Annotated in this window: 42 protein-coding genes (2 of these 42 running past the window's edge); 35 read left to right on the top strand and 7 right to left on the bottom strand. The window is 44.0% G+C overall.

Translation table 11 applies throughout. The features are described 5' to 3' along the window. The 23 genes from AAC855_RS06920 to AAC855_RS06810 form a co-directional block, all read left to right on the top strand. On the top strand, positions 1 to 449 hold the 3' end of the coding sequence (locus AAC855_RS06920; protein WP_340608875.1) for a type VI secretion system-associated FHA domain protein. 1,381 nt of this gene lie to the left of the window's left edge; only the last 449 of its 1,830 coding nucleotides appear in the window; the start codon falls outside the window, past its left edge; it ends in the stop codon at positions 447 to 449. Between the two features lie 114 nt (positions 450 to 563). Continuing rightward, complete coding sequence (gene tssE, locus AAC855_RS06915; RefSeq protein ID WP_422824359.1) at positions 564 to 1,118, top strand: type VI secretion system baseplate subunit TssE; 555 nt, start codon at positions 564 to 566, stop codon at positions 1,116 to 1,118. Positions 1,119 to 1,144: 26 nt separating this feature from the next. After that, entirely contained in the window at positions 1,145 to 3,019 is a 1,875-nt protein-coding gene (gene tssF, locus AAC855_RS06910; RefSeq protein ID WP_340608874.1) for a type VI secretion system baseplate subunit TssF, read from the top strand. A gap of 15 nt (positions 3,020 to 3,034) precedes the next feature. Then, positions 3,035 to 4,078: a type VI secretion system baseplate subunit TssG gene (tssG, locus tag AAC855_RS06905; protein ID WP_340608873.1), complete on the top strand. Its 1,044-nt coding sequence runs from the start codon at positions 3,035 to 3,037 to the stop codon at positions 4,076 to 4,078. An 847-nt stretch (positions 4,079 to 4,925) separates the two neighbouring features. After that, positions 4,926 to 7,070 (top strand): type VI secretion system Vgr family protein, encoded by a 2,145-nt coding sequence (locus tag AAC855_RS06900; RefSeq protein WP_340608872.1) that lies wholly within the window; start codon positions 4,926 to 4,928, stop codon positions 7,068 to 7,070. A 33-nt stretch (positions 7,071 to 7,103) separates the two neighbouring features. Beyond that, on the top strand, positions 7,104 to 9,683 hold the full coding sequence (locus tag AAC855_RS06895; RefSeq protein ID WP_340608871.1) for a DUF2169 family type VI secretion system accessory protein: 2,580 nt from the start codon (positions 7,104 to 7,106) through the stop codon (positions 9,681 to 9,683). After that, complete coding sequence (locus AAC855_RS06890) at positions 9,680 to 10,744, top strand: pentapeptide repeat-containing protein (protein ID WP_340608870.1); 1,065 nt, start codon at positions 9,680 to 9,682, stop codon at positions 10,742 to 10,744. The genes AAC855_RS06895 and AAC855_RS06890 overlap by 4 nt, the downstream gene beginning before the upstream one ends. A 14-nt stretch (positions 10,745 to 10,758) precedes the next feature. Beyond that, positions 10,759 to 11,382, top strand: a complete 624-nt coding sequence (locus tag AAC855_RS06885) for a DUF3540 domain-containing protein (RefSeq protein ID WP_340608869.1) — start codon at positions 10,759 to 10,761, stop codon at positions 11,380 to 11,382. A 9-nt stretch (positions 11,383 to 11,391) separates the two neighbouring features. Continuing rightward, positions 11,392 to 11,781: a DUF4150 domain-containing protein gene (locus AAC855_RS06880; RefSeq protein WP_340608868.1), complete on the top strand. Its 390-nt coding sequence runs from the start codon at positions 11,392 to 11,394 to the stop codon at positions 11,779 to 11,781. A gap of 144 nt (positions 11,782 to 11,925) precedes the next feature. Then, positions 11,926 to 12,414 carry a type VI secretion system lipoprotein TssJ gene (gene tssJ / locus AAC855_RS06875; RefSeq protein WP_340608867.1) on the top strand — a complete coding sequence of 163 codons (489 nt, stop codon included), beginning with the start codon at positions 11,926 to 11,928 and terminating at the stop codon, positions 12,412 to 12,414. Between the two features lie 13 nt (positions 12,415 to 12,427). After that, the gene (gene tssK / locus AAC855_RS06870) at positions 12,428 to 13,783 is read left to right on the top strand and encodes a type VI secretion system baseplate subunit TssK (RefSeq protein ID WP_340608866.1); all 1,356 of its coding nucleotides are present in this window, start codon (positions 12,428 to 12,430) and stop codon (positions 13,781 to 13,783) included. 11 nt (positions 13,784 to 13,794) lie between these two features. Next, positions 13,795 to 15,024, top strand: a complete 1,230-nt coding sequence (locus AAC855_RS06865; RefSeq protein ID WP_340608943.1) for a DotU family type VI secretion system protein — start codon at positions 13,795 to 13,797, stop codon at positions 15,022 to 15,024. 10 nt (positions 15,025 to 15,034) lie between these two features. Further along, complete coding sequence (gene tssM, locus AAC855_RS06860; protein ID WP_340608865.1) at positions 15,035 to 18,727, top strand: type VI secretion system membrane subunit TssM; 3,693 nt, start codon at positions 15,035 to 15,037, stop codon at positions 18,725 to 18,727. A 5-nt stretch (positions 18,728 to 18,732) separates the two neighbouring features. Beyond that, a complete protein-coding gene (gene tssA, locus AAC855_RS06855) occupies positions 18,733 to 19,851 on the top strand; it encodes a type VI secretion system protein TssA (protein ID WP_340608864.1) in 1,119 nt (372 codons plus the stop codon). Between the two features lie 81 nt (positions 19,852 to 19,932). Beyond that, the gene (gene tssB, locus AAC855_RS06850) at positions 19,933 to 20,487 is read left to right on the top strand and encodes a type VI secretion system contractile sheath small subunit (RefSeq protein ID WP_340608863.1); all 555 of its coding nucleotides are present in this window, start codon (positions 19,933 to 19,935) and stop codon (positions 20,485 to 20,487) included. 3 nt (positions 20,488 to 20,490) lie between these two features. After that, positions 20,491 to 21,993, top strand: a complete 1,503-nt coding sequence (gene tssC / locus AAC855_RS06845) for a type VI secretion system contractile sheath large subunit (RefSeq protein ID WP_340608862.1) — start codon at positions 20,491 to 20,493, stop codon at positions 21,991 to 21,993. A 157-nt stretch (positions 21,994 to 22,150) separates the two neighbouring features. Next, a complete protein-coding gene (locus AAC855_RS06840; RefSeq protein ID WP_340608861.1) occupies positions 22,151 to 22,645 on the top strand; it encodes an Hcp family type VI secretion system effector in 495 nt (164 codons plus the stop codon). Positions 22,646 to 22,733: 88 nt separating this feature from the next. Beyond that, the gene (locus AAC855_RS06835) at positions 22,734 to 24,557 is read left to right on the top strand and encodes a type VI secretion system-associated FHA domain protein (RefSeq protein ID WP_340608860.1); all 1,824 of its coding nucleotides are present in this window, start codon (positions 22,734 to 22,736) and stop codon (positions 24,555 to 24,557) included. A gap of 160 nt (positions 24,558 to 24,717) precedes the next feature. Beyond that, positions 24,718 to 25,272 (top strand): type VI secretion system baseplate subunit TssE, encoded by a 555-nt coding sequence (tssE, locus tag AAC855_RS06830; protein ID WP_340608859.1) that lies wholly within the window; start codon positions 24,718 to 24,720, stop codon positions 25,270 to 25,272. A 26-nt stretch (positions 25,273 to 25,298) separates the two neighbouring features. Further along, complete coding sequence (tssF, locus tag AAC855_RS06825; protein WP_340608858.1) at positions 25,299 to 27,173, top strand: type VI secretion system baseplate subunit TssF; 1,875 nt, start codon at positions 25,299 to 25,301, stop codon at positions 27,171 to 27,173. A gap of 16 nt (positions 27,174 to 27,189) precedes the next feature. Beyond that, entirely contained in the window at positions 27,190 to 28,221 is a 1,032-nt protein-coding gene (gene tssG, locus AAC855_RS06820) for a type VI secretion system baseplate subunit TssG (protein WP_340608857.1), read from the top strand. A gap of 136 nt (positions 28,222 to 28,357) precedes the next feature. Then, positions 28,358 to 31,015, top strand: coding sequence for a type VI secretion system ATPase TssH (tssH, locus tag AAC855_RS06815; protein ID WP_340608856.1), 2,658 nt, complete (start codon positions 28,358 to 28,360; stop codon positions 31,013 to 31,015). Between the two features lie 205 nt (positions 31,016 to 31,220). Next, positions 31,221 to 32,222 carry a serine/threonine protein kinase gene (locus tag AAC855_RS06810; RefSeq protein ID WP_340608855.1) on the top strand — a complete coding sequence of 334 codons (1,002 nt, stop codon included), beginning with the start codon at positions 31,221 to 31,223 and terminating at the stop codon, positions 32,220 to 32,222. A gap of 49 nt (positions 32,223 to 32,271) precedes the next feature. On the opposite strand, the gene tyrR is transcribed toward AAC855_RS06810, so the two are convergent. The 6 genes from tyrR to pspA form a co-directional block, all read right to left on the bottom strand. Further along, positions 32,272 to 33,849 (bottom strand): transcriptional regulator TyrR, encoded by a 1,578-nt coding sequence (gene tyrR, locus AAC855_RS06805; RefSeq protein WP_340608854.1) that lies wholly within the window; start codon positions 33,847 to 33,849, stop codon positions 32,272 to 32,274. Positions 33,850 to 33,985: 136 nt separating this feature from the next. Next, complete coding sequence (locus tag AAC855_RS06800) at positions 33,986 to 35,095, bottom strand: YcjF family protein (RefSeq protein WP_340608853.1); 1,110 nt, start codon at positions 35,093 to 35,095, stop codon at positions 33,986 to 33,988. After that, positions 35,092 to 36,489, bottom strand: coding sequence for a YcjX family GTP-binding protein (locus AAC855_RS06795; RefSeq protein WP_340608852.1), 1,398 nt, complete (start codon positions 36,487 to 36,489; stop codon positions 35,092 to 35,094). Before AAC855_RS06795 ends, AAC855_RS06800 begins: the two co-directional genes overlap by 4 nt. Before the next feature lie 129 nt (positions 36,490 to 36,618). Then, positions 36,619 to 36,978, bottom strand: coding sequence for an envelope stress response membrane protein PspC (gene pspC, locus AAC855_RS06790; RefSeq protein WP_340608851.1), 360 nt, complete (start codon positions 36,976 to 36,978; stop codon positions 36,619 to 36,621). After that, on the bottom strand, positions 36,978 to 37,199 hold the full coding sequence (gene pspB / locus AAC855_RS06785) for an envelope stress response membrane protein PspB (protein WP_340608850.1): 222 nt from the start codon (positions 37,197 to 37,199) through the stop codon (positions 36,978 to 36,980). Before pspB ends, pspC begins: the two co-directional genes overlap by 1 nt. Before the next feature lie 44 nt (positions 37,200 to 37,243). Continuing rightward, the gene (pspA, locus tag AAC855_RS06780; RefSeq protein WP_340608849.1) at positions 37,244 to 37,915 is read right to left on the bottom strand and encodes a phage shock protein PspA; all 672 of its coding nucleotides are present in this window, start codon (positions 37,913 to 37,915) and stop codon (positions 37,244 to 37,246) included. Between the two features lie 235 nt (positions 37,916 to 38,150). On the opposite strand from pspA, the gene pspF reads away from it, so the two are divergent. The 7 genes from pspF (at position 38,151) to fabI (ending at position 45,846) form a co-directional block, all read left to right on the top strand. Then, positions 38,151 to 39,167 (top strand): phage shock protein operon transcriptional activator, encoded by a 1,017-nt coding sequence (pspF, locus tag AAC855_RS06775; protein WP_340608848.1) that lies wholly within the window; start codon positions 38,151 to 38,153, stop codon positions 39,165 to 39,167. 324 nt (positions 39,168 to 39,491) lie between these two features. Further along, entirely contained in the window at positions 39,492 to 41,237 is a 1,746-nt protein-coding gene (gene sapA, locus AAC855_RS06770; RefSeq protein WP_340608847.1) for an ABC transporter substrate-binding protein SapA, read from the top strand. Further along, on the top strand, positions 41,234 to 42,199 hold the full coding sequence (gene sapB, locus AAC855_RS06765) for a putrescine export ABC transporter permease SapB (RefSeq protein ID WP_340608846.1): 966 nt from the start codon (positions 41,234 to 41,236) through the stop codon (positions 42,197 to 42,199). Before sapA ends, sapB begins: the two co-directional genes overlap by 4 nt. Further along, on the top strand, positions 42,186 to 43,073 hold the full coding sequence (gene sapC, locus AAC855_RS06760) for a putrescine export ABC transporter permease SapC (protein ID WP_340608845.1): 888 nt from the start codon (positions 42,186 to 42,188) through the stop codon (positions 43,071 to 43,073). Before sapB ends, sapC begins: the two co-directional genes overlap by 14 nt. Further along, positions 43,073 to 44,065, top strand: coding sequence for a putrescine export ABC transporter ATP-binding protein SapD (gene sapD, locus AAC855_RS06755; protein ID WP_340608844.1), 993 nt, complete (start codon positions 43,073 to 43,075; stop codon positions 44,063 to 44,065). Before sapC ends, sapD begins: the two co-directional genes overlap by 1 nt. Further along, positions 44,066 to 44,875 carry a putrescine export ABC transporter ATP-binding protein SapF gene (gene sapF, locus AAC855_RS06750; RefSeq protein WP_340608843.1) on the top strand — a complete coding sequence of 270 codons (810 nt, stop codon included), beginning with the start codon at positions 44,066 to 44,068 and terminating at the stop codon, positions 44,873 to 44,875. Between the two features lie 182 nt (positions 44,876 to 45,057). Continuing rightward, on the top strand, positions 45,058 to 45,846 hold the full coding sequence (gene fabI, locus AAC855_RS06745) for an enoyl-ACP reductase FabI (RefSeq protein WP_340608842.1): 789 nt from the start codon (positions 45,058 to 45,060) through the stop codon (positions 45,844 to 45,846). 123 nt (positions 45,847 to 45,969) lie between these two features. Here the strand turns inward: fabI and AAC855_RS06740 are convergent, their stop codons facing one another. Next, complete coding sequence (locus tag AAC855_RS06740) at positions 45,970 to 46,938, bottom strand: AraC family transcriptional regulator (protein WP_340608841.1); 969 nt, start codon at positions 46,936 to 46,938, stop codon at positions 45,970 to 45,972. A 297-nt stretch (positions 46,939 to 47,235) separates the two neighbouring features. On the opposite strand from AAC855_RS06740, the gene AAC855_RS06735 reads away from it, so the two are divergent. From AAC855_RS06735 to AAC855_RS06715, 5 genes are all read left to right on the top strand, one after another. Beyond that, entirely contained in the window at positions 47,236 to 49,239 is a 2,004-nt protein-coding gene (locus AAC855_RS06735; RefSeq protein WP_340608840.1) for a TonB-dependent receptor, read from the top strand. Next, the gene (locus AAC855_RS06730) at positions 49,236 to 50,480 is read left to right on the top strand and encodes an MFS transporter (RefSeq protein WP_340608839.1); all 1,245 of its coding nucleotides are present in this window, start codon (positions 49,236 to 49,238) and stop codon (positions 50,478 to 50,480) included. The genes AAC855_RS06735 and AAC855_RS06730 overlap by 4 nt, the downstream gene beginning before the upstream one ends. Continuing rightward, entirely contained in the window at positions 50,470 to 52,284 is a 1,815-nt protein-coding gene (locus AAC855_RS06725; protein ID WP_340608838.1) for an ABC transporter ATP-binding protein, read from the top strand. Before AAC855_RS06730 ends, AAC855_RS06725 begins: the two co-directional genes overlap by 11 nt. Beyond that, the gene (locus AAC855_RS06720; RefSeq protein ID WP_340608837.1) at positions 52,271 to 54,052 is read left to right on the top strand and encodes an ABC transporter ATP-binding protein; all 1,782 of its coding nucleotides are present in this window, start codon (positions 52,271 to 52,273) and stop codon (positions 54,050 to 54,052) included. Before AAC855_RS06725 ends, AAC855_RS06720 begins: the two co-directional genes overlap by 14 nt. A 74-nt stretch (positions 54,053 to 54,126) precedes the next feature. After that, positions 54,127 to 57,671, top strand: the 5' portion of a protein-coding gene (locus AAC855_RS06715; RefSeq protein ID WP_340608836.1) for an amino acid adenylation domain-containing protein. 2,644 nt of this gene lie beyond the right edge of the window; 3,545 of the gene's 6,189 nt are visible here — the first part of the coding sequence; it begins with the start codon at positions 54,127 to 54,129; its stop codon lies off the right edge, out of view.

Raw genomic sequence — 57,671 nt, 5'->3', positions numbered from 1 at the left:
AGGCCGAAATAACCCAAATGTTATCGGATACCAATAATCCCTTTAAGTTATTACCTTCCGGTCAATCGGTACTGGTGCAGATGTTTGGTGATCATATGCCGGGATTTATGTCTATTGAGCAGGCCACCCGCGATATTTTAATTGAATTACAGGCACATCAACTGGGTATGATTGCCGGGATGCGAGCCATTACGGTCGATATTCTACAACTCTTCCACCCCACAATTCTTGAACAAAAAGCCCGGGACGAAGGGGGGATGCCGCGCTTGTCCTTATCTTCCACCTACAAAGCTTCATTGTGGGAGTTTCTGACGAAGCATTATCAAAAAACAGCCGAAGAATTTGAGCACAATTCCGGCCTGTTTGGTAAAAACTTCCTGTTAGCCTATGAAAACGAAGTCAATAACTATAAAAACTCTCAGAGAAAAATAAAAAAACAGACAAAATAAAATTATCCGTTCCTCAGATAATCCCATAAAAACCTCAGTAACAAATCTTTTCAGTATATCTATCCTGTTTTCCGCAGTTATCTACGCATCAAAACTACAACTCATAGGTGCCTCATGAATGATAACCTGACTTTAATGCGTGGTGGTTATCATTATCGGAATAACGTCAGCAACATTACTGCCAGAGACAAAATGCAGCCTTCCCTGCTGGACAGGCTCACCGATAATGAACCCGATAAGAAAAAAGAGGCAAAAAGTAATTATCTGATCTCCCATAGCGTATTACGTCAGAATCTTTTGCGAGATTTACAGTGGTTACTCAATAGTATCAACAGCGAATCCACACAGAATCTTTCCCCTTTCCCAGAAATCTGCAGCTCCGTCTATAACTTTGGTCTGGCGCCTCTGGCCGGTAAATTTATGTCTGAAATCGAATGGAAGGATATCCAGCATAAAATCACGGAAGCGATACATGTGTTTGAACCCCGTATTATACCCGATAGTCTTGAAATCAATTGTGTTTCGGATACCAACTCCCTGACGTTATATAACATCTTATCCATCGAAATCAGAGGCTTTTTATGGTGTGTTCCCTGGCCACTGGAATTCCTGTTTCGCAGTGAAATTGATTTAGAAAATGGCCATTTCACGATTAAAGAAGCCGGGTAAGCCGGCAAAAAACGGGAGGATCCATTTTGGATAGCAAACTGCTTGAATACTACAACCGTGAACTCATCTATTTACGTGAGATGGGCAAAGAATTTGCCGAGCGTTATCCGAAAATCGCCAATCGATTGGGAATGCATGGCATTGATGTCGCTGACCCTTATGTTGAGCGGCTGATGGAGGGGTTTGCTTTTCTGACCTCCCGTATCCAGTTGAAAATGGATGCGGAGTTTCCGAACTTTTCCCAACAGTTACTGGAGATGCTGTGCCCCAATTATCTGGCGCCCACGCCGTCAATGTCTATTGCCGAACTCCAGCCCGATACCAGTAAAGGGGATATCAGCCACGGATTTTTAGTCCCGCGCGGGACGATTATGCATTGCCAGTCACTGAAAAAAGACGGGATCACCCTGCAGTATAGCACGGCACAGGATGTGATCCTGCAACCCCTGCAATTGCAAAAAGTGGAACTGGGCAAAATCCCGGCCAATCTTCCGCTGGCGTCTTTAAATCTTCATCAGTGCGGAGCAGTCAGTGCATTGCGTATTCACCTCACCTGCAAAGGCAAGTTCTTCCTCAGTGATCTGGAACTCAACAAACTGGTTTTCTTTCTTTCCGGGCCAGATATTCAGGCTCAACAATTGCAGGAGCTGCTGATGGAGCATTGCGTCGGCATGATCTGCCAGACGCTCGGTGAGACGCCTCAGTATCAGATCTTACCGGGTATCTCCCCGCATCACGAAGGGTTTGAGGAGGCCCAGTCATTATTACCCAATGATCCCCGCACCTTCAGCGGTTATCGCCAGTTGCATGAGTATTTTGCTTTTCCGGCCCGTTTTCAGTTTTTCAGCCTCAGCGGGATGCAATCTTTACTGGAAGAGACGCAAAAAGAAAATGAATTTGAACTGATCCTACTTCTGGACAAGATTGATGAGGATTTAGAGCATCTGGTTGATGTCTCTTATTTAGCCCTGAACAGTACCCCTGTCATTAATTTGTTTCCTAAACTGACTGAACGTGTCACGTTAAAAGAGTCGGCTAATGAGTACCATTTGGTGGTTGATAATACCCGACCGCTGGATTACGAAATTTTTTCAGTACAACGCCTGCACGGTGCCGATATCAAGCGCCAGGAAACTCAGATATTCCGCCCTTTCTGGTCCACTTTCAGTGATGATAAAGGGAATTATGGCGCCTATTTTTCCCTTCGCCGTGACCCCCGAATTCTGTCTGATCATTCCCTGCATTATGGCACCCGAACCAGCTACCTCGGCACGGAATCCTTTGTTTCCATTGTGGATGAACAGCACTCCCCCTGGCCGAATGAACTCAAATTTCTGACAGCCGATGTCATGTGTACCAACCGGGATTTACCGGCGATATTGCGACAACAAGATCTCGACAGCTTTGTCATGCTGGATTCCATTCCCATCAACCAGATTGTGCTCCTGAAAAGACCGACGATTCCCCGGTCAGCGCTGGCACAGGGCTCAGCGTCCTGGAAATTAATCAGTCAGCTACAGCTCAATTACCTGAATTTCATGGATAAGGATGATGAGCAAGGGACACAGGCCTTGCGGCAGTTACTGAGTCTGTATGCCAACCTTTCAGAACCGGCCACTGCCCGTCAGATTAACGGTATTCGCCATTGCTCAATGAAGACCATTCATCGCCGCGTCCCGGAGCCCGGGCCGATTGTTTTTGCCCGGGGGGTCGGGATTGAGCTGGAGGTCGATGAGCAGGAGTTTGCCGGAACCAGCCCGTGGTTACTGGGCAGTGTGCTGGAACGGCTCTTCTCTCATTTGGTTACCATGAATTCTTTCACTGAAATGACGCTCTATAGCCAACAACGCGGCAAAATCGGTTACTGGCCGGCCCGGATGGGGAAAAAACAACTGTTATAACGGGGGGAAATGACGATGAATGAGACCGGTGCCATTGCCATTCGTAGCATCAGCCGTCTGCCTGATGATTTCTGGCAACAACTCACCCAGACACCGTGGCAGTTCGATCTGTTCCAGACCCTGCGGCGGATAGATGCGCAGTCCGGGGAATATTATATGCTGGGGTCATCCCCATTACCGCGATACGACCTACTACGGTTAGGGCAAAAAGCCTCTCTGGTCTTCGCCCCTTCTACTATCGCAGAAGCCAAACAACGGAAAAACGCCAAACAGTATGATTTACTGATTTACAGTTTTGGTTTATTCGGGCCGAACGGCCCCCTCCCCACGCACATTACCGAATATACCTATGCCCGCCAGTATAACTATCAGGATCCGACCCTGACGGCGTTCACTAATTTATTTCACAACAGGTTAATCCAATTATTTTATCGGGCCTGGGCCAATGCACAGGCTACCGTCTCGCTGGATCGTCAGGATAATCAGCGTTTCTGCCATTATCTCGCTTGCCTGGTTGGTCTCGGTTTACCGGCCCAGAAAAATGCAGATGCGATTCATGAACATGCCCGCTATTTATTATCCGGTCATTTATCCCGTCAGGGGCACAGTGCCGAAGGTCTGGAAAAAATTCTCTTCACCTACTTCAATATTCCGTTGAAAATCAAACAAAATATTCCCCAGTGGCTGGACGTTGAGATCCCGGATCAGGCCCGGTTACAAGCCGGGCGTCATATGCCACGTTTGGGGCAGTCAGCCTTTTTGGGAACGGCATTATATGATGTTCAGCATAAATTCCGCATCGTGCTTGGCCCACTGACCATATCAGAATATGAAGAATTCCTGCCAAATCAACCCAAATCGCAACAATTACGTGACTGGGTGTGCCAATATCTCGGAATCGAGTATGCATGGGATATCCAACTGGTACTTCATCGTACCGATATACAGGGTATCCATCTGTCAGAGCCGGTAAAACTAGGGCTAAACAGCTGGCTTGGGAAAATGGAGCAGAAAATCCATCGTGATGATTTAATCTGGAGTAGTCATCATTTAACCTGATAGATGGTCTAAACATCAAGCAATATCCTTCCCATTTCATCCTACCCACGCACTACACCAATTATCTGAATTCAATCGCTGGGAGTAGTGCCTCCTTCTTTTCCTTCTTTCTCATCTCCTTCCCAAACTCATGCGTACAATGTGCTGTAGTGGCTCGTTGGCATATATATTTCGCCTTTCAAGTTGCCTCTTTGTTGGCTGTGCTCACTTACCACGGTTACCGTTTTTATAAACATACGGTTATCTATGCTCCGGTGGATGAGCTTCCTTGCCGCTGCGACGCATCTTGAAAGCCATTTCGTATAGTATGATGCAAATCCCTCCTGATAATTACCAAGTGTAACTTGACCACCCCATTGAGCTTTTCCTCGCAGTGATATTCCTCAAAGACTAATAGCTGACATCTTCATTCCCTTCATGGTCGTTCCCATAAATTACCCTCATTCTTCATTTAGTTAGATTGTTTTCCAGCATAAATGAATTAAACAGATTAAATAAATTAAGTGAAGTTTGAAAATCAATATATTAATTTAATTAGTTAATAAACTTAATATAATTAATAATGATCTATGCTTAAATTACCATTAATTCATTTATCTATATTAAACAAATAAATAACTGAAGAAGATATCATTAATTAAGATCATAAAAGTAAACAAAATTTATATATTTCTCAATAAAGAACCATACAATGATTACAATACTTGGCTATTATGCTTAACTTAACACCAGAAAAGCGACTAAATATATACCAAGATGCTTCACGACAGTAAGTCCCACCGACTATCTTATATTCCCGTATATAACCGGAATATGCGGTAGCTTTGAATAAAAGCGAGCCAATCTTATGGAAAGAAAGTTCATCGCCCATACTTCATCCGATGAAGAGTTATACTTTAAATCACTTGAAGGAATAGAAAGATTATCGGAGCCATATGAATTTGAGGTTGAATTACTGAGTAAAAATAGATTATCTGATCCCATATCGCTGCATAATACTGTACTCACCGTAGAAATAAAAACTCCGTCAAAACAGACAAGATATTTAAGTGGTTATATAGAAAAAATATCTTACTCACCATTCTATAAATATGATAACAGACTCTATTTATATACCGCTACAGTAAGACCTAAGCTCTCTGAATTAAAAAAGAAATCTGGATATAGCATCTGGCAAGAAAAAACTGTACCTGAAATTATCACGGCTCTATTACAAGATGCTGGCATCAATTTTGAGGATAATCTCATAGAAAATTATCGCTCATGGGAGTATTGCGTTAAATACAATGAAACTGATTTTGATTTTATTCATCGGCTAATGGCCCATGAAGGGATCTATTATTACTTTAAACACGATAACGGCAACCACACCATGGTATTGGTTGACATGCCTCAAATGCATTTTCCTATGCCCGGGTATGATACGATTAAATATTTCAGTGTAGGAAGCATAGTAAGAAAGCTGGAGCAAGAATATATTTATACTTGGAATATTAGCAGCACGACCATACCCAATAGTTTCAGTACTGATGACTACGATTTCCGTAAGCCTCGAGCCAAATTACAGTCTCTCACGCAAACAGCGCTCAGCGCCGTTGATAATACAGAAATATTTATGTGGCCTGGTCGCTTTATTAAAGGTGATCAGGGGGAATTTTACATCCGTATACTTCAACAGGCCACTGAAGCACAAAGTGAACTGATTAATGGAAAAGGCAATGTATTAGGAATGGCTCCGGGACACACTTTCACACTCTCTCTACCTAATGATATCAAAGGAGATGATTACAATAATTATCTGATTACCGCGGCAAAATATTCATTTTATGAATCGGATTATGGCTCTGTCTTCAAAGGTAATATCGATAATGATAACAGTGACGATAACACTGATAAAAATATCGTTCAATTTGAGGCAATCCCCTCCAATGTCCATTGGAAACCACAAGCTGTTATTCCCTGGCCAAAAGCAACCGGTGTTGAAACTGCGGTCGTCACCGGCCCTAAAAATAAACCAATATGGACGGATAAATATGGCCGGATAAAAGTGAAATTCCGTTGGGACAAAACGGATAAAAAAGATGATACCAGTTCCTGCTGGATACGTGTAGCAACGCGTTGGGCTGGCTGGCGCTACGGTAGTATCAATGTTCCCCGTGTGGGAGAAGAAGTTGTTATCAGTTTTGTCAGTGGTGATCCGGATAAACCTTTTGTGATTGGCAGTACCTATAACAATGAAAATATGCCGCCGTGGGAACTTCCCAAACATGAAACTCGCAGTGGTGTGATGTCAAATACCAAGAATGGTAAGCATGATCAGGCTAACTATCTTTTTATGGATGATGAACCGGATAAAGAGTTATTTGACCTGCATGCAGAGCGGGATATGAATATCTCCGTTGAAAAAGATAAGACAGTCAAAATTGATGGGAAGCGCACTACAGAAATTAAAAAGGAACAAACTGATACAGTAACAGGTAAGGCGAGTTTTACCTACAAAGATAATCGGGATACGACTGTCAACGGCAAAGATACCTTAACGATTGATAAAGGGCAGCAACGAACCATTAAAAAAGGGAGAAACACCGAAATCGATGGTGGAGATACTTACAAACTGACAGGTAATTTAACTGCCAAAATTGATGGAAACTGGACTCAAAATATTACCGGAACGACGCTAATCTCCAGCCCTAATCTCATCACAATCAAAAGTGATACTAATGTTATCGTGGATAGCCCGCTATCTTATTACACATCCAAAATTCTCAGCTTTTCTGATATAAAAGTGAGTATAAACAAAGTGATGCTATCACTCTCTAAGACAGATCTTAGTATTTCAAATACTGCCTTTTCCATTAGCTTAACCTCAGTATCATTGAGCAAAATTGGTACAGACCTCAGTCAGTCAAATGTGAAGTTAGCTAATGCAACAGCCTCAATCGCACAATCCAGCGCCAACATATTGACTAGCAGCTTACATATCATCAGCTGATATCCCTATCGCTCCTCAATTTGCAGAATTTCAATGAAAATCATCAAACCATTACGTTTAAGTATACTTTCTCGGCCTTATCGGTGGATGCAAAAAAATCACCTCGGGGTCGCTGTCATGGCTCTGGCTGATATGGGGTCAACTCCCCGGCTAAGACCAGAGCCTGAGCTTTGGCAACTGGCGGAAAAAGAATTACAAACTTGTAATGGAATTATTGATCTTGCCATACCCAAACCACATGCAGAATTTCTGGCTACCGGTTATGCCTACACTACTCATCAGGCGAATAAGACCGCTTGCAATGTGCGTATTAAAGTCGATCAGTTAGAAAAAAAATTGGTTGCCTTTGGTGATCGCCACTGGATTGGTGATACCCCCTCAAAACCTCAGGCTTTTGAACAAATGCGACTGGACTGGAGCCGGGCTTTTGGGGGAAAAGATTATGATGAAAACCCGCACGGCATTGGCTTCATGCCGGAATTGCTGAAAAACGGCAATAAAATTCATCCGTTACCTAATATTGAAGCCTTCCAAAAACAGTTGCTATCCCCGGAAGATACACCTGAACCTGCCAGTTTTTGCCCGCTGGATTTTACATGGCCACGTCGGTATGAGCGTATCGGTAAGCAATATGATAAGGAGTGGCTGGAAAACGAATTTCCGGGATATGCCCATGATATTGACTGGCGATTATTTAATGCCGCGCCACAGGATCAGTGGTGGGAGCAACTGCCTATCCTGCCGGTTAAAGCGGCATGGCGGATTGAGAACATGCACCCGCAAAAACCGGTGCAGGAAGGCCACCTGCCAGCATGGAATGCCCGCTGTTTTATCAGACGGTTACGTCTTAATGAAGAGATTGACGAAGAAATTGTTATGCGCCAGACAACCGTATGGTTTTTCCCTCATCTGGAGCAAATGCTCCTGATATGGCATGGAAGTATACGGATAAATGAAGATGATGCAGCCGATGTCTTACAGATGATATCCGCGCTGGAACAACAGGATAACCCCCTCCCCGCCAGTCATTATCTGGAGGTAGCCAGACAGCGCACGGATAAAAAGAATGGTGCGTTGTATATGTTCAGGGAAAAGGATCTTATTCCTGAGGATATTATCGGCCCGTGGATAGATACAGAGCCCTCAACAGAAAACAGTCCAATACAGGAATCGATACTTAGACGTCAAAAGCTCCTCCATGAACAGCAAGCAGCGCGTTTGGCTGAACAGGGTTATGACATCAATACCATGACCTCGTCCACTTCTCCGGCCGAAGCACCTGCAAGCAACCCCCGGCTCGATGAGCTGCCTGAATTCATGGAAAAAATCGAACAGGAAGCCGCTCAAAAGCAGGCCGAGGCGGAACAGCAACAAGCGGAAATGTTGGGCAAAGCAAAACAACAAGGTATTGAGATAGATCTATCCCCTATAGAAAATCAGGCCAGAGGACCAGAAAATATTCATCAGACACTGGATATACTGAAACGGGGAAAACAATATAGCGAATTTGACGATGGAGAACTGGCACAGACTGAGCAATCGCTACGTGATATATATTTCTCTTCAGTGCAATCACAAAATCCGGCGTTGCGGCTGAAGGGAGAGTTATCAGAAATTATCCGCAAACGGGCACAAAAGATTATGGCGCAAGATGGTAATTTCAGTGGCATGGATTTTACTGGTGCAGATTTATCCAATATGGATCTACGGGGCGCTAACTTTTCCCGCGCATTATTAGAGAGTGCCTGTTTTAATCACAGCCAACTGGATAAAGCGGATTTCAGTGAAGCGATGCTGGCCAGAGCAGAATTCTGTCATACTTCCCTGTCTGGCGTGAAACTGGATAAAGCAAATCTGGCACTGGCTAAATGTGAGCAGAGTGACTTTTCCAATACCGATTTCAAAGAAGTACAATTGCAAGAAGCCCTATTTGATCACTGTCAATTCAGTCATGCCACATTCACCGATCTTTTACTGAGACAAATCTTTATTACACATTGTGATTTTCGCTATTCACAATGGAATAACTGCACACTGACAGAACTGGACTTACCCGCTCTCAGATTTAATCACGCCACGCTGAATAAAGTCACTTTTCTTAAGTGCAAACTGACGCAAGCTGTTTTTGATAAAGTACAATGTGAAAGCTGTTCATGGATAGAAACAGAAGCCAATCACATCCGGTTCTGTTTGGCAAATCTGTTGAATTGTGCTTTTGTGATGAACAGTACGCTGAATCAGGCTGATTTTACTCAGGCAACACTGACTGAGTGTAATTTACGCCAGATGCCACTGGTTCAGGCTCGATTTCATTCCGCGATACTGAATAACAGCGATTTGAGTGAAGCTGACTGTCAGTCAGCAGATATGCAATATCTGAATGCAACAAACAGTATTTTCATCAGAACAGATTTTCGGGAAGCCCTGTTGAATAATGCCAACCTGATGAGTGCGTTGATGCAGAAATGTAGCTTGCATGGCACTGATTTACGTGGCACGAATTTATTTCGGACTGATATGTCTCAGTCTGTCATCGATGATTCAACCCTTTTTGAAGGTGCTTATCTACAAGGTATTAAAACCTTACCTAAACGCGATAAGGAAGTGATATGAATTCAATGTCAGCAGATGAACTGATCGCAAAAATAAAACAAGGCGACATCATTGAAAATGTCAGTTTGGCACATATCTCACTCGCTCATCAGGATTTAACCGACGGAATATTCAAAGAAGTCGATTTTTCCGGCGCTGATTTTTCCCACGCTCAACTGAAAGATACCATCTTTACCGCCTGTCAGTTCAAAGAGGCAAGATTCGACTCCACCTTGTTTGAAAAAAGTGTTTTTGAACAGTGTAGTCTCGCGAGTGCCACCTTCGATAAAAGTCACATAAACAATAGCTTGTTTGCTCAATGTGATTTAAAGAAAACCCGCTTTGCAGAAACAATACAAAACGACTCTCAATTTACTTCAAGTGCTCTACAAGAGGCCGATTTCAATCACAGCGAGCTTAATCGGGTCACCTTTATTGACTCATTGCTTGATCAGGTCCGTATCACTTCCAGCCATCTTTTTCTGGTCACCTTTTTTCGCCAGAATTTACGGAAAATACATTTTTCTGCCAATCAATTCACTAAAGTCGTTTTTTTTGAATGTGACCTGCGTGGTCAGGACTATCAACAACAGCAATTCCAGAAATGTCAGTTTACCGGTTGTCAGCTTGAAGCCGTGAATTTCAATCATGCCATATTAACCAACTGTAACTTCAAAGGAGCGGGGTTACAGGGAGCAGTATTATCCAATGTTAATGCGTCCCAATCCCTATTTATCGAAGCGGATTTGACTCGGGCATATTGCAACAACAGCTTATTTACCCAGTCTATTTTTGTCAGTGCCTGTCTCGAATCCGCTGACTTCAGACAGAGTCAGCTAACACAGGCCATTATGCATAAAGTTCATGCCATCGATGCCCAGTTTTCCGGTGCTGACATGACCTATGCTGATCTTTCCTACGCCAATGTCAGCAACAGTGATTTTCGTACCACGCATTTTATGCGAACACTTTTTCATCGTGCTGAGCAGGCTGGAGCATTGTTCTCCGATCGTAATGGCATTCTGGAAAATGATCCTGAACTGTTCGCCGCCGAAGAGTGGGAGCTACAACGCAAGATTTAATCAGGAGAACTAAAATGTCAGAACTTTCTTATGCATCTTACACACTTTCTTTACCCCCGATTACGGATGAACCTTCTCAACAAGTTGCAGGGCAGGTTATCAGCCGCCTTCAGGACGGCAGCTTAATGGTGGAAAGCCACAGCCGGGGATGGCACTGCCGCCGGGCTGCCAGTTGCTTACTGACACCTGAACTCGGTGATACCGTATTACTCACAAAAGTGGAGGGGCAACTCTGGGTGCTGGCGATATTAGAACGCCCCGAACAACAACCGGCAGAAATCAGTGTACCCGGTGATCTGACTATTGCACCTCAGGGTAATTTACATTTAAACAGCGAGGGATTGCATATTGATGCCGACAGTGGGCAATGCCGTATCAAAAAAATGCAATATACAGGTGAATCCCTGTCTGCATGGGTGTCGGTGACCCAATTGATTGGTAATAAACTTGAATCAGTCTGGCAGACCGTCACACAACTCAGTCACCATCTGTTTCGTCATACCACGCAGACAGAGCAAGTACGGGCGGGTCAGTTAGATATGCAGGCTGAAAACTATCTGCGCCTGCATGCCCAAAATACCATGATGTCAGCAAAAGCCATCACCAAAATAGATGCTGAACAAATACATATTGGTTAAGGAGACACTATGTTTGCCAATACGCAAGCCGGGGGAATGGATCTGGCTGCACCTGATGTCTGTATGACTCCCCCTTTCTCAACACCTATACCGTATCCTAATATGGCTCAGGGACCTACCGGTATTACTAACGCCATGAACATCTTACTTGCGGGGACTCCGGCCCATAATCTGATGACAATCTATCCCATGACTACGGGCGATAACGCCGGAGTCTCTACCGGTGTGGCTTCCGGTACGGTAATGGGACCGGCACGGCATACATTAGGGGCGAATACTCTATTAATCAAAGGGGCTCCTGTGACGCGGCTAACCAGCATGTCAATGCAGAACTCAACTAACGCCGTCGGCTGTCGTATTACACCAAGCCAAACCAAGGTGCTGATTTTATCAGCCTGATATCCAACTTTTATTTTATTCCATACTGTCTATACTAAAATTATTAATAATTTATTAAATTTATTACCTTGTGTTTTGTGCTGAAAAAACGAAAGATTTTAATAAAAAACCGTATTTAATTAACTGCTGGGTGATAACTGCTGGATGGCGAAAAGAATTTTATTAACGTTTCTATTGATCATGGCAGGCTGCTCATCACAGCAGCCAGAAAAATTACCTCCTTACCAATTAGTTTTTAATATTGCACCCAATGTTAATGATTCAGCTCCACTGAAAATTGACGTTATGCTATTGAAATCAAAAGAAGAATTCATGTCGGCAGACTTTTTTTCACTTCAGGGCAACGCGAAAGCCGCGCTGAGTGATAAATTAGTGAATGAGGATCGGTTTTTTATCCTCCCTACCGAACATGTTCGTCATCTACTGGAACAAAATCAGCCAGAAATCCATTACATTGGAATTGTTGCCGAATACAGGCAATTAGATGGGAAGAAATGGCGTATTGCGCTTCCGGTACCGATACCAGAAAAGCCTCCGTTTTACAAATTCTGGCGTTCTGCACCTAACAAACTACAGGTGTGCATTAAAGTTACTGGCTCTGGTTTATCTCCTGACTTAACTTGTGCTGCATGAACTGAAGAAAATCATGAATAAATCTGAAAAAGTCATTTGGACAGAAGGGATGTTCTTACGCCCTCATCACTTTCAACAAGCTGAAAGCTATCTGGAAGCCTATGTCCGTGATTGGGGGAAATCCCAACTGCCTTATTATTGGGGGTTTCTGACGCTCGAACTGAATCAGGAATTTCTCAATCAGGGGAAAGTCATGCTTTCCTCTGCAAGCGGTATTTTCCCGGATGGTACCCCGTTCAGTTTTGATGGCGCTAACGCGCCAGAACCTTTACAACTTACTGAAAATCAGACCGATATTAATGTCATGCTGGCGCTTCCCCACTTTCGGCGGGGCAGAGAAGAAGTGATTTTCAGTGAACAGAAAAATTCGTTGGCGCGTTTCATCAGTTTTGAAACCGAAGTTAATGACTTTAACGCCATGTCAGTGGGCAGTGCTGCTTTGCAATTCGGCAGAATGCGCCTGCGTCTGATGTCGGAATCGGATTTAACACCAGAATGGACGGCATTGAAAATTGTTCATGTTGTGAATAGAACCAGTGATAATAAAATATACCTTGATCAACAGTTTATCCCTCCCCTGCTCAACTGTTATGCCAGCCCACAGGTAGCCGGATTTGTGACGGATATACAGGGATTACTGGAACAACGCCGCCAGCAGATAAGCCAGCGTTTATTACAGCTCGGACGACATAATGATTCAGAAATCATGGATTTTCTCTTACTGTCTCTGGTCAATCGCTACAGTGGTCAGGTAAACCACGCACACAATTTATCCTTATTGCATCCGGAAAGATTATTCAGCGAATGGCTGCAATTTGCTACCGAACTGGCGACATTCTCCCAAAACCGTGTTCCTGATGAAAATCTCCCTCTCTATGATCATGACAATCTGACCCTGAGCTTTAATCAGCTGATGTTCCACCTGCGTCAGGGGCTGTCTATCATTATGGAAGAACACGCTATTCAGTTACCACTCACCGAATACTCTCATGGTCTGAATATCGCCACACTACCTAATGCCAATATGGTGAATACCTTCAGCTTTATTCTGGCTATCCATGCTGAAGTCACCAATGAAACTTTAATGAGCCACTTTCCGGCTCAGATGAAAATTGCCCCTGTCGGGCGTATCCGTGAATTAGTGCAGTTGCAGTTACCCGGTATTCCAATACGGGCCTTGCCATCCGTGCCGAGACAAATTCCCTGGCACTCAGGATATGTTTATTTCGAACTAGAAAAAGAAGGTGATTTGTGGAAACAAATGGATAAAGCCGGTGGCTTTGCATTGCATCTGGCGGGTGAGTTTCCCGGTTTAAATATGGAGTTTTGGGCTGTCCGTGACCAGCCGAAACAGCCTAAACAAAGGTAACGACCCCTATGATGAGACAAGAAGCTCCTCATAATGATCAGATATGGCTTACTGATGATACCAGTGATAATCCATTGGTGGCTGCTGCCAATCCTCTACTTAATACGATCCCACAAATCCGGTATACCATCTCCCACCCGGCTCCCGTAGATTTACGGCAAAACCTGATCGATGAAATACGACGCTTTGAAGTCGCCTGTCAACAGGCAAACCAACCGTATGAAGTCATTATCGGAGCACGTTACTGTTTGTGCACAGCCTTAGACGAAGCGGCCGCACTGACACCGTGGGGGAGCCGTAGTGTCTGGTCAGGTAGTGGATTACTGGTCACGTTTCATAATGAAACCTGGGGCGGTGAAAAATTCTTTCAGCTTCTGGCTAAACTCTCACAAAACCCCAAAGAGAATTTATTTCTGCTGGAATTGATTAATTTTTGTCTCCAGCTCGGATTTGAAGGGCGCTACCGCATCATGGATAACGGTCGTTCTCAACTGGAAACACTGAAACAACGTCTGTACCAGTTGATCCATTCCATCCGGGGCAATCATCCGGCTGAGTTGTCACCTAATTTACAGTTGCTCAAAAAACCGAATAAAACCTGGAAACCTTTTTTACCCATGTGGGTGTGTCTGCTATTTCTGTGCTTTTTGGGTTGTATCCTGTATATCAACCTGAACTGGCGGCTGGGTAATGTCACTACCCCGGTTTTATCCTCTATTTATCAGACCAATCTGCCGAGTGTACCCGACAGACAAATATCACCGCCACCGCCCCCTCCTACGCCAGTAAAAGAGAAAAAGCTGAATCTGAAAAGCCAATTACAAGCTGAAATATCTGCCGGATTATTAACGGTATCGGTGAATGATAAGAATGTGATTACGCTGGAGGGTGATGGTGTATTCAGATCGGGATCATCCCGTATCAAGAAAAAATATTTATATGTTATCAAACGTATTGCGGAAGAGATGAATCACTACAAAGGTGAAATTATGGTGGCCGGATATACTGATAACGTGCCCATTTATTCATCATCTTTTTCATCTAATTACGCATTATCGCTGGCCAGAGCTAAGTCTGTCCAAAAAGAACTCCAGCGCTATCTGGACCAACCTAATCGCGTCAAAACAGAAGGAAAAGGTGCAAGCGACCCTCTGGTCCCCAATAACACCCCGGCTAACCGGGCTAAAAACAGACGAGTAGAAATCACGCTGTTAGTTTCTCCTGATGCTCAAATAAAGTGAGGAAACTAAGATGTTGAATGTGCTCCTTTCCATTATCACCAGCAGACTGACGTGGAGTTTTATCGGTATAACGATACTGGCTTGCATTATCGGTTTCTGGGGGCCCATTATTTCTGTTGGTGATGTCGTACCCTTTAAATCATCTACAATGCGGGTAAGCACCATTATCTTTCTTTACTGTTTTTGGGTTTTTAGTTTACTCGTACCTCACTTATATCGCACTTGGCTGAACAAAAAACTGGCTAATCAACTGAATATTATCAAAGGAAACGAATCAGAAAAGACTCAGGAAAAACAACAAAATGAACAGCACCTGTCTCTGTCAGAACGTTTTTCTGATGCTGTAAAATTATTGAGAAAAGCGTATTTTTCCGGCCTGAATGGTAAAAATAAACCCACCCTGAGAGGTTTTTTCAACCGCCAGCATCTGTACCAATTACCCTGGTATCTGGTCATCGGGGCACCGGGTTCAGGTAAGACAACCGCCGTCGCGAATTCCGGCCTGAATTTTCCACTATTAGATTATTTCGGCAGAGCTGCCCTGTACAGCATGCAGGATAGTCGTAGCTGTAATTGGTGGTTTACGACTAATGCCGTTCTGCTGGATACTGCCGGACGTTATACCATTCAGGATAACACGGCCAAAAAACCCAATTTCAGGGAATGGAAAACCTTTATCAATTTGTTGAAAAAATACCGCACACGCCAGCCTATTAATGGCGTGATCCTGACACTCAGTGTGGAAGATCTGCTGAATCCATCGACAGAAGACCGTGATAAACACGCCTATATGCTACGCAGGCGCTTATCGGAATTACATGAAAAATTTAAGATCCAGTTTCCGGTTTACCTCTTAATTACAAAAACCGACTTGTTAAAAGGCTTCACTGCCTATTTTGCGCACCTTGATAAAGCATCACGCGAACAAATTTGGGGGTTGACCTTTCCACAGAGCGAAAAAATGGATTGGAACATCAACGCCGTCTTTGACGAACAATATCGTCAATTACAACGAAGACTGGACGCTGAATTACCCTATATTCTGCTGAATGAATCCAATCCACGGCAGTCTGCTGAAAGTTATCTGTTTCCCCAAGAATTTGCTGCCCTGCATCCACATATTGCCCAGTATCTTGAAATCATTTTCGCCCGATCCGGCTTTGAAGCCCCCAGTTATCCCCGAGGACTTTATTTCACCAGCGGTAAACAGGAAGGAATTCCGTTTGATGATGTGATGGAAAAATTTAACCAAAATGTCCAGTTACCTACGGATAACAACAGTATTTCAATGTCATGGGGTAATGGTGAAGATAAAGGAATGCGCCATCCTTCTCAGGCCCACCAGCCGTATTTTCTGAAAAACTTACTGGAGGGCATTTTTCAGGAAGCCGGACTGGCCGGTTATAACCGTTGGTGGGTATACAAAAATCGTCTGGTTAACTGGTTAGGCTACATGACACTGATCGCGATCCTGATCGCGGTAACGAGCTTATTTCTGACCAGTTATCACAATAATGAAAATTATCTTGCTGAAATTCAGGCCAAAATGCCATCGATTATGAAATTGGGTAATGAACTGAAGCAAAACACGAATAATGCTAATGAAGCCAATAATATCTATAACTTATTACCGATGTTGAACACGCTGGCCAATCTGGCCCAAAGCCAGCATTTTTCGCTGGACGACCCGCCGATATCTTATCGCATGGGCTTGTACACGGGGGAAATGGTCGACAATGCGGGACATGACTTGTATACAAAAGCACTACAGTCATTGCTACTACCGCATGTAGCAAGACTTATCACCGATCAGCTACAACAGGTCGGTAATAATGATATCGATAAGACCTATACCACATTAAAGGCATATCAGATGTTATATCAACCCGCCCATTATGACGGTAAGTTCCTGCGGAACTGGGTTATGCAGTATCTGGAGGCACAATTAGCCCAAGATACGCCCGAAATACAATTCAAACAACTGAACTGGCACCTGGGCCAGCTATTAGATAACCAGCCAGTTACATCACCCTATGTCTATGATAGCTCACTGGTTGAAAGCAGGCAGGCGTTCATCAGCGGTACACCTCTTGCAATACGAATCTACGCCAGACTACAAAACACGCTGCTGAACAGCCCCGATTTAGCACCGGTTAATTTAGTTACCCTTGCCGGTCCACAGGCTGATCTGGCTTTTTCTCTTATCAATAATGGACCATTACCCAGTGGCATTCCGGGAATGTTTACGCCAGCCGGTTATCAAAACCTCATCAAAGATATGGAACCGTTGATTGCCACTTTCTATACACAAGACAATTGGGTGCTGGGTTCTTACGCCAAAAAACAGCCGATTAAACTGGTTGAACAATCTGTCCGGCAAATTTATGTTAATGACTATATTTATCAATGGGATAAATTTCTGGGTGATATTCGCTTAAACCATATTGATGACTTAACGCAACGGGCTAACACTGCACGCTTACTTTCTTCTTCGGTTTCACCTCTGCGTCTTCTGCTGGTCAATATCAGTAAAAATCTGACATTGCATGATCCGCTCAATAGTCTGGTGAATAAAGGTAAGAATATTGCAAAACTGGGTAGTTTAAGCAGCAGGACCAGTAATTTAGTCAATAAAGCCAATAGATTATCCAGTCTGGCTCCTCAACAACAGATATTACAGAATAACGGGCAGCCCTCGCCGGAAAATATTTTAGAGGTTCATTTTGAGCAAATTATCGATTTGGCGAAAAACCCGGACGGAAAAAACCCGCAAATACCTTTCGATGATATATTGAAAAAAATCGGTGAGTTATACCAATACCTGACTTCAGTGCAAAATGCGGTGAATTCCGGTTCGGCTTATCCCCCCAATGATATTATCACTCAGCTACAAACAGCATCAGAACGCCTGCCTGTGCCGTTCAGAGATATGATCACCTCACTGGCCATCGGTGCCAGCAGTGATGCACAAATCAGTGATATGCGAAGCGTCGGTAAACAGCTTAGCTCAGAAATCGGCGGGTTTTGTAACCAAGCCATCACTAATCGTTACCCGCTGATGCCTACGTCACATGTCGATATCAAACCAGATGATATGGCTCGCATGTTTGCCCCCGAAAAAGGCATGATGGACAGTTTTTACAAAAAAAACTTAGTGGGAAAAGTCGATACATCCCAGCCTCAATGGCGCTTTATGCCCGGTGTGGATGGCAAACCGTTGCCCGGAGGAGCAAGATTACTCCGGCCTTTCCAACAGGCTAAGATCATCAGTGATACATTCTTTGCGAACGGTACTCCTACACCGTCATTCACGGTCACGGTTCAACCGATCAGTATGGGTAACCAAATATTGAGTATGGTTCTGAATGTTGGAGGACAGCAGTTGCAGTACAGCCACGGTCCTCTGGTCTCACAGCTCATCAACTGGCCTGGCACTGCCGGGGTTAATCAAGCCAGTATTCAACTGAACTTAGTTGATGGCACAACGGCGACCTTGTCCGCTTCCGGCCCCTGGGCACTGAACCGATTGCTGGATAAAGCAAAACAAGTCTCGCATAGCAGCTCTACCCATCATGATGATTCAGCTCTACAGGCCACGTTTAATATCCAAGGTCATACTGTCGTGCTGGCATTTACACCCAGTAGTATTTTCAGTCCGTTTAAACTGCCTGCATTCTCCTGCCCGAATATGAAGAGCATATAAACGCCATGAGCAATGAAAACCGTGCGAATATCGATGCGTTACTTGCGCCAATAAACAGCGAGTCCCCTTGCGGAGAGAATCTCGAATACGATGATGATTTTCTGCTATTAGAACAAAGTCTCGTTGGCAAAACCGAGCAGCAGTTTGGTGATTTTCTCATCCCAGCGGAATCCCCTAATTGGCTGGAAGTAGAAAAACAGGCCACAAATCTACTACTAACCCGAACGAAAGATCTGCGTATTATCATCGCCCTGATGCATTCATGGGTAGAAGCACGGGGATTATCCGGCTATGCCGATGGTCTGGATCTTATTAAACAAACGCTGGAACGCTATTGGGATGAGGTGTGGCCAAAACTGGAGTTTGATGGTGATTACGATCCTTTATTCCGTCTGAATACACTGGCCGATATTGAGGACGGCTCTCCTCTCATCCTGAAAGTCCAGAATTCCATTCTGCTGAAAAACGTTTTGCAGGAGCTATCATTCCGTGATGTTTACTCACTGCTCGACGGGTCAATAACCGAAATTAGTGGCTATACAGGAGGACGCACACGTTTATTAAAGGAGTTAAAACAGCAATCGAGCAGTCCGGAAATATCAATACTCGTGGGTATTCGCGATCACATCACTACCCTGAACGAACTGATTCGCCGGCATTTACCCGACCACCACGCAATTGAATTTTCGCTGTTGTTAAAACACCTGAATACGGTCATTGAATTCAGCCTGTTAAAAACACCCTCCTCAGCAGAAGCACCAACTACTGATAGCAATAAAACCGCTCCGGCATCTGAATCAGTAAATAAACCGGTATCCACTTCAGTAAAAAATACGGTAATTCCCGCACCATCAGCTGACTTATCCTCATTCGACTGGTATGAAGTGGAAGCTCACAATCGCGAAGAAGTACGTATGCTGTTGGAAAAAGTGAAACTTTATTTCATTACACATGAGCCGAGCCACCCTGCTCCGATGATGATTGACCGCATTCAACAGCTCATTGATCGTAATTTTATCGACATAATTTCTAACCTTGCACCGGAAGGGTTACATCAGCTCGCCATCATTTTTGGCTATGCTGATAATTCCGGAACAAATACTGATACAGATGAGACCCATTAACCGCTTATAGCCTCACGTCAGAGACTCAACGAATTATTCACTCTCCCCTTAATCTATCTAGCCAGTATTGGAGAATTTGTCATGAAATCCAGCGGACAAAAATTTATAGCTCGAAATCGCGCTCCCCGTGTCCAGATTGAATACGATGTCGAGCTTTATGGCTCAGAAAAAGTGGTTCAATTGCCGTTTGTCATGGGGGTTATGGCTGATTTGGCCGGGAAATCCACAGAACCCCAGCCAGAGGTTTCTGATCGGAAATTTCTGGAAATCGATGTTGATAACTTTGACGAACGCATGAAGTCAATAAAACCCCGGGCTGCCTTTCAGGTTGATAACACCCTGACAGGGGATGGCAAACTGAATGTTGAACTGGTTTTTGAAAGAATGGAGGATTTTCAGCCAGATGCTATTGCTAAAAAGGTAGAGCCTTTGGCTAATCTGTTGGAAGCACGTACCCAACTGGCAAACCTGCTGTCTTATATGGATGGCAAAACGGGGGCAGAACAACTGATTGCCGAAATCCTGCAAAACCCAGCCCTGTTGAAATCACTGGCGGAAGCGCCAAAACCTGAAGACAGCATTTCATCTGAAGACAACACGCCAGAATCAGATGGAAACGCTGAAAATAAGGAGTAATTGATGAGCACGACCGAACAAGAAACCTTGTCTCAACATGAGCAGACGCCGAAAGAATACACGGCTGATGAGTTAAGTGTATTGCTCGGTAAGGAATTCCGCCCGCAAAGTGATCAGACCCGTAGTGCCGTTGAAAATGCGGTCAAAACACTGGCGCAGCAGGCACTGGAAAATACCGTGACGCTCTCTGGTGATACCTACCGTACCATCCAGTCACTGATTGCCGAAATTGATACCAAAATCTCACAGCAAATGAACCATATCCTGCACCATGAGGAGTTCCAGACACTGGAAGGCGCATGGCGGGGTCTGCATTATCTGATCAACAACACGGAAACGGATGAAATGCTGAAAATCCGTGTGATGTGTCTGTCCAAAAAAGAGCTCCGTAGCACCTTAAAACGCTTTAAGGGTATCAGCTGGGATCAAAGCCCGCTGTTTAAGAAAATCTATGAAGCGGAATATGGTCAATTTGGTGGTGAACCTTTCGGCTGTCTGGTGGGGGATTATTATTTTGACCACACTGCACCGGATGTGGAACTGTTGCGCGAGATTGCACAAATCAGCGCCTCAGCACACTGCCCGTTTATTTCCGGAGCCGCACCCAGTGTGATGCAGATGAGTTCCTGGCAGGAGCTGGCTAATCCCCGTGACCTGACAAAAATCTTCCAGAATACCGAATATGCCCCCTGGCGGAGTTTACGTGAATCAGAAGACGTTCGTTACATCGGATTAGCATTGCCGCGTTTTCTGTCCCGTTTACCGTATGGTGCGCAGACCAATCCCGTTGATAACTTCAATTTTGAAGAGAATACCGATGGGCCTACCCACGAAAATTATGCCTGGGCGAATGCAGCTTATGCGATGGCCGTTAATATCAACCGCTCCTTTAAGCTGTATGGCTGGTGTACCTCTATCCGTGGCGTCGAATCCGGCGGCATTGTAGAAAACCTGCCTTGTTATACATTCCCCTCTGATGACGGCGGCGTGGACATGAAATGCCCCACCGAAATTGCCATCAGTGACCGCCGTGAGGCGGAATTAGCCAAGAATGGCTTTATTCCGCTCCTGCATCGCAAAAACACCGATATGGCTGCCTTTATTGGTGCCCAGTCACTGCAAAAACCGGCGGAATATTATGATCCTGATGCAACAGCCAATGCCAACCTTTCGGCTCGTCTGCCCTATTTGTTCGCTTGCTGTCGCTTTGCTCATTATCTGAAATGTATCGTCCGTGACAAGATCGGGACATTTCAGGAGCGCAGCGATATGGAACGCTGGCTGAATGAGTGGATCATAAATTATGTCGATGGGGACCCAGTCAATTCATCACCGTTCACTAAGGCCAAAAAACCACTGGCCGCGGCAGAAATTCAGGTCGAAGAGATTGAGAGCAACCCGGGATATTATCAGGCTAAATTTTTCCTGCGGCCGCACTATCAATTAGAAGGCCTGACGGTTTCTCTGCGTCTGGTTTCAAAATTACCCTCACTAAAAGGAGCATGATACTAATCAATTATTTTTTAACACAAAATAGAATATCACTGCTTTAGTGATCTTTCTGTAGCAATCCCTCCTCTATATGTATCCCAATCAATGTCTATGGGATGCGAATGTTAAATACAACTCCTTCTTAAACTTAATTAAGATTAAGGCAAATATTATGTCTACTCGTCTTCCTATGCCCGATGCATATATTTTCTTCACTGATATTAAAGGCGAATCCGGTGATGAACAACATAAGGAATGGACTGCTGTCCATTCCTTTAAAATAGATTTAATGAATGAAATCAATAAATCTAATCAAGGGACTGGCTTGGGTGGAGGCATCGTTCAGGTCAGCGATCTCCATTTAAGTCTTCTGTTTGACAAATCATCCATAACCTTGCGTAAATACGTTACTTCAGGAAAACATATTAAGGAAGTTAAACTCCATGTTCGTCGGCAAGGCGGATCACAAGAGTCTTGGTATGAACTGACCCTTACACAAGCTATGGTTGCAGACGCCAGACTTGTGTACGGAGATGGCAATTTCTATTGTGACGTTCAACTTGCTTTCCAAAAACATAAAGAAAGCTACTTCCCACAAGATTTCCAAGGTAAAAAAGGTGCTGAAGTTACCTACACCTGGGATTCCTATGCTAATAAACTGGAATAATACCTCGTGGATTTTACTGATAACCTCCTTGAAACAAGGAGGTTATCCTCATCCACATTATCCTTATCAACAATAAGGATCCACGCTTATGCGATTCACCATTGTAAAAAACAACAGTACAAGCCAACCCACACAACTAAGTTATGATTTTTCTCCTCCGGGAGGAACTATCGGCCACTGTAAAGATAACAATTGGGTTTTGCCTGATGCCGAGCAGGGCATTGCCCGGGTTCAGGCTATTGTATCCATCAATACAGATGGCAAGTGTCGGATCACCAATCTGGGTTCTGCCACTGAGCTTTTGCTGAATACAATACCTGTAGCGCCGAATCGTCAGGTTGAAATCCGCGATGGTGACGTACTGAATATTGGTAGTTATCAGATTCAGGTCATTGATTCCTACAAAAATGCATTACTACAAGCTGACATTTCCGCAACCAATGCATCCTCTGAATCGGATAAACAAGGTATCCCCAACGAAGTCTGGGATGGCCTTGAACAAATTTTCACGAACCCTGATAGTTCGTCTTCCTCTGACAAGCATCAGGCATCATCGGATGAGGACGACCGTAACCCACTCTTTTCCTCCAGTCAACAAGAAAACGATGAGCGGAATCCGATCGATCCATTAGCAAAAATCAAAACAACTGCTGATCTGGAAACACTCCAGCGACGAGCGAAAGATCCGGTGACTATGTTCAATTCAGACCCCCTCTTCCGGCAGGAGGATATTCTTAATGACAATACGCCGACAACCTTATTTCAGAATGATAAAGAATATGAACTTAAGCTCAGTGATAAGGAAAGCGAAGTCGATCCATTGGCATTATTCTCTGACCACCCTGTTAAACATAAACAACATCCTAAAAATGAAGATCCTCTGGATTTAATGTTAGGCACTGCAACGCCACTAACATCGCCTGAGCAGCCTAAAATTGCCGAACCTAAATCCACTTCTGTCACACAATCGGCCTCTGATCATCATACACAATCAGAAGCTCACCCCTCTCCTTTAACTCCGCTCTTCACAACAGAAGATCTATCCAAAGAACTGAGTCAAGATTTAGTCACAAACCAGTTCGACACAGAAGCAGAAGAAACAGCGGGAAAAGATCTCTTCTTTTTTACCCCATTCAATAAGGAGACAGATAAAAATTATCAGACTGATATTAATCAGCAGATTAAACAACTTAATACACCACCACATATCAGTGATGATGACCCTATTTATGAGCGGCTGAATATCGACCCGGTCAGCGATAGCGCCGATGAACATGTCACAGAAGATGTCAAACTGGAAGGAAAATTACTGGCCGCTCTATTGGAAGGCATGGGACTCAAAAACCTTCGCCAGCCACATTTTGATGAACACCGTATGTACCAGTTAGGCCAGCTTATCAGCCAGTTATCTCAGGGACTTGTTGCACTCAATACGTCACGTACCCTACTGAAACGGGAAGCGGAGGCCGAAATAACCCAAATGTTATCGGATACTAATAATCCCTTTAAGTTATTACCTTCCGGTCAATCGGTACTGGTGCAGATGTTTGGTGATCATATGCCGGGATTTATGTCTATTGAGCAGGCCACCCGCGATATTTTAATTGAATTACAGGCACATCAACTGGGTATGATTGCCGGGATGCGAGCCATTACGGTCGATATTCTACAACTCTTCCATCCCACAATTCTTGAACAAAAAGCCCGGGACGAAGGGGGGATGCCGCGCTTGTCCTTATCTTCCACCTACAAAGCTTCATTGTGGGAGTTTCTGACGAAGCATTATCAAAAAACAGCCGAAGAATTTGAGCACAATTCCGGCCTGTTTGGTAAAAACTTCCTGTTAGCCTATGAAAACGAAGTGAATAACTATAAAAGTTCTCAGAAAAAAATAAAAACACAGGCTAGTTAAAACCATCAGTTCCTCAGAGATAAATACCCTATGAATTTCAGCTCATAACCTGAAAGACAGCGGGAGTACACCTTTCAGCCTATCAATCCTATTGCCCATAGTTATCTATTATCACGGCTAACTATCATCATTATCATTGCTAATAATAAGTAGGTCTCCCATGAATCATAATACGTCTTTGATACGTAGTAGTTATCGCCATCCGGGTAATACCAAACATATCACTGCCAGAGACAAAATGCAGCCTTCCCTGCTGGACAGGCTCACCGATAATGAACCCGATAAGAAAAAAGAAGCCAACAGTAATCATCTGATCTCCCATAGCGTATTACGCCGGAGTCTTCTGCGGGATTTACAGTGGTTACTCAATAGTATCAACAGCGAAGCCACACAGAATCTTTCCCCTTTCCCAGAAATCCGCCACTCCGTCTATAACTTTGGTCTGGCACCTCTGGCCGGTAAGCTCATGTCTGAAATCGAATGGGAGGATATCCAGCATAAAATCACTAAAGCAATACAAACCTTTGAACCCCGTATCATTTTGGACGGTCTTGAGGTCAATTGTGTTTCGGATACCGACTCCCTGACGTTATACAACAGATTATCCATCGAAATCAGAGGCTTTTTATGGTGTGTTCCCTGGCCAGTTGAATTCGTGTTTCACAGTGATGTTGACTTAGAAAATGGCTATTTCACGATTAAAGAAGCCGGGTAAGCCGGTAAAAAACGGGAGGATCCATTTTGGATAGCAAACTGCTTGAATACTACAACCGTGAACTCATCTATTTACGTGAGATGGGCAAAGAATTTGCTGAGCGTTATCCGAAAATCGCCAATCGGTTGGGGATGCATGGCATTGATGTCACTGACCCTTATGTTGAGCGATTGATGGAGGGGTTTGCTTTTCTGACCTCCCGTATCCAGTTGAAAATGGATGCGGAGTTTCCGAACTTTTCCCAACAGTTACTGGAGATGCTGTGCCCCAATTATCTGGCGCCCACACCGTCAATGTCTATTGCCGAACTCCAGCCCGATACCAGTAAAGGGGATATCAGCCACGGATTTTTAGTCCCGCGCGGGACGATTATGCATTGCCATTCACTGAAAAAAGACGGGATCACCCTGCAGTACAGCACGGCACAAGATGTGACCCTGCAACCCCTGCAATTGCAAAAAGTGGAACTGGGTAAAATCCCGGCCAACATTCCGCTGGCGTCTTTAAATCTTCATCAGTGCGGGGCGGTCAGTGCATTGCGTATTCACCTCACCTGCAAAGGCAAGTTCTTCCTCAGTGATCTGGAACTCAACAAACTGGTTTTCTTTCTTTCCGGGCCAGATATTCAGGCTCAGCAATTGCAGGAGCTGCTGATGGAGCATTGCGTCGGCATGATCTGCCAGACGCTCGGTGAGACGCCTCAGTATCAGGTCTTACCGGGTATCTCCCCGCATCACGAAGGGTTTGAGGAGGCCCAGTCATTATTACCCAATGATCCCCGCACCTTCAGCGGTTATCGCCAGTTACATGAGTATTTTGCTTTTCCGGCCCGTTTTCAGTTTTTCAGCCTCAGCGGGATGCAATCTTTACTGGAAGAGACGCAAAAAGAAAATGAATTTGAACTGATCCTGCTTCTGGACAAGATTGATGAGGATTTAGAGCATCTGGTTGATGTCTCTTATTTAGCCCTGAACAGTACCCCTGTTATTAATTTGTTTCCTAAACTGACTGAACGTGTCACGTTAAAAGAGTCGGCTAATGAGTACCATTTGGTGGTTGATAATACCCGACCGCTGGATTACGAAATTTTTTCAGTACAACGCCTGCACGGTGCCGATATCAAGCGCCGGGAAACTCAGATATTCCGCCCTTTCTGGTCGACTTTCAGTGATGATAAAGGGAATTATGGTGCCTATTTTTCCCTTCGCCGTGACCCCCGGATTCTGTCTGATCATTCCCTGCATTATGGCACCCGAACCAGCTACCTCGGCACGGAATCCTTTGTTTCCATTGTGGATGAACAGCACTCCCCCTGGCCGAATGAGCTCAAATTTCTGACAGCCGATGTCATGTGTACCAACCGGGATTTACCGGCGATATTGCGACAACAAGATCTCGACAGCTTTGTCATGCTGGATTCCATTCCCATCAACCAGATTGTGCTCCTGAAAAGACCGACGATTCCCCGGCCAGCGCTGGCACAGGGCTCAGCGTCCTGGAAATTAATCAGTCAGCTACAGCTCAATTACCTGAATTTCATGGATAAGGATGATGAGCAAGGGACACAGGCCTTGCGGCAGTTACTGAGTCTGTATGCCAACCTTTCAGAACCGGCCACCGCCCGTCAGATTAACGGTATTCGCCATTGCTCAATGAAGACCATTCATCGCCGCGTCCCGGAGCCCGGGCCGATTGTTTTTGCCCGGGGGGTCGGGATTGAGCTGGAGGTCGATGAGCAGGAGTTTGCCGGAACCAGCCCGTGGTTACTGGGCAGTGTGCTGGAACGGCTCTTTTCTCATTTGGTTACCATGAATTCTTTCACTGAAATGACGCTCTATAGCCAACAACGCGGCAAAATCGGTTACTGGCCGGCCCGGATGGGGAAAAAACAACTGTTATAACGGGGGGGAAATGACGATGAGTGAAACCGGTGCCATTGCCATTCGTAGCATCAGCCGTCTGCCTGATGATTTCTGGCAACAACTCACCCAGACACCGTGGCAGTTCGATCTGTTCCAGACTCTGCGGCGGATAGATGCGCAGTCCGGGGAATATTATATGCTGGGGTCATCCCCATTACCGCGATACGACCTACTGCGGTTAGGGCAAAAAGCCTCTCTGGTCTTCGCCCCTTCTACTATCGCAGAAGCCAAACAACGGAAAAACGCCAAACAGTATGATTTACTGATTTACAGTTTTGGTTTATTCGGGCCGAACGGCCCCCTCCCCACGCACATTACCGAATATACCTATGCCCGCCAATATAACTATCAGGATCCGACCCTGACGGCGTTCACTAATTTATTTCACAACAGGTTAATCCAATTATTTTATCGGGCCTGGGCCAATGCTCAGGCTACTGTCTCGCTGGATCGTCAGGATAATCAGCGTTTCTGCCATTATCTCGCTTGCCTGGTTGGTCTCGGTTTACCGGCCCAGAAAAATGCAGATGCGATTCATGAACATGCCCGCTATTTATTATCCGGTCATTTATCCCGTCAGGGGCACAGTGCCGAAGGTCTGGAAAAAATTCTCTTCACCTACTTCAATATTCCATTGGAAATCAAACAAAATATTCCCCAGTGGCTGGATGTTGAGATCCCGGATCAGGCCCGGTTACAAGCCGGGCGTCATATGCCACGTTTGGGGCAGTCAGCCTTTTTGGGAACGGCATTATATGATGTTCAGCATAAATTCCGTATAAAACTTGGCCCACTGACCATATCAGAGTATGAAAATTTTCTGCCAACCCAACCCAAGTCACAACAATTACGTGACTGGGTGTGTCAATATCTCGGAATTGAGTATGCATGGGATATCCAACTGGTACTTCATCGTACCGATATACAGGGTATCCATCTGTCAGAACCGGTAAAACTAGGGCTAAGCAGCTGGCTTGGGAAAATGGAACAGAAAATCCATCGTGATGATTTAATCTACAACCCCTAGTTTGATTCTCGTACGCTCCCGACTTGCATACCTCTTCTTACCTTTTGTAACCTAATAATTGATTGTTATCTAACCACTCATTAGTACTCACGTAAATACAACACATTATCAACAACAACATTACGGATTACATTCTATGTCAGAAATCAGCCGCTCCGTACTTTTTGGTAAGCTCAACCCGACTCTGTTCACATCATTAGAGGGTGCCACTGCTTTCTGTAAGTTACGTGGTAACCCTTATGTTGAACTGGTTCATTGGCTGCACCAAATCATGCAACAACAAAACAGTGACTTACAGAAACTTATTCACCATTTAGGGTTGAACGAATCTGCATTGACCAAAGATATTATTGCTGCGCTGGATCGCCTGCCCCGTGGTGCCAGTGCTATTTCTGATCTCTCAGAACATATTGACAATGCCGTAGAACGGGCCTGGGTTTACGGTTCGCTGAAATTTGGCGTTGCTCAGATACGTAGTTCACATTTACTGATAGGCATATTAAAAACTTTTAACCTCCGCAATGCACTGAAAGCAATTTCTCCCCTGTTTGATCATATCAATGCCGATATCCTGATCGATAATTTTAACAATATATTTGATGGCAGTGATGAGGCTCAGGAAAGCATAACCTCATCAACCGAAACTCAGGGTGCAATACCACAGACTGGGACAGGTTCAGCTTTGCAACAATATGGGCAGGAGCTAACAGCCCGGGCCCGTAATGGTGAAATTGACCCTGTATCGGGACGCGATGAAGAAATCCGCCAGATTATTGATATCCTGATGCGCCGTCGACAAAACAACCCGTTACTGACCGGTGAGGCGGGTGTTGGTAAAACTGCAGTCATTGAAGGTCTGGCTTTGAGAATTGTGGCAGGCGAAGTTCCTCCTCCTCTGAAGAACGTTCAGCTTTGGCTGCTGGATATCGGCATGTTGCAAGCGGGTGCGGGTATTAAAGGCGAATTTGAATCCCGTCTGCGGAAAGTCATTGAAGAAGTCCAATCCAGCCCGACTCCCATCATTTTGTTTATTGATGAAATTCACACTCTGATTGGCGCCGGTGGGCAACAGGGTACAGGCGATGCTGCTAACTTACTAAAACCAGCATTAGCACGGGGTCAGTTGCGGACATTGGGCGCGACGACTTGGTCAGAATATAAAAAATATATCGAGAAAGATCCGGCCCTGACCCGCCGTTTTCAGGTTGTTCAGGTGCATGAACCCGATGAAACCAAGGCTCTGATCATGCTGCGTAGCCTGGTCAATACGCTGGAAAAACACCATCGTATTCTTTTACTGGATGAAGCGGTTGATGCAGCAGTACATCTCTCCCATCGCTATATTCCTGCCCGCCAGTTACCGGACAAAGCCATCGCATTACTGGACACGGCCTGTGCCAGAGTTGCAGTCAGCCAACATGCAGAACCCCCACAACTGGAAAACTGCCGCCATAAGATAGATTCATTGAATGTTGAACTGGAAATAGTGGAACGGGAATCTAAAGTTGGCTTGGGCGATCCTCAACGGACAGAAAATATCCTCAACCAATTGGCAACGCTGGCAGAACAACAAGAGCAACTAGAAGCGCGCTGGCAACAGGAGCTTTTGCTGACAAACAAAATTATTCAGCTACGTCTTCAATTACATGAAGAACAAAACGAGGAAGAACAAAACAATAATGAGAAAATCACTCTTCATACGGAGCTGGCTGAGCTGCTGCAACAACTGGAGATGTTACAGGGTGAAGAGCCTCTTATCTTTGCCGCAGTAGACAGTAATGTTGTTTCCGCTGTTGTCTCAGACTGGACCGGCATTCCTTTAAGCCGCATGATGAAAGATGAAATTGAGGCTGTATTACAATTAGCCGATACCCTTAACCAGCGTGTCATTGGTCAGTATCATGCGTTAGAAACCATCGCAAACCGAGTGCGTACTTCACGGGCAAAACTGGACGATCCTAATAAACCGGTAGGCGTCTTTATGCTATGTGGCCCTTCTGGTGTCGGTAAAACGGAAACCGCACTTGCTCTGGCGGAAACGCTGTATGGTGGTGAGCAAAACCTGATCACTATCAATATGAGTGAATTTCAGGAAGCACATACTGTATCAACCCTAAAAGGTGCTCCTCCCGGCTACGTCGGATATGGCGAAGGGGGTGTCCTGACCGAAGCCGTTCGTCGTCGTCCATACAGTGTCGTATTACTGGATGAAATTGAAAAAGCGCATCCTGATGTCCATGAAATTTTCTTTCAGGTATTCGACAAGGGCTGGATGGAAGATGGTGAAGGGCGTCATATTGACTTCCGTAATACAATTATTATTCTGACCTCTAATGTCGGTGCTGATTTAATCAACTCAATGTGCTACCAGCAATACCAACAGAGTAATACATTACCTGAGCCGGAACAGCTCAGTTCAGCACTACGCAAACCACTATTAAACACATTCCCAGCCGCTTTACTGGGGCGTTTATTAGTCATTCCATACTATCCATTAGATGATGAAGTAATGACCAGCATCGTTTATTTGCAATTGGGACGAATACAGAAACGATTGCTTGAAAACCACGGAATCACTGCCACTTTCGATGAAGCCATGATTGAAAATATTGTCAGTCGTTGTACCGAAGTTGAATCAGGCGGTCGTACGGTAGATGCTATTCTGACCAATACGCTATTGCCTCAAATCAGCCAGCGGTTACTATCTGCCTGTGCCCATGGTGAAGAATATAACCAATTACAGGTGTCGCTCGAACAGGGAGAACTACAATTCCAGTTTTCGAATGATAGATAGATTCAGCATGATCTCGTGTGTAGTTTGGCATATCTAGTTTGTAAACAGTTCCTCAAGAGGATAAATAATTTCATCCTAGCCACGTCACGTTCTAACATAATTTAACAAGGGGACTTAATGTTCGGAGTAAATAAACACAGCCAATAAAGAGGCAACTTGAAAATTCGACAAAAAATAGAACATGAGGTTCAAGAGGCCATCTATTATGCAGAATTCTTACAATAACTCTCTTAATACCAAACATTCATTATTACAGGCATTACCTATTGGATACTGTTTCAAGGAGTTTGAAATTGAAAAAGTTGTGGGCAAAGGAGGATTTGGTATCGTATACCGCGCCTGGGATCACAGCAAACAGTGTTCAGTTGCCATAAAAGAATATCTGCCATCCATGATTGCGGTTCGCCGTAATGATTTGAAACTAAAACTACGCTACCCGAATTTTCAGGAAAGATTCAGAATCGGGCTTCACAGTTTTATGCGTGAAGCCCATATCATGACTTGTTTTAACCATCCATGCCTACCCCGCTTCATACGCTTCTGGCAACAGAACAGCACAGCTTATATCGCCACTCCATTTTATCATGGCATCACCCTGAAAGTATTACAGGCAAAGTATGCAAAGGTAGTGACACAAAATTGGCTGTGCCGTATTTTGCCCCCTCTGCTTGATGCCATCAACACCCTCCACCAAGCCGGCTATCTACACTGTGATATTTCGCTGGATAACATTTTACTTCAGAATGATCGATTACCTGTTTTGCTTGATTTAGGGTCTGCCCGGAAAATAGCGGAACGTTTATCTAATGAAGAAGAAATCACGATCAGGCCGGGGTTCACACCCTGTGAACAATACACGACCAATGAAGAGGGGCAACAGGGCCCCTGGAGTGACATTTATGCACTAGGGGCAGTATTGCATACTTTGATTGTCGGGAAACCACCACCGGTCAGCATAGTACGCAATATTGAAGATCATTATCAACCTCTAACGGAACGGTGCCTTACTGGTTATTCTTTATCATTTCTACATGCCATAGACTGTATGTTGGCAATAAAAACAGCAGAACGACCATCCTCTATTTCTAAATTAATTCCGATGATAAAATCCCCTATCATCCAACCCAGCTCCCCTCCGAAATTATCCTCACCTCTCTCAAATATCCTTACCACCTGCCCACCTTCAGAAGATTCAAAGCAAGAATAAAAGGGGAAATTTATGCCACACGAAACCTGCCTATTTTATTGCCAAAAAATTATTCGTCTTCTGATTCAGCAACATGCTTCTTTCCACTCAACCCATATTCACGCAATTTATTCGCAATTGCAGTATGAGAAACCCCAAGCCGTTTTGCCAGCTTACGAGTACTGGGATAGTGACGATAAAGGCGGGTCAGGACAGAGCGTTCAAAACGTTTACTAATTTCATCCAAAGAACCAACCAGAATATCCTCGCTGATAAATGAGGTTTCTGCTTCTAAATGTGGTAACTGAATATCCTGTGAACTTAACTGGTTATCTTCCAGCTGCGTCAATGCCCGATAGATGGCATTGCGCAGCTGTCGCACGTTTCCGGGCCAGTAATAGCTGCATAGGAATTGTTCCAGATCAGGCGCAAATTTTGGTTTTTCTACGCCCTGTTCTTCGGCAAAGCGGGTCGCAAAATAATCCGTCAGCGGCATAATATCTGCCTGACGTTCCCGTAAAGGCGGTAATGTGATGGTCAAGACATTAAGCCGATAGTAGAGATCTTCCCTGAATTCCCCTTTCCGTACCAACTCAACCAAGTTCTTCTGAGTGGCGCAGATGATCCTGACGTCCACTTTCACCTCATTATCTTCCCCCACCCGACGAAATGTTCCATCGTTAAGGAAACGCAATAATTTAATCTGCATCTGGGGTGACATTTCGCCAATTTCATCCAGCAGAACCGTACCGCCGTTTGCTTGCTCAAAAAAGCCTTTTTTACTTTCCGTTGCGTTAGGATAGGCACCTGCCGCATAGCCAAACAGTTCACTTTCTACTACGTCATCCGGCATAGAGGCGCAATTTAAGCCAAGAAAAGGCTGTTCTCCTCTTGAACTGCGTAAATGGCAGGCTTTGGCAAATTCATCTTTCCCTGTTCCCGTATCACCAATAAGCAATAACGGCACATCCAGCATGGCCATTTTACGAGCTTGCTCAACGACATGAACCATCTTCGGGCTGACAGCAACAATATTCTCAAAAGCCTGATCATCATTGACGATACGTTTTTTCTGGGCAGGTTCTGCATGTGTGGAGACACGCAGCATAATAACCGCCCCGACACATTTGATGTCCTGATTTTCATCAGTCAGCGGCATAGGGATCACATCCATCGTATAGATTTTATCTTTGATGGTTAAAGAGACTGAATGAGGTTCAGGATGATCACTTTCCAGCCAGCGAAGGAAATTATAATTACTGATAAGCTGGCTGATATTTTTCTGGCTGATTTTTTCTTTACTGATACCAAATAATGACTGTGATGCCAGATTCGCTAAATCAATATTTCCTTTCATATCAACGGACAAAATCGGATCCGGCACAGACTCCAGTAATGCCCGCATCGCCCGATGTTCTTTTTCTGATGGCATAAATGCCACCGTCCTGACATCCATCACGCCATTAATACGGCGGATTTCCGCCATTAACAAGCGGAAGGTATTGAAATCAATTTGAGTAAAATTAAGGTAAATACGACGAGCAGGAGAAATCTCAATTCCTTTCAGGTCAATATTTCTTAAAACCAATAAATCAAGTAACTCGCGAGTCAGTCCGATTCGATCCTGACAAGTAACTTCCAATCGCATTTATTCCGACCTTATTTACGCAATGTTCATAACCGCCTGAAATATTACTCGTTACTGTGCGATAGATGAAGCCCCCTGTCAGTTAAAGTTGACACTAAGACAGAGTGTCAAACTTAAATGACAGTATCATCCTGAATTATAAACCTGATTTTTTGGCTTCATTTCTCGTTTTCGGCTTAGTCGCCAGTGTACTTTTTAGCTGGCTAATTAACTGATACCGGAAATCACCCAATTTAGGTTTGTCGCCATCAATCCAGGGTAAAGGGCGGCACAGTTCCATCGCCTTAATTCCCAACCGGGCAGTCAGCAACCCAGCGCCAATGCCTTGTGCAGCACGGGCGGAAAGCCGAGCGGCAATATCCTGTGATAGCCAGTCCATGCCCACTTCCCTGACCAACTCTGATGCCCCAGCAAAAGCAATATTCAACAAGACCAGCCGAAATAAACGGATCCGGCTGAAATAACCCAACTCAATTCCATATATTGCCGCAATCCGATTAATAAGACGAATATTTCTCCATGCAATAAAAGCCATATCGACCACGGCAAGTGGACTGACTGCGATCATCAGCGCAGATTCTGCCGCTGAACGGCGGATCTCTTTTTTGGCCTGTTCATCCAGTACAGGTTGAACCAGTTTGCTGTATAAAATGACCATTTCCCGATCATTTTGTGTTTCATGCATGGTACTCTGCCAACGCTGTAACGCCGGATGCTGTTGGCCTATACCTGCCTGATCAGCCAATTTTTCACAAAACTGCCGTCCTTTGCCAATACCATGACTCTGCAATAATGTTTTTGCGATATCACGCTCTTCTGTCCGCTGACGCAAACGATAAAGACGACGCCATTCACCGATAACAGCACCTATTCCGGCAAAAACAATCATACTGCCTGCGGCGGCTACACCCAGTGCAATCCAGTCCTGATTCTGCCATGACTGATATACCCATTGAATGAATTGAGCAATAACACTGAAACCCAATAAGAGTAAAGCGCCCGAAAATATTTTCCGCCACGGGCCGCGTTTAGGTTTCAGGGCTGCATTCACTGCCCCTTCAAACTCACTCTCCTGCTCTTCCGTATTTAATTCTGGCAGAACCGGACAGAATTCGCTTTCCCGCTCATTAAATTCTTGTTGGGATTTCAAGGAAGGTTCTGAAGGTGCTGATAACATGTCATCAAAATCCACTCTTGGTTTTAAAGGAGCAGAACCTTTATCCTCTGTTTTTAAAGAGTCCGTCATGTCAGTTTGTCTCCCAATAAAAACTCCATCGCGCTGTCCATACGGATATGAGGTAATGGTGCATCAATGCTGACCTGCCGTGGCCGGAATGATTCAAAATTAAAGCCCTGCTTCTGCCAGAAATCATTACTGGGCAAACGCTGTGGCACCTCACCCGGAAAGAATGTCAGTAATTTGTCATCTGACAGACGATTGCCTTTGATAGCCGGGATCTGTTCTCCCTCGTGCATCACAATGCCACTTTCAGTTGCCTGAACAGACGCCAGACCAACACAATCCATACTGATCCCTTCAAATGCCGCATTCTGCCACGCTTCCTGTACAAGCTGTTGAAGCAACGAGACAAGATTAACATGCTGATCTGCTGTAACATGATCTGCCTTACTCGCCGCAAACATCAATTTATCAATGCAAGGGGAAAATAAACGGCGAAATAACGTCCGCTTACCATAATGAAAACTCTGCATCAGTTGAGTCAGTGCCAGACGCATATCATTAAAAGCATGTGGGCCGCTGTTTAAAGGTTGTAGGCAATCAACCAGAACGATTTGCCGATCAAAACGCAGAAAATGCTCTTTATAAAAGCCCTTTACGATGTGATCACAATAATAATTAAAACGTTCACGTAACATACCGATATTAGTTTGTTTATCCGCTTTCAGTAATTGAGGTTCTCCAATTCCGTCAATATCCGGCCACGGAAAAAATTGCAGGGCGGGCGCTCCCGTCAAATCTCCCGGCAAAATAAAACGCCCCGGCTGAATGAAATGCAAACCTTCTGTTTTACATTGATGTAAATAATCGGTGTAGGCCTGTGCAATTCTGCTCAGCAGATTCTCATCCGCAGGTGCCAGTGGATCACACTGTTTACACAATTCCAGCCACGGCTTCGCCCATTCAGCTCTGTTGCCTTTCAGTAAGCCATTCATTTGCCGTGACCATGCCAGATAACCCTGTTCCAGCATAGGTAAATCCAGTAACCATTCTCCGGGATAATCGACAATTTCCAGATAAAGTGTTGAGGTATCTTTGAGATAGCGGAGCAAAGAATCTTCTGAACGATAACGCAGCGCAAGGCGGATTTCGCTCACGCCTCTGGTCGGTATCGGCCAATATGGCGGGGTATTGTGCAGCGCAGCAATATTTTCATCATAGGCAAAACGGGGAACACCCAAATCCCGCTGTGGTACACGTTTCACCCCTAATAAACGACCGTCACGTACAGTAGAAAACAGGGGTAATCTGGCACCAGTATGAACATTCAGCAACTGATTGACCAGAGAAGTAATAAATGCTGTTTTCCCGCTACGGCTTAATCCTGTTACTGCCAGCCGTAAATGACGATCTATTCCACGATTAACAAGTGACGTCAGCTCATTTTGCAACCGTTTCATATTTCTCCTGAGTCGGACACTATAATAATATGTATGTTGTAGTTTCAGACCACTCTCCCCTCACCCGATCGGGCAAGGGGCTAGCAGTTTCTGTGGTATTCCGCCGTTCTTATTGAAATCTGTTCTGGCTTAGAGCTGGCGAAAACGACTGCGTACATTATAGGTGTCAGAAGTAATATAGCGTTCCATTTGACGCAGGCGTTCTTCCCCTGCTCTCAATTGGTAATCAACTTCATCCAGTATTTTCCGGGTTGATGGTGCTCTTGTTTCCTCTCGCTGATATCCCACTGGCGCGGGATCCATCACAAAGGACAAGATAATATAGGCAACTAACGTTATGGCAGATAACCCAAAGAATATCGACAGTATGGTAATGGTACGGATAAGGGCAACAGGGACATCAAAATAGTTCGCTAACCCGGCACAAACACCTTTGATCACGCCCTGTTCCGGTAAACGATAAAGTTTCCCCCGGTAAGAACTGCTCATTATGACTGCCTCCAGTTTGGATGCTCTGCATCAAGAATATCTTCCAGCGTTTTGATACGTTCCTGCATACGCCGGGCGTTTTCTGACAACTGCTCCAAACGTTGAATTTCATTGCTCTCCAGTTTCCCTCTGTTCTGGTTGCTGTAGTGCAGCCATAACCAGACAGGTAACACGAAGAGGACAAACAGGATCAGCGGGATCCCCAGAAATATATAAGCCATTACCTTTCCTTAGTTGTGAACGGGTATACGAATAACCTTATCTATCATTGTGGATCTTTAGCACTCATTTTAGCTTTGAGAGCAGCAAGTTGCGCACTAATTTCATCATCTGCTTTCAGTTCTGCAAACTGCTGTTCCAGAGATTTCTTTTTCCCCAGACCAACTGATTCCGCTTCTGCTTCCATATGGTCAATCCGGCGCTCAAACTGTTCAAAGCGAGCCATCGCCTCATCGATTTTACCGCTGTCCAACTGACGACGAACTTCACGGGAAGAAGCCGCAGCCTGATGACGCAGAGTCAGAGACTGCTGTCGTGCACGCGCTTCTATCAGTTTGTTTTCCAGCTCAGTCACTTCCCCTTTAATACGATCAAGGGTTTCATCCAGAATTGACAGTTCATTTTTCAGTGTTTCAACTAACTGGCTGACTTTCTGTTTTTCAATCAGAGCTGCCCGAGCAAGATCTTCTTTATCTTTGCTCAATGCCAGTTCAGCTTTTTCCTGCCAGCCTTCAACCTGACTCTCTCCGGTGCTGATACGGCGCAGAAGCTGTTTTTTCTCAGCCAGCGTACGCGCAGATGTTGAGCGTATTTCCACCAGCGTATCTTCCATCTCCTGAATCATCAAGCGGATCATTTTCTGCGGATCTTCTGCTTTATCCAGCAGAGATGAAATATTAGCGTTAACGATATCAGCAAAACGAGAAAAAATACCCATAGTCATAAACCTCTTTCATTAGAATGTATGTATGTTATGCCTGTGTACTGTTAAATAATGTATAAGATACAAGGTAAGGCATTCAATTAAATACAAGATACATGCCAACTTTTTATTTCTTATTATCACATTGAAATATATAAATTAATTTTTATTTGCTTTTTTCTTACAATATCTTAATGTAGTTAAATCAACCAATAATTGGCGAAAAATACGATCTGTGAGTGGAGAAATCATGAATCAGTTCACTGATAACCTATTAGGGGAAGCAAACAATTTTATTGAGGTTCTGGAACAGGTTTCTGCACTGGCAAAATTAAATAAACCTGTTTTAGTGTTAGGGGAACGAGGAACAGGTAAGGAATTGATTGCTCACCGTTTGCATTATCTTTCTCCCCGATGGCAAGGCCCTTTCATTTCCCTGAACTGCGCTGCCCTCAACGAAAATTTGCTTGATTCAGAACTCTTCGGCCATGAAGCCGGTGCATTTACCGGAGCGCGTTCAAAACATCAGGGGCGTTTTGAGCGGGCAGATGGCGGAACCCTGTTTCTTGATGAGCTGGCCACCGCGCCAATGCAGGTACAGGAAAAGCTTTTAAGAGTTATTGAATATGGATATCTTGAACGCGTAGGCGGTAACCAGTCTTTGCAAATCGATGTTCGGCTGATTTGTGCGACCAATGAAGATTTACCGGCAATGGCCGCCAACGGAAAATTCCGGGCAGACCTGCTCGACAGGCTGGCATTTGATGTTGTTCAGATCCCCCCTCTACGCCAGAGACAGCAGGATATTATGGTACTGGCTCAACACTTTGCCGTTCAGATGTGTCAGGAGCTGAACCTTCCTTTCTTCCCCGGATTGACTGAAAAAGCGAAACGGCAGTTACTTGCTTACTCTTGGCCCGGTAATGTCCGTGAGCTGAAAAATGTCATAGAGCGCTCTATCTACCGCCATGGGGATAATCAAAATGCCTTAGACACCATCATTATTAATCCCTTTGCCGTATCATCAGAATCTCATACACAGAAATCAGCCAATAATTCATCCCTCAAACAGACGGTTGATGATCAATATCTACCTGATTTACCCCTCGATTTAAGGCAATGGCAAAATGATTGTGAAAAGCAATTAATTATACAGGCAATAGCAGAAAGCCAATTCAATCAGAAAAAAGCGGCGGCAAAACTCAGCCTGACATACCATCAATTACGCGGATTAATAAAAAAACACAGTATCAGTGTGACAGATTAAAAAATTCAATAAATGATATACCCAGTGGTTTTAGGGCGGACTTGCGGTGGCAAGGGAATGACAGATAAAAAAATAGCCAGCACCCGAGCTGGCTAATAAAAATACTGGAAGCAATGTGAGCAATGTCATGCATATTGAGATCTCAGACTGGGGTCATAAAAAACATACCTCAACAGCACGATGAGAATGATAATGCTTATCAATTATGTTTGTAAAGCATTTTATTGAGAATTTTTCTCACCAACGTGATCTGGCTGTTGTTTTTGAGCAGAAAGGGCTAATTAAGTTACAATAGCCAGACTTTTCCCATAATTGATGTTTTATATGCGCTATTTGATTTACTGGATCATATTATTGCTTTCAACTCCCGCTCTGGCTATTGAGAAAGCGATTCCAGAAACGACTAAAGCTACAGCCAAAGTTGCTGACAGACAGTCGTCGGAAAGCCTATCCTACTCTCCGGCAACTATACGGCAGCATGGCTTTATTTATTGCGTCAACGGCAATCTGAATACGTTTAACCCACAGATGGCTATCAGCGGTCTGACCGTGGATACTCTGGCCTCTCAGATTTATGACCGTCTGCTGGGAGTGGATCCCCTGACCTATCGGCTAATTCCTGAATTGGCTTCCCGTTGGGAAGTCCGGGATAACGGAGCAACATATCGCTTTTATTTGCGCCATAATGTCGCGTTCCAATCAACGCCGTGGTTTACTCCGACCCGCACCATGAACGCCGATGATGTTATTTTCAGCTTTCGCCGGTTATTCGATAAAAAACATGCCTATCACTATGTTAATGGTGGGCATTATCCCTATTTTGATAGTTTACAATTTGGTGATTCCGTTCAGGATATCCGAAAGATCGATAAGTATACTGTCGAATTCCGCCTGAACTCCCCAGATGCCTCCTTTCTCTGGCATCTGGCAACGCATTATTCGCCTATACTGTCTGAAGAATACGGACAAAAACTGCATAGCATAAACAAAGAGGAACAAATTGACTGGAATCCGGTAGGAACCGGGCCATTCATGCTGGAAGATTATCAAATGGGGCAATTTGTCCGTCTTATCCGACATGATAACTACTGGAAAGGCAAGCCGCTGATGGAACAAGTTGTTGTAGATATCGGAGCTGGTGGTACTGGTAGAATCTCCAAACTGCTCACCGGTGAGTGTGACGTATTAGCCTATCCTACAGCCAACCAATGGGACATACTCCACAATGACCCCAACCTGCGACTGACCCTGCGTTCAGGAATGAATATTGCCTATCTTGCTTTCAATACCAGTAAACCACCGTTGGATAAACTGGAAGTTCGTCAGGCCATTGCTTATGCCATTAATAATCAAAGACTGATGCGGGCTATCTATTATGGTACGGCTGAAACTGCCGCCTCGATTTTACCAAGAGCATCATGGGCTTATGATAACAGGGCCGAAATTACCGAATACAATCCTGAAAAATCCCGCCAGATACTGAATAAACTGGGGTTAGATGGTCTGGAACTGACACTATGGGTTCCCACCACGTCGAAACCCTATAACCCAAGCCCGTTGAAAATGGCAGAGTTGATTCAGGCAGATTTAGCGCATGTGGGTATTAAAATGACTATCCGCCCCCTTGAAGGCCGTTTTCAGGAAAGCCAGCTCATGGATAAATCTCATGATATGACTTTAGCTGGCTGGTCTACTGACAGTAACGATCCCGATAGTTTTTTCCGGCCGCTGTTTAGCTGTGCAGCTATCGCCTCTCAGACAAATCTGAGCCGCTGGTGTGACCCGACTTTTGATAATGCAATCCATCAAGCGTTGTTAGATCAACAACTAGCGGCGCGTATTAAAAGTTATCATATTGCGCAACAAATTCTTGCTCAGCAATTACCTGTATTGCCACTGGCTTACCCAATGCGATCACAGATATTTCGTTATAACATTAAAGGATTGGTTTTGAGTCCTTTTGGAAATAGCTCATTCGCCGGTGTTCATCGGGAACAGGAACAATCTACTTCCTCTGAAAAAACATCTACCGAAAATACATCCGCTGAAAATAAAAAAGGAAGCAAATGATTATCTATATATTGCGCCGTTTGCTATTGCTGATTGTGACACTGTTTTTTCTCTCCCTGATCAGTTTCAGCCTGATGTATTTTACGCCTCATGGCCCTTTAAGCGGCGCATCGCTGCTTGATGCTTACCTGTTCTATTTTCATGGCTTACTGCAATGGGACTTTGGCATTTCCAGCATCAATGGCGAAAGAATTGTTGACCAACTCTATGATGTATTTCCGGCAACGCTTGAACTTTGTCTGCTCTCATTCACTCTGGCATTATTAATTGGTATTCCATTAGGGATTGTTGCCGGCGTATGGCGTAACAAGAAAGCAGATAAAATCATCAGCACACTCGCGCTGTTTGGTTTTTCCATTCCGGTATTCTGGCTAGCCCTGCTACTTACGCTCTTGTTTTCACTTCATCTGGGTTGGTTACCGGTGTCAGGACGGATTGACTTACTGTACCGAATGGAGCCTGTTACAGGCTCTGCGCTGATTGATGCATGGTTGTCAAAAAGCCCCTATCGCAATGAGATGATCATGAGTGTAATACTGCACATGATATTGCCTGTCATCACCTTGTCTGTCGCACCAATGACCGATGTTATTCGTTTAATGCGTAATAGTGCAGAAGAGATTTCAGCATCAAATTACATAAGATCAGCAGCCACTCGCGGTCTATCAAAATTAACCATTATACGTCGCCACTTATTGCATAACGCTCTGCCCCCGATTATCCCAAAACTGGGGCTACAGTTCTCAACCATGCTTACCTTAGCTATGGTGACAGAACAGGTGTTTAACTGGCCGGGACTGGGACAATGGCTTATCAGTGCCATCCGCCAGCAGGATTACTCCGCAATTTCCGCAGGTGTCATGGTAGTAGGTACTTTAGTTATTTCAGTCAACGTGCTGACTAATATTATCGGCGCGATGGCTAATCCTTTAAAGCATAAGGAATGGTATGCCATTAGATAATTTTTACCGTGAAAAGAAAGCGCCATCACCCCTGAGAGTTATTTGGCGTTTTTTCTATGCCGACGCACTGGCAATGACGGGTTTTTACGGCGTACTGATTTTAATTGTGTTAAGTCTTTTTGGTAGCCATCTTGCACCCTATCAGCTTGACCAACAATTTATTGACCAGCTACTGCCCCCTTCGTGGTCACACTACGGTAATGTTGCCTTTTTTCTTGGAACAGATGATCTGGGGCGGGATATTTTCAGTCGGTTACTGATTGGTACTTCCTCCACGTTTGGGGCTGCGCTGATTGTGACTAGTGCATCGGCAATTGTCGGGTTAGTTATCGGCAGCCTTGCCGGTATTACACATGGGCTGAAATCTGCGATCCTGAATCACATTCTTGACACCCTGCTTTCCATACCGTCACTGTTATTAGCCATTATTGTCGTTGCTTTTATGGGGGCCAGCCTGCAACATGCAATGTTCGCCATCGGTCTGGCATTACTGCCAAGAATTGTGCGGGCAGCCTATACCGCTGTACATGATGAGCTGGATAAAGAATATATTATCTCTGCCCGTCTGGATGGCGCTTCAAATTATCATATTTTACGTTATGCTATTTTTCCGAATATTACTGCTGTGATGGTGAACGAGTTAACCCGTACTTTCTCGATTGCCATCCTTGATATCGCGGCTCTGGGTTTTCTCAATCTTGGCGCACAATTGCCCTCACCTGAATGGGGCGCTATGCTCGGCGGATCGCTGGAACTTATTTACACGGCCCCCTGGACTGTGATGTTACCGGGGGCAACCATTATGCTGAGCGTTCTGCTGGTTAATTTACTGGGCGATGGCCTGCACCGCGCCATTAATGCAGGAGTCGAATAATGCCTTTACTCGATATCCGTAACCTCACCATTGAATTCATGACGTCAGAAGGCCCCGTCAAAGCCGTTGACCGATTAAGTATTTCATTAACAGAAGGTGAAATCCTCGGGCTGGCTGGTGAATCCGGTTCTGGTAAAAGCCTTATCGCCAAGGCAATTTGTGGGGTTGCAAAAGATAATATTACCGTTACCGCAGACCGCTTCCGGTTCAATGATATTGATTTATTACGCCTGACGCCAAGACAGCGCCGTAAAGTCATTGGTCACAATATTTCAATGATATTTCAGGAACCTCAGCTGTGTCTCGACCCATCAGAAAGTATTGGTAAACAACTCATTCAGTCGATTCCCGGCTGGACGTTTAAAGGCCGCTGGTGGCAACGTTTTAACTGGCGAAAACGTCGAGCCATTGAACTACTCCACCGGGTAGGTATTAAGGATCATCACGATATCATGCACTCTTATCCTTATGAGTTAACTGATGGAGAGTGCCAAAAAGTGATGATTGCCATTGCGCTTGCCAATCAGCCAAGACTGCTTATCGCTGATGAACCGACCAATGCAATGGAGCCAACAACGCAGGCCCAGATATTCCGCCTACTATCGAGCCTTAACCAGAACAACAATATGACAATTTTGCTGATTAGCCATGACCTGCAAATGATGAGTAAATTAGTGAAACGTATCAACGTGTTATATTGCGGTCAAACCGTGGAAAGCGCTACACCGGATGAACTGCTGGTCACTCCTCACCACCCTTATACACAGGCACTGATTCGGTCTATTCCTGATTTCGGCAGTTCTCTGCCCCATAAAAGCCGCCTCAATACACTGCTGGGTGTCATCCCATCGCTGGAGCATTTACCTATCGGATGCCGTCTCGGGCCTCGTTGCCCTTATGCTCAGAAAACCTGTATTGAAGCACCACGGTTACGGGGTAGCAAAAGCCATACTTTCGCCTGCCACTTCCCCCTGAACATGGAGGAACAATAAATGGTCGAAACATTACTGGAAGTTAAAAACCTGACAAAAACTTTCCGTTACCGTACTGGTTTGTTCCGACGCCACCATCTTGATGCAGTGAAGCCAGTCAGCTTCACCTTGCAAGCACGAAAAACACTGGCAATTATTGGTGCAAACGGTTCTGGTAAATCCACACTAGCCAGAATGCTGTCAGGTGTAATAGAACCAACATCAGGTGAAATATTAATTAATCATCACAAGCTGGTTTATGGCGATTATAGTTATCGCAGCCAGCTCATTCGCATGATTTTTCAGGATCCGAGCACATCATTAAATCCCCGCCAACGTATTGGGCAGATTCTGGATATGCCCTTGATTCTGAATACAGAGTTGCCACCTTCTGAACGGGAAAAACGCATCAATCAGACATTACGTCAGGTTGGTCTCCTGCCAGATCATGCCAACTATTACCCACATATGCTGGCATCAGGCCAGAAACAGCGGGTAGCGCTGGCACGGGCACTGATATTACAGCCTCAGGTTATTGTTGCTGATGAAGCACTCGCTTCTCTTGATATGTCGATGCGTTCCCAGATTATTAATCTGATGCTGGAATTACAGGAGAAACATGGTATTGCTTATATTTATGTTACTCAACATCTTGGTATGGTGAAACACATCAGTGATCAGGTGTTGGTTATGCATCAGGGGGAAGTTGTAGAACGCGGTAATACAGCTGAAGTACTGGCTTCTCCGTTACACGATATCACCCGCAAACTGATATCCAGCCATTTTGGTGAACCTCTGTCTACCGAAGCCTGGCGGCAGGATATCACTTGATTTTTATAGTACAGATTTTTTACTGATCGGAACAGTAGTGGAAACTCACCACATTTTTCTCCGTCGTGGTAGAATCTCCTCCGTTTACTAACAACGAATACCCGAATTATGTAGGTTATATTCTTAATACACTACACTATTAATTCTGGTATTTTGAACATCAAGAACAATAAGGAACTGCTATGGGTTTCATGACCGGCAAGCGCATTCTAATCACTGGCGTCGCCAGCAAACTGTCTATTGCTTATGGAATTGCGAAAGCAATGCACGAACAAGGTGCAGAACTGGCTTTTACCTACCAGAATGACAAATTGAAACCTCGTGTCGAAGAATTCGCGGCATCTCTGAATTCAAACATCGTTCTGCCATGCGACGTGGCTCAAGATGAAAGTATCGACACATTGTTCGTTGAACTGGGTAAAGTATGGCCGAAATTCGATGGTTTTGTTCACTCTATCGGTTATGCCCCTGCCGAACAACTTGATGGCGATTACGTTAATGCTGTCAGCCGTGAAGGTTTCAAAATTGCACATGATATCAGCGCATACAGCTTCGTCGCGATGGCAAAAGCATGTCGTAGTATGCTGAATCCTGACTCCGCTCTGCTTACTTTAAGCTATTTAGGTGCAGAGCGCGCAATCCCTAACTACAACGTGATGGGGTTAGCAAAAGCGTCTCTGGAAGCAAACGTACGTTACATGGCAAATGCTATGGGTGCTGAAGGTGTTCGTGTTAATGGTATTTCCGCAGGCCCAATCCGTACTCTGGCAGCATCCGGTATCAAAGATTTCCGTAAGATGCTGGCACACTGTGAATCAGTCACCCCTATCCGCCGTACCGTCACTACAGAAGACGTAGGTAATGCGGCTGCATTCCTGTGTTCTAACCTGTCTGGTGGTATTACCGGTGAAATTCTGCATGTTGATGGCGGGTTCAGCATTGCTGCCATGAACGAACTGGAATTGAAATAATTTCAATAACCATCTGATATAATTAAATAAGCCCAGAGGTAGTTTTATCTTTGGGCTTATTTTTTACTCATGGATACATACTGATTAATAGAAGATCGTCATAAGCAAAGCCTCTATTGCTTCCTATACAATGTATTCTGTTCTTACTGTATGATTCGCAGCATATTTTGCCTGCCATGCTTTGGGATTGATCAAATAGTGTTGCCGGAAACGTTTAGAAAAATGGCTGGGACTGGAATAACCCACTGCGGTAGCAACTTCAATGACTCCCATCCCCTTTTTCAATAAATCTTCAGCTGTGGTCATACGAACATTTTCCAAATATTGATGGAACGTACTAAAAGCAACAGCACGAAACCCTTCTTTTAATTTCCGTTCGTTTAAACCAACTGCTCTTGATAATGATTTTATTGTCCAAGGTGAATGATAGTCGCTATTAATGATTTTTATTGCATTGTAAACAGCACGACGCTGTAAACTGTTAATCGAGTTATATTGACAATCATAAATTTGAGCTGTCACACACGCGATAATTTCTAGTGCTTTCGCTTTTAAATAAACCTTTCGGATACTGCCAACTAACTGACACTCTTCTATCTGATTGACCATTTGCATAAATGGAGGATAGATAGGACTGGACATCATCAAAACATCACGATAACTGGCGTTTTTTTCAAAACCTGCAGTTAATTGACTAAAAGAGGGTAGTTCCTGAGCTTCAATTTCTTTCAGAGAAAAACGGATATCAAGAATATGCCATGTTCCGCAACCAAAAAAATTCATTCCGCGCGTTATCTTCGGAGAATAGAAAAAAATCATTGTCCCTGGAGTAACATCTAAATCATCGCCATTCTCTATTGCCATCTTCCCTTTTCCACTTAGAACAAAGGCAATTGATACTGTTGGTGGTCCTTCACAATACTCAGTGAAGTCTTTATCCAATTCAAAACAAATACGGTTTATATGAATGCCATCAGATAATTCCTCCGTGAGGAATGGCGGATTTATATTATTCTCTGCCTCTTTTAAGAGCTTATAGTTGCAATGACTGGCAGTGAAAACATCTAGTTTCTCACTATAAATCGTTTTCATCAGTTCCTCTGTAAAACTAGCATTAGATTCCATTTCAAAAGCTATTTTCACAATAAAAACAGCATATTGTGTGTGTTAAATTCGTTATTTTTTATTTTATATACATATATGATGTAAATATCACACAATCTATCATTAATGATAATCATTATCAATAGTACGTATTACGTTATTTTTGTCCGTATCCCGTTAGCCCGATTTCTCTATTAGCGTTAGCCTTCTCTATTCATTTTTTCCGTTCTACCTCGCTTGTTTTTTGTAAAAACAAAATTTGAGAAGGCATAACAAGTAATCAATATGAAAAAAAAATATGCTAACGCATCTATTTTATGCTGCCTAATTTCACCTATAACCTGGGCTGAACATGCTCCTGAAGAAAAAAAAGATATTTTGCTCGTGACTGCGAATAAACAAGAAGAAGCGTTAAATAAAGTTAATGGTAGTATTTTAGTTAAATCAGGCGAAGAACTTGAGCAGGCTGGGATTACTCAAGTGCAAGATCTTGAACGTGCATTCTCTGGTTTACAAATTCGCTCTCGTGGTAATCGAACCTATTCAGCTACCACTATCCGAGGTATCAGCTCTCCTGACTATTACTCACCTTCTGTCAGAATTTATGTTGATGGTGTCCCACAGGATCATCAGTTCCTGACACAAGAATTAATCAATGTAGAACGCGTAGAATTATTACGTGGTCCTCAAGGATCTTTATACGGCGGGAATGCTCAGGCAGGGATTATCAATATTATTACCCGCTCCCCAAAAGAAGGCCCTTGGCTTAACCTATCCGGTAATTATTCCAGATTGAAACAAGGTAGTTCCTTCAGCGGGTCAATGCCTATCATTGAAGATACTCTTTATGGAAGTACCAGCCTGCGCTGGGTAAAAGAGTCTGGGCAAGTCAATATACCAAATCATAAAAATATCGACTCCAGCACCACCTGGTTAGGTAAAGGACAATTAGCATATACACCGAATAATTCACCTTTTAGTGCTGAGTTTAGCTTTGCTCATGAAACTCTCCATTCACATGAAGAACTTTATTTAAGTAACGAACAATTTCATCGGAAAGAATACAACGGCCCAATTCCCGATTTTAAAAGGCAAGTCAATAGTTACGCACTGAAGGCTGAATATGATTTCAGCAACAGTACATTAACCAGTATTACTTCTTATCAGGATCGCGATATCTTCCGTAATTTCATCGGGGGTAAATGGAAAGAAAAATATCAGGCCACAATTCAGGAATTACGCTTAAATTCCAACTATACAAATGGAATAACCAGCGTCTTAGGCGGTTGGTTATCCGATGAAAATAATAGACATCTGGTTGGTGCTTATCCTGGTTACTACAGTGATTCACTTAATACCATTAACATAAAATCACTGGCGCTGTTTGGTGAGGCTAAATTACCGTTTGCTTCTCAGTGGGATCTGACCCTTGGTGGACGCTTATCTCATGAAAAATCACAGATAACTTATGCTGGTCGTTCTGGCATGATGAAAATCGATGCTTTTGATAATCAAGCTTCCAACAATGAATTTACGCCTAAAGTAGCTTTGGGCTGGCAATTTACGCCAGATACCCGTTTCTATATTTCTACCACTAAAGGCTATAAACCAGGAGGGTTCAATCACATTGTTTCCACTGTTGAGGACAAAAAACCTTACCATACCGAAAATTCAAACAATTATGAGTTTGGCTGGAATACCGTATTCTTTGATGATGCCGTAATCTTAAATGGTGCAATGTATTATATCCATTCAAAAAACAAGCAGATTTATGTCGGCTTTCCAGGCATGCAATCTATTCGCAATGTCGGAAAAGCAGAAAGTAAAGGCATTGAACTGAATAGCCAGATCAAACCGATAAGAGGACTCAGATTATCTCTTGGAAGTAGTATTGGTAAATCTAGTTTTACTCATGCTACCGATACCACAATTGACGCAATAAGTTACAACGGCAAGCGTCTACCTTATGCTCCAGATGTCATGATGAATGCCAGTATTGACTATCTAATTAATCAAACATTCTTACCAGGTAATCTCTATTTAAATGCCGGTGTCCGTCATTACTCAAAAAGCTACTTTAATGAAGCTAATACCCTTAGACAAAGTGCATATACACTCTATGACGCTTCACTCAGTCTAGAAATGGCTCATGGTATCAACATCAAACTTTATGGCGAAAACTTGGGCAATAAAAAATATCGGGTTTCTGCTTTTAAGCTCGGAAATAACGAACTTAATATGCTTGGTAAGGGATTAAATGTTGGCCTAGATATGAGCATTACGCTATGACTAACAAGAGAAGCTCCCGCCAAATCTCTCTATTACTTCTGACTTTAGCTGGTGTTTACACCATTCAAAGTACCATCAGTATGGTAGCGTTGCAGAGTATGCCGGCATTTCTACGCAGCTACGGTGTAACACAGGATAAGATAGGATTACTTTACCTACTGATGTTACCTTGGGCATTTAAATTCCTTTGGGCACCAATCGTAGAACGTTATCGCAAATCAGGTTCGGGGGATAATCACTCCCGCCGCATCATGCTCTGCGGTACCTTTTTAATTTTCCTACTTTTTTGCTTAATGTCATTGGCAGAACCTGCCGAACATATGCCTCTAATTATATTGGCATTATTTTTGATAACATTTTGTCTGACTATCGTAGATACCACTACAGATGGTCAGGCTATTGACCGATTACCCACACAATATCGCCCCTGGAGCAATGTCATGCAGATTGGGGGAGGTTATCTTGGAACAATGATCGGCAGCGGCCTGTTTTTATATCTGACCTCACTATATGGCTGGCATATTGGCGCAAGCGTATTAGCTATAGTGATCCTCTTAATGTCACTGCCTATTTTCTTCATCCGGAAAACACCTGAGAAAAGAGAGCCGAATGAAGCAAACGTAACAACATCCCCATCTCTCAGAATCGCATTACGCCGTTCACCGGTAAAACAAGCACTGATTTTAATTCTGTTATGTATGGTCGGTACACGCCTATCGCTCGGTATGTTTTCCCCATTTTTAATCGATCACGGGGTAGATTTAACTCAACTGGGTATTATTGCAGCCAGTGGTGGCGCATTGGCTGGATTATTCGGGGTCATGTCCGGCGGAATTATTGTACGCAAGTTTGGAGCTGTTCAGACATTATTGGGTCTTATGCTACTTGAATGTTTGGTCTTTGCCGGAATGTACTGGCTTGTTCAACAACCCAGCACCTCAGTATTCCTGCTTTCCGCAGTATACGTTCTCATCACATTAATCAACGCTACTAAATTCGTTGCCTTGTATACCCAGATGATGTCTTTAGCAGCCAGCAACCAATCTGGTGTAGATTTTGCCCTGATGCAATCAGCAGATATGAGTATTGCGATCATCAGTTCAATGCTTGGAGGACTAATTGTCACTAAAGCGAGCTATTCTTCCCTTTTCGCTCTTGCATCAATCTTCACTCTTGTCGGTCTGTTCTGGACATTACGCAAGTGCCGTGATCTCCAAAAGGAAAACACCTATGCTCAATAATGATTCCTCTGAGCAACATGCCGCTGATGCCGGTGTTCTTGAGACATTGTGGAATATGATGCGCCCATACCGTGCTATGAGTTATCTGGCTATTACGCTTGCTATTGTTTCCGCTGGCTTGCAAATTTTACCCGCTGCGATTGCCGGCCTGATTATGCAGTCCATCTATGATGGGCAACCTGACACGCTCCTGAGTTACGGCATTATATTATTAAGCTCTTCCGTTGCTTCTATGCTGATTTTCAGTGGTTCGACCTTTGTTTCTCATTTAATTGCCGCCGACGTTCAAGCTGATGTACGTCGTAATATCAGTAATAAGCTGAAATCCATTCCTCTTGGTTTTTTCATGCAAACAGACAGCGCAGAAATCAAGAAGATAATGCTAGATGACGTCGAACAGCTTGAAGATGGAATTGCTCACATCATTCCAGAAATATCAGCAACATTGTTCGGCCCATTAATTGCGTTAAGTATCATGTTGACTATCGACTGGCGGCTGGCATTGGCGGCATTCGCCCCAACTTTGGGAGCATGCCTACTCTTTATCTATATTCAGATGAAAGTTCAAACTACAACTCAGTGCTTTTACGCAGCTCAAAATCGTATTGCTTCAACAATGAGTGAAGTTATTAATGCAATCCCCGTGGTAAAAACTTATTCAGGCCGCAAGCATTCAGGTGAAAATATAGCACTGCAGCGCGCCGAAGAGACATTTACTGCGTTGACACGCATTATTGATATTTGGGTTGAGAAAGTTCAAGTTAAATCCAGCCGTTTTTTTGTCCTATCCAGTACCAATTTACTGTTTGTGCTCCCTTTAGCTGTCTGGTTATTTAACCAACATGAAATTTCAATATTTGAATTGACCTTTTTTATTCTGGCTGCCATAGCGTTCGGCAATATTGCTTCCTCCATGTTTGCTGTAATGACTCGAGTGCAACAACAAGAGGCATTAATCACACGTTATCACTGGTTAATGAATCAACCTGAACTAGCTCCATGTACTCAGAGTGACACAGCTGTTGATAATAGTGTAACTTTGCATAATATCAGTTTTTCCTATCAGGATGGACAGGATAATGCCTTAAATAACATCTCCCTTTCCATTCCTGCCGGAAGCTCACTGGCTCTGGTCGGTGTCAGTGGTTCAGGTAAATCCACCGTAGCTAGTTTGATTGCTCGTCTTTGGGATCCGCAACAAGGAAAAATCACTGTCGGTGGTGTTGATATTCGAAATATGCATGAATCGATTCTGCGCAAAAACATCGCCTTTGTTTTCCAAAAAGTATTTTTATTCAACGATACAATCGCCAATAACATACGTCTGGCTCGCCCTGATGCTTCGCAAGATGAGGTTGAATCCGCAGCTATCGCAGCTCAAGCACACCAATTCATCAAACAGTTACCGCAGGGTTACAACACAGTATTAAACAACGGTATCAACTTGTCTGTGGGAGAAAAACAGCGTATCGCCGTTGCGGCCGCTATCCTAAAAAATGCGCCAATCCTTGTCTTGGATGAGGCGACCGCCTATGCCGACCCAGAGTGTGAAAAAGAGATGCAACAGGCACTCAATGCACTATGTCATACCCAGACAGATCAGAATAAGACAGTAATTGTTATTGCTCATCGCCTACCGACCATTCGCCATCTTGACCAAATAGTCGTTTTAGATAAAGGGCAAATCATTGAGCAAGGTACCCATGATGAATTAATCACACGACAAGGGGCATATACCAAGCAGTGGGCTGCCTGGCAGGAAGATAATATCGCTACAGGAGTAAATCACCATGGGGTTATTTAATCGTCTCCAACAACATCTATCCCCGACACTGAAACGGGTCTGGTTCATTGGGCTGTTATATAAGCAACTTGATACCATTGCGATTCTTGCTCAACTTGCCGTCGCAGCTTGGGCTATTACACATCTGGAGGATTATCATCAAAAAGCAAGTGGCTCTGATACTCTGCCACTTATTACTCTGGTATTACTGGTTGTTTTATTATTATTTCGGTTCACGATTATGTCCCGCGCATTGCGTAAACTTACCATTGCAGCTTATGAGTTGGGTATCGAAATCCGTCGCTCTTTGCTACAACGGATTGTGAGTATGTCGGTCGCAACAATTCGGAGTTTAAGTGCCGGAAAAATAGCACTGACATTATCCGAAGATGTGCAATGGCAGGAAAATCAGTCAGCCTATACTACCCCACAAATCATCTGTCAGATTGTGATGCTGACATTCATGTATCTGGCTTTATTTTGGTTCGATTGGGTTATAGCGGGCAGTACATTGTTAGTATTGATAGCTGGATTATTCATCCTGATCCCAATCCGTCAAAAACTCCATGAAATCCTACATCAAAGAGCCACTATGATGGCTGACGCATCTGAAGCGATTGTAGAATATGCACAAGGCATAGCGTTCATCCGTGCGGCGGCAACAACTACAACAGTAGAACAACGTTTTGACCAGAAAATTGAACAATTACGTAGCATATTCCGCCAAGGAATATTCAAAAGCATACCTCTATTGAGTTTGTTCTACATCGTTATTGATACTAGTGTGGTTGTGGGAATACTGGCTAGCGCTTTGCGCTTCCATGTACCAGAAACACTCGCACTTTCAGAAATGCTCATCACAATCCTGATACTGTTTGCCACAATAACCCCATTACGTGGGATTATTCCTCTACTCAATATCACCGCATTAACAAAAGTGGGCGAAACACATATTGCTGAGATTGAAGCGATTGCAACACAAGTTTCTGGGCCATTAGCTGCTCCTGCCCAGTACGATATTGAAGTTAACAATATTTCGTTTAGTTATCCGGGTACTAACCAACCCGCTATCCAAAATATCTCATTTCAGGCATCACAAGGCAGTATGACCGCCATTGTGGGACCTAGTGGCAGCGGTAAATCTACTCTGGCTTATTTATTACTCTCCTTCTATCAGCTAGACAAAGGTGAAATTCGTCTGGGTGGAAATCCTATCCATCATTACCAAACTAAGGCACTGTATGACACTGTCACAATGGTATTTCAGGAAACCGCACTATTTAAGGATACCATCGCAAATAATCTCCGTTTGGGGGATCCAAATGCCACTCAGTTAGAATTAGAACAAGCTGCCCGTCTTGCCAATATTCACGACACAATTATAGCTCTACCACAAGGGTACGACACTCTTTTAGGTGTAGATGGCGGTACATTATCCGGTGGTGAACGTCAGCGTCTTGCCATTGCCCGAGCCATCTTAAAACAGTCTCCGGTTTTATTTTTGGATGAAGCAACCGCTTCATTAGATCCTGAAAATGAACGACTGATACAACAAGCATTTTATTCTCTTACTGAGAATAAAACTGTCTTTGTTATCGCTCATCGATTAAGCACAATAATCCGTGCTGACCAGATATTGGTAATGGATCATGGAACCCTTTGTGATAGTGGAACCCATGATGAATTACTGCAACGTTGCCCACTTTATCAATCACTCTGGAAAAATCATCTTGGTTCAGAAGAGAACTGGCATTTACAACCCAAGTATTTATTCGAGGCATCTACCTAAAAACATTAATTTCAATAAGTTGTAACTGCGTTTACTAATTGATTGGATAACTGCCTTTTTTATAGGATTTCTTCATGCACATGGACTTTCCCTCTCCAGATTCACTACGCCAGCTTATTTCTGGCCTGTTTAGCCAAAAGAATATTTTGGTGGGCGATTACGATGATTTAATTCGCAATGGACTGGATTCAATGCAAATAATGGCATTGCTAAACCAACTCAGACGTCAAGGATATCGCGTCACTTTACGAGAACTTTATCAAGATCCAACACTGCATGCCTGGAGCCAGCTTCTGCAACGCCATGCACCACCATCTCAAATTGCATCTAAAGATACACAGCCACTGCCAAAAATTGTAGAAGCTCAACCATTCCCATTAACGGCAGTACAACATGCTTATTTTGTTGGACGCTCACCAGAACAAACTTTGGGGGGAGTTGGTTGCCATTTATATCACGAATTTGATGGTATTGGACTGGAACCTGAACCTTTGGAGGCTGCTATTCATGCTCTGATTCAACGGCATCCAATGTTGCGTGTACAGTTTTTGCCAGATGGTAGCCAGCAAGGTATGGCTAATGCTTATTGGCAAAAATTAACAATTCATGATCTGCGTAACCAGACAGACAATGAGCAACAACAAGCGCTGACTGACATACGTGAACAACTAAGTCATCGGGTATTACAAGTTGAAAAAGGAGAAACTTTCGATATTCAACTGAGCCTGTTTGGTAATAATCAGCATCGTCTGCATGCTAATATTGATTTACTAATCATGGATGCAGCCAGTTTTAGCCTGTTCTTTACTGAACTGGCTGCATTAATTGCCAGACGTAACTTACCAGCTATACCCTCTGACTATGATTTTTGCAGTTATCTAACGCAATATCAGTCTCAATTTAATCAAGACCGACAAAAAGCCAAGTCATTCTGGCGCAGCCGATTAAATACCTTACCACTTGCGCCCCAGCTCCCTCTGGCCAAAGATCCTGCCCTAATAAAAAATGTCCAGATCCAACGCAGACACTTCTGTTTAGCGACTGAGCATTGGGAACATTTTAAATACCTCGCGCAGCAAAATGGGGTGACACCAACTATGGCATTGGCAACCGCATTTGCTGCTTTATTGTGTCGCTGGAATAGTACGAGACAAGACACCACAACGCAGGATAAGACAACACAAGATAGCACCACACGCTTATTATTCAATCTAACGCTATTCGACAGAGTTCCTCTGCATCCTGCGGTCGATAGCATCCTGGCAGACTTTACTAATATTCTATTGCTGGACATTCCTAGTGATAATTTACCGTTCTGCCAACTAGCACAGAATGCACAAGCAACATTTGCTGAAGCGTATGAATATCGTCATTGGTCTGGTGTAGAAGTGCTGCGGGAGCTTAAAAAACTCGGCAACCACCCACATGGTGCGCCAATTGTGTTCACCAGCAATTTAGGCCGACCTTTATATGGTGAGAATACCAGCGGTGTTCTAGGAAAACCAAGTTGGGGGATCTCACAGACACCTCAAGTATGGTTAGATTTCGTTGCTTTTGAACATAACAATACACTGAATATTCAGTGGGACAGTAATGATGAACTCTTCCCTGATGGATTAATGGATACTTTATTTTCTGTCTATCAGCTGCTTATTGAAAACCTGACAGAAAACGCCACTCAATGGAGCGAGAAACTCCCGGATTTGATGCCGGAGTCGCAATACCGCCTGCGACATAAAATTAATAATACTATTGAATCACTACCCGATGCCTTATTGCATGAGGAAGTGTTTGCACAAGCAGAACGGACTCCTAATGCTATCGCGTTAATAAATAACAATCAAAAAATGAGTTATGCCAAACTCAGTCTGGCAGCCCGCCAGTTGGCCTCTGTGTTGCAAGAAATGTTAGTTATGCCGGGAGATAGAGTTGCCGTTAGCATGGAAAAAGGCATCGGACAAATCGTTGCTGTATTAGCCATCCTTTATGTTGGAGGTATTTACGTTCCAATTCCGGTGGATCAACCATTAAACCGATGTCGTGCTATCTGCGAAAGTGCCGACATAACTGTTGTTGTCATTGATTCTAAAAAACAACATGCGGATTGGCCAAAAAATATATGTTGTATTTCCTGGTACCAAGATGATCTATTATTACCTTTAACTCACATGGCTAAACGTGACATAACTGATCCGGCCTATATTATCTATACTTCCGGTTCTACCGGCATACCGAAAGGTGTTGTCATTAGTCATCAAAGTGCCCTGAATACCTGTCTAGACATTAACCGCCGTCATCAAATTCAAAGTCGGGATCGACTGTTAGCACTCTCCGCTCTGCATTTCGACCTTTCTGTTTACGATATCTTTGGCATTCTCAGTGTCGGGGGAGCACTGGTACTCATTAATGAAGTACAACGACGGGACCCATCAACTTGGGAAATATTGATCAAGAAACACAATATTACTTTGTGGAACAGTGTACCAGCATTGTTCGATATGTTACTAACCTATTGTGAAGGAATGGAAGTCGATACACCAAAAACGCTTCGCACCGTGATGCTATCCGGCGATTGGATTGGCTTGTCACTACCTGAACGTTACCGTGCATTCAATTCTGCTGGCGTACTGAGTGCCATGGGAGGCGCAACAGAAGCCGCTATCTGGTCAAATGAATATATAGTCAAAGACGTTGATGTACAGTGGCGTTCGATTCCTTATGGCTATCCTCTATCTAACCAACGTTACCGTGTCGTGGGTGAAGATGGCCGAGATTGTCCTGACTGGGTTGTCGGTGAACTTTGGATTGGTGGAACCGGTGTTGCTTTAGGTTATTTTAATGATGAAAAACGCACGACAACTCAATTCATTATCGACCAAGGAGAACGTTGGTATAGAACAGGTGATCTCGGATGTTATCATCCTGAAGGTTGGCTGGAATTTATGGGACGCCGCGATAGTCAAGTCAAAATTGGCGGATATCGCATTGAGCTAGGTGAAGTTGAAGCAGCTCTCAATCAAGTAACCGGTATTCATAAAGGTGTTGCATTAACCAGTGGTGAAAAAGAAAAATGTCTGGTGGCGTTCCTTGAATTAGAAGGTGATACCTTATGCCAACATATAAATCGTGCTCCACAGTTACCGACAACCTATCGTGATCTGTTCCCTTTAATGCAGCCAATTAATGAAACAGATAAAACTGATGGCAATGAGGGGGCTCAGATTGCAACATTTTTCCTAGAGCATTTATCCCGTTACGGCATTACATTTACTTCACCCCAATCGCTCGCTGATTGTCTGAAAGATTACCAACTTCAATCAGAGTATCATGATTGGTTTGCCCGTATGCTGGCGTATCTTTGCCAGTACAATCTATTGATTGAATCAGCGCATCACGTATATAAGGCCAGATTACCATCCTCGACATTCAGTAATAAAGTTAAAGCTGAATGTATTCCCAAGCGCTGGCATTCTACTCTACGTAGTATTCTAACCGGGCAACAAACCGCAATCACATTGCTTGATGATCCACAATTCGCACCAGAACAACAACTTTTTGTCTTGCCCGAAAATCAACAATTGTTAGTGGGATTAAAACAAGTAATCGTTGCTCTTTCCCA

Origin of the sequence: Xenorhabdus bharatensis (assembly GCF_037996705.1) — a bacterium.
Classification (GTDB): Bacteria; Pseudomonadota; Gammaproteobacteria; order Enterobacterales; family Enterobacteriaceae; genus Xenorhabdus; species Xenorhabdus bharatensis.
The sequence above is the reverse complement of the archived record's forward strand: the minus strand, read 5'-3'. Positions and strand labels throughout refer to the sequence as shown.

What these genes read in the sequence shown, in the direction of transcription:
- AAC855_RS06735 (WP_340608840.1), top strand. Translation starts at nt 47,236, where the DNA reads ATGAAAAAAAAATATGCTAACGCATCTATTTTATGCTGCCTAATTTCA.
- pspF (WP_340608848.1), top strand. Translation starts at nt 38,151, where the DNA reads ATGAATCAGTTCACTGATAACCTATTAGGGGAAGCAAACAATTTTATT.
- AAC855_RS06865 (WP_340608943.1), top strand. Translation starts at nt 13,795, where the DNA reads ATGAGACAAGAAGCTCCTCATAATGATCAGATATGGCTTACTGATGAT.
- tssG (WP_340608857.1), top strand. Translation starts at nt 27,190, where the DNA reads ATGAGTGAAACCGGTGCCATTGCCATTCGTAGCATCAGCCGTCTGCCT.
- tssE (WP_340608859.1), top strand. Translation starts at nt 24,718, where the DNA reads ATGAATCATAATACGTCTTTGATACGTAGTAGTTATCGCCATCCGGGT.
- sapF (WP_340608843.1), top strand. Translation starts at nt 44,066, where the DNA reads ATGGTCGAAACATTACTGGAAGTTAAAAACCTGACAAAAACTTTCCGT.
- pspB (WP_340608850.1), bottom strand. Translation starts at nt 37,199, where the DNA reads ATGGCTTATATATTTCTGGGGATCCCGCTGATCCTGTTTGTCCTCTTC.
- AAC855_RS06895 (WP_340608871.1), top strand. Translation starts at nt 7,104, where the DNA reads ATGAAAATCATCAAACCATTACGTTTAAGTATACTTTCTCGGCCTTAT.
- tssM (WP_340608865.1), top strand. Translation starts at nt 15,035, where the DNA reads ATGTTGAATGTGCTCCTTTCCATTATCACCAGCAGACTGACGTGGAGT.
- tyrR (WP_340608854.1), bottom strand. Translation starts at nt 33,849, where the DNA reads ATGCGATTGGAAGTTACTTGTCAGGATCGAATCGGACTGACTCGCGAG.
- AAC855_RS06800 (WP_340608853.1), bottom strand. Translation starts at nt 35,095, where the DNA reads ATGACGGACTCTTTAAAAACAGAGGATAAAGGTTCTGCTCCTTTAAAA.
- sapD (WP_340608844.1), top strand. Translation starts at nt 43,073, where the DNA reads ATGCCTTTACTCGATATCCGTAACCTCACCATTGAATTCATGACGTCA.
- AAC855_RS06720 (WP_340608837.1), top strand. Translation starts at nt 52,271, where the DNA reads ATGGGGTTATTTAATCGTCTCCAACAACATCTATCCCCGACACTGAAA.
- tssK (WP_340608866.1), top strand. Translation starts at nt 12,428, where the DNA reads ATGAATAAATCTGAAAAAGTCATTTGGACAGAAGGGATGTTCTTACGC.
- tssH (WP_340608856.1), top strand. Translation starts at nt 28,358, where the DNA reads ATGTCAGAAATCAGCCGCTCCGTACTTTTTGGTAAGCTCAACCCGACT.
- AAC855_RS06725 (WP_340608838.1), top strand. Translation starts at nt 50,470, where the DNA reads ATGCTCAATAATGATTCCTCTGAGCAACATGCCGCTGATGCCGGTGTT.
- AAC855_RS06795 (WP_340608852.1), bottom strand. Translation starts at nt 36,489, where the DNA reads ATGAAACGGTTGCAAAATGAGCTGACGTCACTTGTTAATCGTGGAATA.
- AAC855_RS06740 (WP_340608841.1), bottom strand. Translation starts at nt 46,938, where the DNA reads ATGAAAACGATTTATAGTGAGAAACTAGATGTTTTCACTGCCAGTCAT.
- AAC855_RS06840 (WP_340608861.1), top strand. Translation starts at nt 22,151, where the DNA reads ATGTCTACTCGTCTTCCTATGCCCGATGCATATATTTTCTTCACTGAT.
- AAC855_RS06900 (WP_340608872.1), top strand. Translation starts at nt 4,926, where the DNA reads ATGGAAAGAAAGTTCATCGCCCATACTTCATCCGATGAAGAGTTATAC.
- pspC (WP_340608851.1), bottom strand. Translation starts at nt 36,978, where the DNA reads ATGAGCAGTTCTTACCGGGGGAAACTTTATCGTTTACCGGAACAGGGC.
- sapB (WP_340608846.1), top strand. Translation starts at nt 41,234, where the DNA reads ATGATTATCTATATATTGCGCCGTTTGCTATTGCTGATTGTGACACTG.
- fabI (WP_340608842.1), top strand. Translation starts at nt 45,058, where the DNA reads ATGGGTTTCATGACCGGCAAGCGCATTCTAATCACTGGCGTCGCCAGC.
- AAC855_RS06810 (WP_340608855.1), top strand. Translation starts at nt 31,221, where the DNA reads ATGCAGAATTCTTACAATAACTCTCTTAATACCAAACATTCATTATTA.
- tssC (WP_340608862.1), top strand. Translation starts at nt 20,491, where the DNA reads ATGAGCACGACCGAACAAGAAACCTTGTCTCAACATGAGCAGACGCCG.
- pspA (WP_340608849.1), bottom strand. Translation starts at nt 37,915, where the DNA reads ATGGGTATTTTTTCTCGTTTTGCTGATATCGTTAACGCTAATATTTCA.
- sapC (WP_340608845.1), top strand. Translation starts at nt 42,186, where the DNA reads ATGCCATTAGATAATTTTTACCGTGAAAAGAAAGCGCCATCACCCCTG.
- tssJ (WP_340608867.1), top strand. Translation starts at nt 11,926, where the DNA reads ATGGCGAAAAGAATTTTATTAACGTTTCTATTGATCATGGCAGGCTGC.
- AAC855_RS06885 (WP_340608869.1), top strand. Translation starts at nt 10,759, where the DNA reads ATGTCAGAACTTTCTTATGCATCTTACACACTTTCTTTACCCCCGATT.
- tssB (WP_340608863.1), top strand. Translation starts at nt 19,933, where the DNA reads ATGAAATCCAGCGGACAAAAATTTATAGCTCGAAATCGCGCTCCCCGT.
- AAC855_RS06730 (WP_340608839.1), top strand. Translation starts at nt 49,236, where the DNA reads ATGACTAACAAGAGAAGCTCCCGCCAAATCTCTCTATTACTTCTGACT.
- tssG (WP_340608873.1), top strand. Translation starts at nt 3,035, where the DNA reads ATGAATGAGACCGGTGCCATTGCCATTCGTAGCATCAGCCGTCTGCCT.
- AAC855_RS06835 (WP_340608860.1), top strand. Translation starts at nt 22,734, where the DNA reads ATGCGATTCACCATTGTAAAAAACAACAGTACAAGCCAACCCACACAA.
- sapA (WP_340608847.1), top strand. Translation starts at nt 39,492, where the DNA reads ATGCGCTATTTGATTTACTGGATCATATTATTGCTTTCAACTCCCGCT.
- AAC855_RS06880 (WP_340608868.1), top strand. Translation starts at nt 11,392, where the DNA reads ATGTTTGCCAATACGCAAGCCGGGGGAATGGATCTGGCTGCACCTGAT.
- AAC855_RS06890 (WP_340608870.1), top strand. Translation starts at nt 9,680, where the DNA reads ATGAATTCAATGTCAGCAGATGAACTGATCGCAAAAATAAAACAAGGC.
- tssA (WP_340608864.1), top strand. Translation starts at nt 18,733, where the DNA reads ATGAGCAATGAAAACCGTGCGAATATCGATGCGTTACTTGCGCCAATA.
- tssE (WP_422824359.1), top strand. Translation starts at nt 564, where the DNA reads ATGAATGATAACCTGACTTTAATGCGTGGTGGTTATCATTATCGGAAT.